Source organism: Paenarthrobacter sp. NEAU-H11, assembly GCF_050573415.1.
In the GTDB taxonomy this organism is placed as follows: domain Bacteria; phylum Actinomycetota; class Actinomycetes; order Actinomycetales; family Micrococcaceae; genus Arthrobacter.
Genome location: NZ_JBNZGA010000002.1, coordinates 238,032 through 293,566 on the forward strand (window position 1 = coordinate 238,032; position 55,535 = coordinate 293,566).

General features: G+C 66.8%; 54 protein-coding genes (1 of these 54 only partly in view). 29 read left to right on the forward strand and 25 right to left on the reverse strand.

Features of this window, described 5'->3' with window-relative positions:
- Together ACQ3DC_RS03670 and ACQ3DC_RS03675 are read right to left on the reverse strand one after the other, a co-directional pair.
- Positions 1-77: the start of an FAD-binding and (Fe-S)-binding domain-containing protein gene (locus tag ACQ3DC_RS03670; RefSeq protein WP_430751565.1), read on the reverse strand. Its footprint begins 2,773 nt before the window's first position; only the first 77 of its 2,850 coding nucleotides appear in the window; it begins with the start codon at positions 75-77; its stop codon lies off the left edge, out of view.
- Positions 77-1,804: an L-lactate permease gene (locus tag ACQ3DC_RS03675; protein WP_157241398.1), complete on the reverse strand. Its 1,728-nt coding sequence runs from the start codon at positions 1,802-1,804 to the stop codon at positions 77-79. The genes ACQ3DC_RS03670 and ACQ3DC_RS03675 overlap by 1 nt, the downstream gene beginning before the upstream one ends.
- A 136-nt stretch (positions 1,805-1,940) precedes the next feature.
- Here ACQ3DC_RS03675 and ACQ3DC_RS03680 point away from each other — a divergent pair, with 136 nt between their 5' ends.
- Positions 1,941-2,636: a GntR family transcriptional regulator gene (locus tag ACQ3DC_RS03680; RefSeq protein WP_321214265.1), complete on the forward strand. Its 696-nt coding sequence runs from the start codon at positions 1,941-1,943 to the stop codon at positions 2,634-2,636.
- 13 nt (positions 2,637-2,649) lie between these two features.
- On the opposite strand, the gene ACQ3DC_RS03685 is transcribed toward ACQ3DC_RS03680, so the two are convergent.
- The 3 genes from ACQ3DC_RS03685 to ACQ3DC_RS03695 form a co-directional block, all read right to left on the reverse strand.
- Positions 2,650-3,375 carry a FadR/GntR family transcriptional regulator gene (locus tag ACQ3DC_RS03685; protein ID WP_430751566.1) on the reverse strand — a complete coding sequence of 242 codons (726 nt, stop codon included), beginning with the start codon at positions 3,373-3,375 and terminating at the stop codon, positions 2,650-2,652.
- A gap of 123 nt (positions 3,376-3,498) precedes the next feature.
- Positions 3,499-4,869, reverse strand: a complete 1,371-nt coding sequence (locus tag ACQ3DC_RS03690; protein ID WP_157241392.1) for an FAD-binding oxidoreductase — start codon at positions 4,867-4,869, stop codon at positions 3,499-3,501.
- A gap of 90 nt (positions 4,870-4,959) precedes the next feature.
- A complete protein-coding gene (locus ACQ3DC_RS03695; protein ID WP_430751567.1) occupies positions 4,960-6,783 on the reverse strand; it encodes an L-lactate permease in 1,824 nt (607 codons plus the stop codon).
- Positions 6,784-7,011: 228 nt separating this feature from the next.
- Here ACQ3DC_RS03695 and aceB point away from each other — a divergent pair, with 228 nt between their 5' ends.
- Positions 7,012-8,628: a malate synthase A gene (gene aceB / locus ACQ3DC_RS03700; protein WP_430751568.1), complete on the forward strand. Its 1,617-nt coding sequence runs from the start codon at positions 7,012-7,014 to the stop codon at positions 8,626-8,628.
- A 292-nt stretch (positions 8,629-8,920) separates the two neighbouring features.
- Entirely contained in the window at positions 8,921-9,529 is a 609-nt protein-coding gene (locus ACQ3DC_RS03705) for a flavodoxin family protein (protein ID WP_430751569.1), read from the forward strand.
- A gap of 69 nt (positions 9,530-9,598) precedes the next feature.
- On the opposite strand, the gene ACQ3DC_RS03710 is transcribed toward ACQ3DC_RS03705, so the two are convergent.
- On the reverse strand, positions 9,599-9,973 hold the full coding sequence (locus ACQ3DC_RS03710) for a cupin domain-containing protein (RefSeq protein ID WP_157241386.1): 375 nt from the start codon (positions 9,971-9,973) through the stop codon (positions 9,599-9,601).
- Between the two features lie 487 nt (positions 9,974-10,460).
- Here ACQ3DC_RS03710 and ACQ3DC_RS03715 point away from each other — a divergent pair, with 487 nt between their 5' ends.
- A complete protein-coding gene (locus tag ACQ3DC_RS03715) occupies positions 10,461-10,607 on the forward strand; it encodes a hypothetical protein (RefSeq protein WP_421092573.1) in 147 nt (48 codons plus the stop codon).
- A gap of 61 nt (positions 10,608-10,668) precedes the next feature.
- Here the strand turns inward: ACQ3DC_RS03715 and ACQ3DC_RS03720 are convergent, their stop codons facing one another.
- Positions 10,669-11,010 (reverse strand): YciI family protein, encoded by a 342-nt coding sequence (locus tag ACQ3DC_RS03720; RefSeq protein WP_430751570.1) that lies wholly within the window; start codon positions 11,008-11,010, stop codon positions 10,669-10,671.
- Positions 11,011-11,223: 213 nt separating this feature from the next.
- Between ACQ3DC_RS03720 and ACQ3DC_RS03725 the strand changes: the two genes are divergently transcribed.
- Positions 11,224-12,051 carry an oxidoreductase gene (locus ACQ3DC_RS03725; protein WP_430751571.1) on the forward strand — a complete coding sequence of 276 codons (828 nt, stop codon included), beginning with the start codon at positions 11,224-11,226 and terminating at the stop codon, positions 12,049-12,051.
- 133 nt (positions 12,052-12,184) lie between these two features.
- Here the strand turns inward: ACQ3DC_RS03725 and ACQ3DC_RS03730 are convergent, their stop codons facing one another.
- Positions 12,185-12,763, reverse strand: a complete 579-nt coding sequence (locus ACQ3DC_RS03730) for a recombinase family protein (RefSeq protein WP_430751572.1) — start codon at positions 12,761-12,763, stop codon at positions 12,185-12,187.
- Positions 12,764-12,944: 181 nt separating this feature from the next.
- Here ACQ3DC_RS03730 and ACQ3DC_RS03735 point away from each other — a divergent pair, with 181 nt between their 5' ends.
- Positions 12,945-13,169 (forward strand): hypothetical protein, encoded by a 225-nt coding sequence (locus ACQ3DC_RS03735; RefSeq protein WP_430751573.1) that lies wholly within the window; start codon positions 12,945-12,947, stop codon positions 13,167-13,169.
- 37 nt (positions 13,170-13,206) lie between these two features.
- On the forward strand, positions 13,207-13,734 hold the full coding sequence (locus ACQ3DC_RS03740) for a GNAT family N-acetyltransferase (RefSeq protein ID WP_430751574.1): 528 nt from the start codon (positions 13,207-13,209) through the stop codon (positions 13,732-13,734).
- Positions 13,735-14,419: 685 nt separating this feature from the next.
- On the opposite strand, the gene ACQ3DC_RS03745 is transcribed toward ACQ3DC_RS03740, so the two are convergent.
- Entirely contained in the window at positions 14,420-14,944 is a 525-nt protein-coding gene (locus ACQ3DC_RS03745) for a DUF2199 domain-containing protein (RefSeq protein WP_430751575.1), read from the reverse strand.
- Positions 14,945-15,650: 706 nt separating this feature from the next.
- On the opposite strand from ACQ3DC_RS03745, the gene ACQ3DC_RS03750 reads away from it, so the two are divergent.
- On the forward strand, positions 15,651-15,950 hold the full coding sequence (locus tag ACQ3DC_RS03750; protein ID WP_430751576.1) for a hypothetical protein: 300 nt from the start codon (positions 15,651-15,653) through the stop codon (positions 15,948-15,950).
- 184 nt (positions 15,951-16,134) lie between these two features.
- On the opposite strand, the gene ACQ3DC_RS03755 is transcribed toward ACQ3DC_RS03750, so the two are convergent.
- The 8 genes from ACQ3DC_RS03755 to ACQ3DC_RS03790 all read right to left on the reverse strand — a co-directional run bounded on the left by ACQ3DC_RS03755 (position 16,135) and on the right by ACQ3DC_RS03790 (position 21,421).
- Positions 16,135-16,518 carry a DUF1304 family protein gene (locus tag ACQ3DC_RS03755; RefSeq protein WP_430751577.1) on the reverse strand — a complete coding sequence of 128 codons (384 nt, stop codon included), beginning with the start codon at positions 16,516-16,518 and terminating at the stop codon, positions 16,135-16,137.
- 826 nt (positions 16,519-17,344) lie between these two features.
- Complete coding sequence (locus ACQ3DC_RS03760) at positions 17,345-17,557, reverse strand: hypothetical protein (protein ID WP_430751578.1); 213 nt, start codon at positions 17,555-17,557, stop codon at positions 17,345-17,347.
- Positions 17,558-17,701: 144 nt separating this feature from the next.
- The gene (locus tag ACQ3DC_RS03765; protein ID WP_430751579.1) at positions 17,702-18,109 is read right to left on the reverse strand and encodes a four-helix bundle copper-binding protein; all 408 of its coding nucleotides are present in this window, start codon (positions 18,107-18,109) and stop codon (positions 17,702-17,704) included.
- A 59-nt stretch (positions 18,110-18,168) separates the two neighbouring features.
- Positions 18,169-18,663, reverse strand: a complete 495-nt coding sequence (locus tag ACQ3DC_RS03770; RefSeq protein WP_430751580.1) for a hypothetical protein — start codon at positions 18,661-18,663, stop codon at positions 18,169-18,171.
- A 168-nt stretch (positions 18,664-18,831) separates the two neighbouring features.
- Positions 18,832-19,008, reverse strand: coding sequence for a CsbD family protein (locus tag ACQ3DC_RS03775; protein ID WP_430751581.1), 177 nt, complete (start codon positions 19,006-19,008; stop codon positions 18,832-18,834).
- Positions 19,009-19,125: 117 nt separating this feature from the next.
- Complete coding sequence (locus tag ACQ3DC_RS03780) at positions 19,126-19,503, reverse strand: ArsR/SmtB family transcription factor (protein ID WP_430751582.1); 378 nt, start codon at positions 19,501-19,503, stop codon at positions 19,126-19,128.
- Positions 19,484-20,746 (reverse strand): MFS transporter, encoded by a 1,263-nt coding sequence (locus tag ACQ3DC_RS03785; RefSeq protein WP_430751583.1) that lies wholly within the window; start codon positions 20,744-20,746, stop codon positions 19,484-19,486. The genes ACQ3DC_RS03780 and ACQ3DC_RS03785 overlap by 20 nt, the downstream gene beginning before the upstream one ends.
- A gap of 405 nt (positions 20,747-21,151) precedes the next feature.
- On the reverse strand, positions 21,152-21,421 hold the full coding sequence (locus ACQ3DC_RS03790; protein ID WP_323056790.1) for a hypothetical protein: 270 nt from the start codon (positions 21,419-21,421) through the stop codon (positions 21,152-21,154).
- 472 nt (positions 21,422-21,893) lie between these two features.
- Between ACQ3DC_RS03790 and ACQ3DC_RS03795 the strand changes: the two genes are divergently transcribed.
- Positions 21,894-22,604: a GAF and ANTAR domain-containing protein gene (locus tag ACQ3DC_RS03795; RefSeq protein WP_430751584.1), complete on the forward strand. Its 711-nt coding sequence runs from the start codon at positions 21,894-21,896 to the stop codon at positions 22,602-22,604.
- Positions 22,605-22,746: 142 nt separating this feature from the next.
- Here the strand turns inward: ACQ3DC_RS03795 and ACQ3DC_RS03800 are convergent, their stop codons facing one another.
- On the reverse strand, positions 22,747-24,723 hold the full coding sequence (locus tag ACQ3DC_RS03800; RefSeq protein ID WP_430751585.1) for an amino acid transporter: 1,977 nt from the start codon (positions 24,721-24,723) through the stop codon (positions 22,747-22,749).
- Positions 24,724-24,959: 236 nt separating this feature from the next.
- Here ACQ3DC_RS03800 and ACQ3DC_RS03805 point away from each other — a divergent pair, with 236 nt between their 5' ends.
- Together ACQ3DC_RS03805 and ACQ3DC_RS03810 are read left to right on the forward strand one after the other, a co-directional pair.
- Positions 24,960-25,184 (forward strand): hypothetical protein, encoded by a 225-nt coding sequence (locus tag ACQ3DC_RS03805; RefSeq protein WP_321214277.1) that lies wholly within the window; start codon positions 24,960-24,962, stop codon positions 25,182-25,184.
- Positions 25,185-25,314: 130 nt separating this feature from the next.
- Positions 25,315-25,578 (forward strand): GlsB/YeaQ/YmgE family stress response membrane protein, encoded by a 264-nt coding sequence (locus ACQ3DC_RS03810; protein ID WP_139030225.1) that lies wholly within the window; start codon positions 25,315-25,317, stop codon positions 25,576-25,578.
- 84 nt (positions 25,579-25,662) lie between these two features.
- On the opposite strand, the gene nhaA is transcribed toward ACQ3DC_RS03810, so the two are convergent.
- Complete coding sequence (nhaA, locus tag ACQ3DC_RS03815; protein ID WP_321214278.1) at positions 25,663-27,015, reverse strand: Na+/H+ antiporter NhaA; 1,353 nt, start codon at positions 27,013-27,015, stop codon at positions 25,663-25,665.
- 188 nt (positions 27,016-27,203) lie between these two features.
- On the opposite strand from nhaA, the gene ACQ3DC_RS03820 reads away from it, so the two are divergent.
- The 3 genes from ACQ3DC_RS03820 to ACQ3DC_RS03830 all read left to right on the forward strand — a co-directional run bounded on the left by ACQ3DC_RS03820 (position 27,204) and on the right by ACQ3DC_RS03830 (position 29,414).
- Positions 27,204-27,980 (forward strand): CHRD domain-containing protein, encoded by a 777-nt coding sequence (locus tag ACQ3DC_RS03820; RefSeq protein WP_157241351.1) that lies wholly within the window; start codon positions 27,204-27,206, stop codon positions 27,978-27,980.
- Between the two features lie 21 nt (positions 27,981-28,001).
- Complete coding sequence (locus ACQ3DC_RS03825) at positions 28,002-28,688, forward strand: sortase domain-containing protein (RefSeq protein ID WP_323056786.1); 687 nt, start codon at positions 28,002-28,004, stop codon at positions 28,686-28,688.
- Between the two features lie 69 nt (positions 28,689-28,757).
- Positions 28,758-29,414, forward strand: coding sequence for a hypothetical protein (locus ACQ3DC_RS03830; RefSeq protein WP_323056785.1), 657 nt, complete (start codon positions 28,758-28,760; stop codon positions 29,412-29,414).
- 45 nt (positions 29,415-29,459) lie between these two features.
- Here ACQ3DC_RS03830 and ACQ3DC_RS03835 read toward each other — a convergent pair whose 3' ends face one another.
- On the reverse strand, positions 29,460-30,128 hold the full coding sequence (locus ACQ3DC_RS03835; RefSeq protein WP_323056784.1) for a PAS and ANTAR domain-containing protein: 669 nt from the start codon (positions 30,126-30,128) through the stop codon (positions 29,460-29,462).
- A gap of 275 nt (positions 30,129-30,403) precedes the next feature.
- Between ACQ3DC_RS03835 and ACQ3DC_RS03840 the strand changes: the two genes are divergently transcribed.
- The 4 genes from ACQ3DC_RS03840 to ACQ3DC_RS03855 all read left to right on the forward strand — a co-directional run bounded on the left by ACQ3DC_RS03840 (position 30,404) and on the right by ACQ3DC_RS03855 (position 34,277).
- Positions 30,404-30,739 carry a heavy-metal-associated domain-containing protein gene (locus ACQ3DC_RS03840; protein ID WP_430751586.1) on the forward strand — a complete coding sequence of 112 codons (336 nt, stop codon included), beginning with the start codon at positions 30,404-30,406 and terminating at the stop codon, positions 30,737-30,739.
- 53 nt (positions 30,740-30,792) lie between these two features.
- Positions 30,793-32,928: a heavy metal translocating P-type ATPase gene (locus tag ACQ3DC_RS03845; protein WP_430751587.1), complete on the forward strand. Its 2,136-nt coding sequence runs from the start codon at positions 30,793-30,795 to the stop codon at positions 32,926-32,928.
- Between the two features lie 84 nt (positions 32,929-33,012).
- Complete coding sequence (locus tag ACQ3DC_RS03850) at positions 33,013-33,582, forward strand: hypothetical protein (protein ID WP_421092551.1); 570 nt, start codon at positions 33,013-33,015, stop codon at positions 33,580-33,582.
- 74 nt (positions 33,583-33,656) lie between these two features.
- On the forward strand, positions 33,657-34,277 hold the full coding sequence (locus tag ACQ3DC_RS03855; RefSeq protein WP_157241343.1) for a DUF305 domain-containing protein: 621 nt from the start codon (positions 33,657-33,659) through the stop codon (positions 34,275-34,277).
- Positions 34,278-34,563: 286 nt separating this feature from the next.
- Here the strand turns inward: ACQ3DC_RS03855 and ACQ3DC_RS03860 are convergent, their stop codons facing one another.
- The gene (locus ACQ3DC_RS03860; RefSeq protein WP_430751588.1) at positions 34,564-35,784 is read right to left on the reverse strand and encodes an FAD-dependent oxidoreductase; all 1,221 of its coding nucleotides are present in this window, start codon (positions 35,782-35,784) and stop codon (positions 34,564-34,566) included.
- Positions 35,785-35,925: 141 nt separating this feature from the next.
- Here ACQ3DC_RS03860 and ACQ3DC_RS03865 point away from each other — a divergent pair, with 141 nt between their 5' ends.
- The 5 genes from ACQ3DC_RS03865 to ACQ3DC_RS03885 all read left to right on the forward strand — a co-directional run bounded on the left by ACQ3DC_RS03865 (position 35,926) and on the right by ACQ3DC_RS03885 (position 41,674).
- Complete coding sequence (locus ACQ3DC_RS03865) at positions 35,926-36,588, forward strand: low molecular weight phosphatase family protein (protein ID WP_430751589.1); 663 nt, start codon at positions 35,926-35,928, stop codon at positions 36,586-36,588.
- A 208-nt stretch (positions 36,589-36,796) separates the two neighbouring features.
- Entirely contained in the window at positions 36,797-37,918 is a 1,122-nt protein-coding gene (locus tag ACQ3DC_RS03870; protein ID WP_430751590.1) for an LCP family protein, read from the forward strand.
- Between the two features lie 188 nt (positions 37,919-38,106).
- On the forward strand, positions 38,107-39,783 hold the full coding sequence (locus tag ACQ3DC_RS03875) for an alkaline phosphatase D family protein (RefSeq protein WP_430751591.1): 1,677 nt from the start codon (positions 38,107-38,109) through the stop codon (positions 39,781-39,783).
- Between the two features lie 183 nt (positions 39,784-39,966).
- The gene (locus ACQ3DC_RS03880; RefSeq protein WP_430751592.1) at positions 39,967-40,752 is read left to right on the forward strand and encodes a histidine phosphatase family protein; all 786 of its coding nucleotides are present in this window, start codon (positions 39,967-39,969) and stop codon (positions 40,750-40,752) included.
- Positions 40,736-41,674 carry an NAD(P)H-hydrate dehydratase gene (locus ACQ3DC_RS03885; RefSeq protein ID WP_430751593.1) on the forward strand — a complete coding sequence of 313 codons (939 nt, stop codon included), beginning with the start codon at positions 40,736-40,738 and terminating at the stop codon, positions 41,672-41,674. The genes ACQ3DC_RS03880 and ACQ3DC_RS03885 overlap by 17 nt, the downstream gene beginning before the upstream one ends.
- A gap of 243 nt (positions 41,675-41,917) precedes the next feature.
- Here the strand turns inward: ACQ3DC_RS03885 and ACQ3DC_RS03890 are convergent, their stop codons facing one another.
- The 3 genes from ACQ3DC_RS03890 to ACQ3DC_RS03900 form a co-directional block, all read right to left on the reverse strand.
- Complete coding sequence (locus ACQ3DC_RS03890; RefSeq protein ID WP_323056776.1) at positions 41,918-42,340, reverse strand: Hsp20/alpha crystallin family protein; 423 nt, start codon at positions 42,338-42,340, stop codon at positions 41,918-41,920.
- Positions 42,341-42,823: 483 nt separating this feature from the next.
- A complete protein-coding gene (locus ACQ3DC_RS03895) occupies positions 42,824-44,437 on the reverse strand; it encodes an FAD-dependent monooxygenase (RefSeq protein ID WP_430751594.1) in 1,614 nt (537 codons plus the stop codon).
- Complete coding sequence (locus ACQ3DC_RS03900) at positions 44,434-45,000, reverse strand: hypothetical protein (protein WP_430751595.1); 567 nt, start codon at positions 44,998-45,000, stop codon at positions 44,434-44,436. The genes ACQ3DC_RS03895 and ACQ3DC_RS03900 overlap by 4 nt, the downstream gene beginning before the upstream one ends.
- A gap of 224 nt (positions 45,001-45,224) precedes the next feature.
- Between ACQ3DC_RS03900 and ACQ3DC_RS03905 the strand changes: the two genes are divergently transcribed.
- The gene (locus ACQ3DC_RS03905; protein ID WP_321214294.1) at positions 45,225-47,456 is read left to right on the forward strand and encodes a S9 family peptidase; all 2,232 of its coding nucleotides are present in this window, start codon (positions 45,225-45,227) and stop codon (positions 47,454-47,456) included.
- A gap of 87 nt (positions 47,457-47,543) precedes the next feature.
- Here ACQ3DC_RS03905 and ACQ3DC_RS03910 read toward each other — a convergent pair whose 3' ends face one another.
- Entirely contained in the window at positions 47,544-47,996 is a 453-nt protein-coding gene (locus ACQ3DC_RS03910; protein WP_430751596.1) for an SRPBCC family protein, read from the reverse strand.
- Positions 47,997-48,279: 283 nt separating this feature from the next.
- Here ACQ3DC_RS03910 and ACQ3DC_RS03915 point away from each other — a divergent pair, with 283 nt between their 5' ends.
- The 5 genes from ACQ3DC_RS03915 to ACQ3DC_RS03935 all read left to right on the forward strand — a co-directional run bounded on the left by ACQ3DC_RS03915 (position 48,280) and on the right by ACQ3DC_RS03935 (position 55,526).
- Positions 48,280-50,859 carry an AMP-binding protein gene (locus ACQ3DC_RS03915; RefSeq protein WP_430751597.1) on the forward strand — a complete coding sequence of 860 codons (2,580 nt, stop codon included), beginning with the start codon at positions 48,280-48,282 and terminating at the stop codon, positions 50,857-50,859.
- 173 nt (positions 50,860-51,032) lie between these two features.
- Complete coding sequence (locus ACQ3DC_RS03920) at positions 51,033-51,707, forward strand: peptidoglycan-binding protein (protein ID WP_421092567.1); 675 nt, start codon at positions 51,033-51,035, stop codon at positions 51,705-51,707.
- 6 nt (positions 51,708-51,713) lie between these two features.
- On the forward strand, positions 51,714-54,110 hold the full coding sequence (locus ACQ3DC_RS03925) for a hypothetical protein (RefSeq protein WP_430751598.1): 2,397 nt from the start codon (positions 51,714-51,716) through the stop codon (positions 54,108-54,110).
- 8 nt (positions 54,111-54,118) lie between these two features.
- On the forward strand, positions 54,119-54,325 hold the full coding sequence (locus ACQ3DC_RS03930; protein ID WP_157241319.1) for a DUF2945 domain-containing protein: 207 nt from the start codon (positions 54,119-54,121) through the stop codon (positions 54,323-54,325).
- 4 nt (positions 54,326-54,329) lie between these two features.
- Positions 54,330-55,526, forward strand: coding sequence for an NAD(P)/FAD-dependent oxidoreductase (locus ACQ3DC_RS03935; RefSeq protein ID WP_321214297.1), 1,197 nt, complete (start codon positions 54,330-54,332; stop codon positions 55,524-55,526).
- Positions 55,527-55,535: the final 9 nt, after the last annotated feature.

Consider the following 55,535-nt stretch of genomic DNA (forward strand, 5'->3'; position numbering starts at 1 on the left):
AGGTCGATGGCCCGGGTTTTGACCTGGGCGGGATCATTGACTGCCGCGCGGAGGCCGGCGAGGTCCAGGGACACCATCAGGGAACCATCCAGCCCAGGACGGGGGTGGACTGCAGGAAGATCAGCACGGTGATGAGGGCCAGGAGGCCCAGGCTCCAGCCGACGAGCTTGCGGAAGAGGGTCCCCTCGGCGCCGTCAAGGCCCACCGCCGCCGAGGCGACAGCCAGGTTCTGCAGCGACAGCATCTTGCCCATCACGCCCGCGGAGGAGTTGGAAGCTGCCATCAGCACCGGCGACAGTCCGGTCTGCTGGGCGGCGGTGGCCTGCATCTGCCCGAACAGCGAGTTGGAGGAGGTGTCCGAGCCGGTCAGGGCAACACCGATCCAGCCGATCAGCGGCGAGAGGAGGGCGAAGAAGCCGCCGGCCGAGGCGAGGGCGAAGCCCAGCGTGGTGGTCTGGCCGGACAGGTTCATGACGAAGGACAGTCCAAGGACGGCGGTCACGGTGACGATGGTCCACCGGAGCTGCACCAGGGTGTCCCGGTAAATGCGCAGGCCCTGCGATGCGGTGATCTTGTAGAGCGCCATGGTGATGATGCCAGAGAGCAGGAGCAGGGTGCCGGTGGCCTTGAGGTGGTCCAGCTTGAACTTTGTGGCCGCCACGGGCTTGCCGGCGGAATCGGTGATGTCCAGGCCGGGCCAGGCGAACGTCACGCTGCCAACCTGGCTCAGCCATGCCTTGACCGCGGGAATCTGGGCCACCGAGAAGACCGCGATGATGATCAGGTAGGGGGCGATCGCCATCCAGATCTGGCGCGGCGCGGGCCGGGAGTTGTCAGTGGGAATGCTGGCGCCGGCTGCGGCGGCGGTTCCTGCGGCCGGGGCAGCCGGTCCGCTTGTTGACCCGGCGGAGCGGGCACCCGCGCGGGCGCCGGCCCCAGCATGCGCGGCTTCCGGAGCAGCCTCCACGGCACCTCCGATGCCAACGTTTTCTGCCGGCTGCCAGACCTTCAGCATCAGCAGGACGGCGGCCACGGTGACGACGGCGGCCACCACGTCCGTCAGTTCGACGGCGAGGTAGTTGGAGGTGACGAACTGCGCGGCCCCGAAGGCAGCGCCGGCCACCAGGGCAACGGGCCAGGTCTGCTTCAGGCCGCGCTTGCCGTCCACGATGAAGACGAGAAGCAGGGGCACGATCAGGGCGATGAAGGGCGTCTGGCGGCCGGCCATCGAGGACAGGTCATGCAGCGGCAGGCCGGTGACGCCGTTCAGGGCGATGATCGGCGCGGCCATGGCACCAAAGGCCACCGGCGCCGTGTTGGCCAGCAGCGAGACCACGGCCGACTTCAGCGGCTTCATGCCCGCCGCCATCAGCATTGCCGCCGAGATGGCCACGGGGGCGCCGAAGCCGGCCAGGGACTCCAGCAGCGCGCCGAAACAGAAGGCGATCAGGATCGAGAGGATCCGCAGGTCGTTGGAAATGGACCGGATGGTCCGGCCCAGCACTTCAAACCACGGCGTGGCCACGGTGAGCCGGTAGATCCACAGCGCGTTGACCAGGATCCACAGGATGGGGAACAGGCCGTAGAACATGCCGGCGGCGGTGGCGGCCAGGGCCTGGCCGGCGGGCATCCGCCACCCGACGACGGCCAGCACGAGGGACAGCGCCAGGCTGGCCAGGGCCGCTATGGGGGCCTTGACCTTGAAGACGCCCAGAAGGACGAAGAGCAGGATGAGCGGAAAAGCCGCGCAGAGGGCTGAAATCAGTAGGGACCCGGCGATGGGGTCGAGGATCTGCTGAAACATGTGTCTCCAGATTGTGTTAGGCGTCACAACTCCGTGGCGCCCTCAAATTGTCTAACAAGTACACATGACGGTCAAGTGCAGATGCTGACTTGTCTGGCAAAATAAGGAAACGGGGACAGTTTTGGGAGGAACGCCAGTGGCCGGACGTGTTGCAGCAGTCTCGATCGTGGATGCGATCGCCGCGGATTTGCGGAGCCGCGTCTTCTCCGGCGAACTCGGCTCGGGCGTGGCGCTCACCGAGACGGATGTGGCGTCTTCCTACGAGGTGGCCCGCCCCACCGCCAAGGCCTCGATCGAGAAGCTCGTCGCCGAGGGGCTGCTGGACCGCGGCACCCACAAGACCGCGCGGGTGGTGGACCTGGGGCCGGAATCGGTCCGGGACATCTACCTGGCCAGGGCGTACCTGGAAAGCGAAGTGCTCCGGCGGCTGGCGTCCGGCCGGACGGTGCCGGCGGGTGCCGTGCAGGCCAACAACGATATTGCGGCGTTGAAGACCGGCGCCCCGCTTGACGTTGTGGAACCGGACATGCGGTTCCACACCAGCCTGATTGACGCGGTGGGCAACCAACGCATCAGCCGCATGTACCTGTCGCTGGTGGGCGAAGTCCGGCTGTGCATGTCCCGCGTGCAGTCACTGCACCTCCTGGATACCGCCCTGATCCAGGCCGAGCACCAGAAGCTCCTGGAACTGATCGAGGCCGGCCGCGGGGACGAAGCCGCGCAGCTGCTGGACGTCCACCTTGGCCGCGCCCGCGAACGTCTCGTGGCCGCCATGGGAGGCACGCCGGGGCCGGAAGCCGACCTGCCGCCGTCGGACGCTGCTGCCGGCTAGGCACCGGGCATGCTCAGGAGCGGGCCCTGGCCGTCTGCTCGTGGAGCCAGCCAACGTGGCGGCGGAGCAGGTCCGCGGCAAGGTCCGCGTTCCGCGCTTCCACGGCATTGAAGATTGCGTGGTGGTGCGCCCTCAGCTCGGCGAGGACCACCGGCCACTGGCCCAGGGCCGCAAGGGCGTCCTTGATATAGCCGCGTATGGAGCCGCTGAGGGAATCCATGATGGTTTCAATCACCGCGTTGCCTGCCAGGGCACTGAGGGCCAGGTGGAACTGCGCGTCCAGGGCGTGGAATGTTTCCGGATCGATGTCCGGGGCATCCATCGCCAGGAGCAGCTCCCTGGCCCGCTCGATACCTTCAGGGTTGTCCTTTTCGGCCGCGGTCCGGGCCGCCCAGGTTTCCAGGAGGATGCGGGCCTCGACAATGTCTTCCACCGGAAGGCGGCTGCTGGCGACGTGCAGGCGGAGGGTGGAGGACAGTCCCGCCGACGGCTCTGAGACAATGACGGCGCCGGATTTGGGGCCGGACTTGTTCGAGCTGCGGAGGATCCCCATGGCGTCGAGGAGGCGCATGGCTTCGCGGACGGAGGCGCGGGAGATGCCGTAGTTCTCCGCCAGGATGCGTTCTCCGGGAAGCTGGTCCCCTGCCTTGAAGCGCCCGGAGCGGAGGCCCGCTTCGACGTCGTCCAGCAGGACATCGTAGGTCCGCTTCGGTGAAGATTCCGCTGCTGATTCCGCCATGCTTCCATCCTGCCCTACGGGACCAACATCACTGCGTTCGCGCCGGCGCGCGGACGGCGGAAAGGGGCAACGGAACCGGCGCCGCCACCCCTTTCCTCCCCCTCCGCCGCGGCGGCCGGACTGCTAGATTGCCTTGCCGGGGTTGAGGATTCCCTGGGGGTCGAAGACATTGCGGATGGCGCGCTGGAGTTCGAGCGAGGTTCCGCCCAGCTCGTCCTCGAGCCAGTCGCGCTTGAGCAGGCCGACGCCGTGCTCGCCCGTGAGCGTGCCGCCCAGGCGCTGTGCCAGGTAGAACATGTCACCGAGGGCTTTTTTGGCGGGTCCATCGGTGATGGATTCGTCCGGTTCAACGACGATCATCGGGTGGAGGTTGCCGTCTGCCGCGTGCGCCACGTTGAAGATCCGGACGCCGGTCTTCCGGGAAATGTCTTCCAGGCCGGCGAAGACTGCCGCCAGCCTGTTCCGCGGCACGCCGATGTCGCAGATGGAGACCCGGCCGAGCTTCTCAAGCGACGGGATCGCTTCCCGCCGGGTGGCCACGAGCGCCTCCGCTGCTGCCGCGTCCTCCGCCTTCTCGATGTAGCTGGCGAACGGCTGGATGGCCTGGAGGAGGACATCCTGTTCGAGGAAGGCGCCGTAGCCGTCGGTCTGCGCCAGGAGGAAAGCGCCGCCCTTGGAACGGTGGCTGGTGCCGTGCGCCGCATCAACAGCTTCCAGGGTGGGGCCGTCCATGAGTTCCAGCACCGAGGGCTGCAGGCGCGCGGCGATGATGGCAGAGGCAGCCAGGGCGGCGGCATCCACATCCGGGAAATAGGCGGCAACAGTGGCGGTCTGGACCGGCCGCGGCCGCAGGCGCAGGGTGGCCTCCACCACCACGCCCAGTGTTCCTTCGGAACCGATCATCAGGGCGTTCAGGTCGTACCCTGTCACGCCCTTGATGGTGTTCCTTCCCGTGCGCAGCACCCGGCCGTCGGGCAGGACAACACGCAGCGCCAGGACGGATTCCCGGGTGACGCCGTATTTTGCGCACCACATGCCGCCGGCGTTGGTGGCGATGTTGCCGCCGATGGAACAGATGGCCGTGCTGGCCGGATCCGGGGCGTAGAAGAGTCCGTGCTCCCGTGCGGCGGCGTTCACCTCCGCGTTGATGACGCCGGGTTCAACCACCGCCAGCTGCTCCACCGGGTCGATGTGGAGGATCCGGTTCATGCGGGCCATGTCAAGGACCACTTCACCTGCCCGGGCTGACGCTCCTGCGGCCAGGCCCGTCCCGGCCCCGCGGGGAACAACCGGCACGTTGTGGGCCGCCGCCAGTTTCATGGTGGCCACCACCTCCTCCGTGCTGGTGGCGTAGACGACGCCGTCAGGGAGGCTGGGAGGAACGTAGCCGGAGCGGTCCGTGCTCACCCGGACACGTTCGTCCAGATCCGTGGAAGCATGTGCGCTTGCGGTGAGAAGCGCCGCTGATGCTGTTGCAACTGCCGATGTACTCATGGAAGGGAAACCTCTTTGTTTCTGTGGGCATGGGGCCGGGGGCGGACGCACTCCCCCGGCCCTGTTTCATTTGTAGGGGCGGCGGGGCGTTTAGGGAACCATCCAGCCAAGTACCGGTGTCGACTGCAGCAGGACCAGGAGGATCATCACGGCCAGGAGCCCAAGGCTCCAGCCCAGGAGCTTCCTGAAGAGTGTGCCTTCGGATCCCTCCAGGCCCACCGCGGCCGCTGCCACTGCCAGGTTCTGCAGGGACAGCATCTTGCCCATGACGCCGGCGGAGGAGTTGGCCGCCGCCATAAGGACCGGAGGCAGTCCGGTCTGTTCGGCTGCGGAAACCTGGAGCTGGCCGAAGAGGGAGTTGGACGAGGTGTCGGAGCCGGTCAGGGCGACGCCGAGCCAGCCGATCACCGGTGAGAGGACAGCGAAGAATCCGCCGGCCGAGGCGAGTGCCAGGCCCAGGGAGGTGGTCTGCCCGGACAGGTTCATGACGAAGGACAGGCCCAGGACGGACATGACGGTCACGATGGTCCACCGCAGCTGCTTGAGGGTTTCCCCGTAGATGCGGAAGCCGGCGGCTGCCGGGATGCGGTACAGGGCCATGGTGATCACGCCCGAAATCAGCAGGAGCGTGCCGGTGGCCTTGAGGTGGTCGAACTTGAACTTCTGCGCCGCGACGTGCTTTCCGTCTGCGTCCACAACATCGAGGCCCGGCCAGGCAAAGCTCACGCTTCCGGCCACGCTCAGCCAGCTCTTCACCGCCGGGATCTGGGCGATTGAGAAGATGGCCATGATGATCAGGTACGGGGCGACGGCCATCCAGATTTCCCGCTGCCCGGGCCGCTGTGCCGTGCTGCCGGCGGGCGCCATGACCCGGGTGGTTGCTGCTGCGGAGACGGCCTCGGTCACCGAGGCGGAGGCCGGAACCCTTCCCGAGGAGGGGCGGGCGGGCGAACCCTGTGAGCCATAGCTTCCGCTGGGCCTGTGCGTCCCGCTGGCACCGTCCGTGCCGTTGCGGCCGTCCGTGACGGGGCCCGAGGCGAGCTCATCCTCGTCCGGCTCCGAACCGCTGACCTGCCCGGACATCTCAATGATTTCACGGGGCTGCCACACACGGAGCATCAGCAGCACGGCCGCCACCGTGGCTACGGCCGCCACAACGTCCGTGAGTTCGACGGCGAAGAAGTTCGAGGTGATGAACTGGAAGATTCCAAACACGGCGCCGGCCACCAGGGCAACGGGCCAGGTCTGCTTCAGGCCGCGCTTGCCGTCCACGATGAAGACGAGCAGCAGGGGCACGATCAGGGCGATGAAAGGCGTCTGGCGGCCGGCCATCGAGGACAGGTCATGCAGCGGCAGGCCGGTGACGCCGTTGAGGGCGATGATCGGCGCGGCCATGGCACCAAAGGCCACCGGCGCCGTGTTGGCCAGCAATGAGACAACAGCGGACTTGAAGGGCTTCATGCCCGCCGCCATCAGCATTGCGGCGGTGATGGCCACCGGTGCGCCGAAGCCGGCCAGGGACTCCAGCAGGGCGCCGAAACAGAAGGCGATCAGGATGGAGAGGATGCGCAGGTCATTGGAGATGGAACGGATGGTCCGGCCCAGGGCATCAAACCATGGCGTGGCGACGGTGAGTTTGTAGACCCAAAGGGCATTAATCAGGATCCAGAGGATGGGAAAGAAGCCATAGAAGGCGCCGGCGGCCGTGGCGCTGAACACCTGGTCCAGCGGCATCTGCCACACGACCGCCGCCAGGACGATGGACAGCAGCAGGCTGGCCAGCGCAGCTTTGGCGGCTTTCACGCGGAAAACGCCCAACAGGACAAACAGGAGGATCAACGGCAACGCCGCACAGAGGGCTGACAGGCCCAAGGAACCCCAGAGAGGGTCCACGACTTGCTGGTAAGTGCTCACAAAAAACTCCTTTGTGTTTGGAGCAGGAAGGTGGAGGAAACGCGGACGAGCGGGGATGAAGTTCCAGTGAAGTTCCACGATGTGAGAGAAGCTTTTCTTCAGGTGGATCCGAGACTACGTATCGGTCAGACCATTAGTCAATGGTCTGACCGATTTACTTTTAGGCATTGTTTTTTCGTCTGGCAGAACATATTGTCCATAATGCGAAAACTCATCGAAAGGACCGCAATGACCCTGACCCGGATCACCAACCCGCCCTTTGAACGCGCCTCCGAGATCCTTACGCCGGAAGCACTGGAGTTCCTCGCTGAGCTCCACAGCCGTTTTGCCGCCGAACGCGACGCCCGCCTGGAATCGCGGCATGCCCGCCGCGCAGAAGCGAGCCGGACAGGAACCCTGGACTTCCTCCCCGAGACAGCCGCCGTCCGGCAGGGTGACTGGACAGTGGCCCCGGCCCCTGCCGCCCTCCAGGACCGCCGGGTGGAAATCACCGGCCCCGCCTCCCCCGCCAAGATGGCAATCAATGCCCTGAATTCGGGCGCAAAAGTATGGCTGGCAGACCTTGAAGATGCCAGCTCCCCCACGTGGTTCAACGTCATCGACGGCCAGCTCTCGCTCTATGACGCCGCCCGCGGAACGTTGGCCTACTCGTCCCCCGAGGGCAAGACCTACGCCCTCCGCACTGACGAGCCCACCGCCGTCGTCATTATGCGTCCCCGCGGGTGGCACATGGAGGAACGGAACCTGGAGTTCGACGGACGGCCCGCAGTCGGAGCCCTGGTGGACTTTGGGCTGCACTTCTTCCACAACGCCAGGCAGCTCATCGACAACGGCCACGGCCCCTACTACTACCTGCCCAAGATGGAAAGCCACCTCGAAGCCCGGCTGTGGAACGAGATCTTCGTTTACGCGCAGGATGCCCTCGGGCTGCCGCAGGGGACCATCCGGGCCACCGTCCTGGTGGAAACCATCCCCGCGGCCTTTGAAATGGATGAAATCCTGTACGAACTGCGCGACCATGCGTCCGGCCTCAACGCCGGCCGCTGGGACTACCTTTTCAGCATCATCAAGTATTTCCGCGATTCCGGCCCGAAGTTCACGCTTCCGGACCGCGCGGCTGTATCCATGACGGTTCCGTTCATGCGGGCCTACACCGAACTCCTGGTCAAAACCTGCCACCAGCGCGGCGCCTTCGCCATGGGCGGCATGGCAGCCGTCATCCCCAACCGCCGCCAGCCGGAAGTCACCGAGGAGGCCTTCGGGAAGGTGCGGGCGGACAAGACCCGCGAGGCCAACGACGGATTCGACGGCTCCTGGGTTGCGCATCCGGACTTGGTGCCGATCTGCATGGAAGTGTTCGACGGGGTCCTCGGAGACGCCCCCAACCAGGTGCAGCGGACGAGGCCCGAGGTCCAGGTCACCGCAGAGCAGCTGCTCGATATTGAATCGGCGCCGGGCGAGGCCACCGAGGCCGGCCTGCGGGGCAACCTCTACGTGTCCGTTGCCTACACGGCCGTCTGGTTGTCCGGCAACGGGGCGGTGGCCATCCATAACCTGATGGAGGACGCTGCAACCGCGGAAATTTCCCGGTCACAGGTGTGGCAGCAGATCCGGAACGCAGCCATCCTGGCGGACACGGGCAACACGGTGACACGGGAACTGGTGGAGCGCCTGCTGGCCGAGGAAACCCAAAAACTCCGCGGTGAAGTGGGTGAAGACCTGTTCAGCCGGTATTACGAGCCCGCATCGCAGATTATTTCCGGGATCTGCCTTTCGGAGCAGTACACGGACTTCCTCACCACTCCGGCGTACGACCTGCTCGAATCCGTTGTAGCTGCGCGGTAAAGGAACTGCCGGACACCGTCGGAACCGGACACCAAAAAGCGCGGGCCGCCCCCTTTGGCTGGAGGGCGGCCCGCGCGTTTTCCTTTTCAACGACGAGCGCTCCTCGTGGACGATGACCTCGTGCCCTTCCTCGCTGATCGCGGGCCCGGTCATGGCCTTGCCGGGGTTGGCGTCCCGCCAGCCTCCCCTCCCAACCAGACGGGAGAGCACCACCGGCCGGCAGTCCTTTTCGCCGCCGGCTACGAACCACGAAGCGGCACCAGGAAAGATCCACCGACGGCAAGGAAAACTGATGGCTGACCTCACTGCATTCGCCCTAATCTGCTCCCTGACCCCCTCGCCCGAGTCCTCGAGCAGCGAACTCATGGCCCGCCACGTGCTGGACGAGCTTGCAGCGCACGGGGTAAGCGGGAGTTCCGTGCGGGTGGTGGACCACAACGTGATGCCCGGCGTGCAGGTGGACATGGGCGCCGGCGATGCCTGGCCCGGGATCCGCAGGAAGATCCTGGCGGCGGACATCCTGGTCCTGGCCACACCCATCTGGATGGGCCACCCCAGCAGCATCACCCAGAGGGTGCTCGAACGGCTGGACGCAGACCTCGCCGAGACGGACGACGCCGGCAGGCCCGTCATGTACGGGAAGGTGGCGGTCGTGGCGGTGGTGGGCAACGAGGACGGAGCCCACAAGACGGTCGCGGACACGCAGCAGGGGCTGAACGACGTCGGCTTCACCATTCCCGCCCAGGGCGCCACCTACTGGGTGGGCGAGGCCATGCAGACCGTGGATTACATGGACTTGGACAGCGTGCCCGAGAAGGTGGCCGCCGCCACGGCGGGGGCCGCACGCAACGCTGCGCACCTGGCCAGGTACCTCACCTCGGCGCCATATCCTGCCGGGTAGAAGCCGGCCCGGGAGTGCCCCGTCGGGCCGGCGGCAGCCCGTTCGCGAAGCGGGCGGAGGGCCCCGGGATCAGGCGGGCTTTGCGAAGATCGCGGCGCTCATGACTTCGTAGCCCACGAATGCCTCGTCCCCCTCCACCCAGGCATCGTGGCCGGCCGGAATGGTGTAGGCGTGGCCGGGGCTTACCGTGGTCCGCGTCCCGTCCTCCATTTCCACGGTGAGCGTTCCGGCGGTGCAGATCCCCACGTGGTTCACCTGGCAAGTGTCCGTGTGGACCACGGTTTTTACGGTCTCGGACCACCGCCAGCCCGGCTCGAACGTGAAGCGTCCCAACGTGGCGTCGCCCAGGTTGACCACGTCCACCTGGGTCTTCGGCGGGCGGCGCTTTTCATCGGGTTCGTCAAACGACTTTGCCTCAAGGGCGTTTACTGTTACTCCGGCCATTTCGATTCTCCAGACAGGGAGGGCTTGGACTGTTCGTCCGGGGCGCCCAGACCGCTCCGGGGGGCGTTGGCCGGCCGACGCGCGCTGCGTCAACACCGCCAACAGTGGCACCCAGCGCTCTCAGCGTGCGCCCCACGAGTGCAGAGTGTCAATACTTGCCGCCGGGGTCCCCCGGCGAAGGAATTTGCCTGGCCGCCGGGGAACCCCGCACGTACAATGAAGGCGGCTCCGGACACGGATTTTCCCGCAGGTCCAGGCCTCCGCTGAGGACGGAACGCCATGCTCAAAGCACTGTTTTGCAGGGTAAATCTGGGGCACCACTGGCTGGCCGATACGGACCAGGACGGTAATTTTCGCCGGCACTGCGTGCACTGCGGGAAAGTTGACCGCCGGGTTGCCAAGTGGCCGGGTCTCCATCCCCCGGGGGATGCAGACATCCATCCCATGGACAACCACGGCAACTAGTGACTCCGGCTAGGATTCCGGAATGGGACTAATAATCACGCTGCTTGTTGTCTGGCTTGTTCTGTCCATCCTGGGCTTCGTCATCAAGGGCCTGGTGTGGCTGGCCGTCATCGGCCTGGTGCTGTTCGTGGCCACTGCCGTCTGGGGCTGGCTGAAGCGCAACGCCTGACGCCCCCTGAGGTGGGGGCCCGCTGAGGTGGGGCGCCCGCGGAGGTGCGGCGCCGCCGTCGTCAGCTCGCGGGGTCGTACTGGAACTCCCTGAGTTCCTGCGCGCAGCGGCAGGCGACGGCGATCTTTGCGGCCCACTCCAAGGCCGCCTGCCGCGAGGGCAGCTCGAGGATGGTGTAACCGCCGTTGGGTACGGTGTGGCCCCGGTAGGTGCCCTCGGTGACGGTGCCGTCGCCGGCCACGAGCACCGGGGCAACGGCCTCGTTGATCCCGCCGCCGAAGACGTACACTCCCGCCGCTTTGGCCTCCTCAATGACGGCATGGGAGTCTTCCACCACAGCTTCGAACTCCTCCTCGGGGACCACCATGGCCTCACCGGGGAACGAGATCAGGTACTTCGTCATTCGAGGACTCCTCTGCTTCGGCGGCACGATCCGGCTCTACCCAGCGGCACCACTTTTGGCGCCCAGCCCGATTATGGCCCCGGCGCCGCACCTCCGGTCAAGGCCAGACCCTTTTAACCCCAAGGGTGTCCTGGCAGTGCCTGTCATCCGCAGCAGTTATGCGGTTACCTGGTCAGTAGACGGCCCCGCCACCCAACCGATAGGAAACACATCATGGCGACATGGCTCATCACCGGATGCTCCACCGGACTCGGCCGGGCACTTGCCCGGGCGGTGCTCGCCCACGGGCACAACGCCGTGGTCACCGCCCGGGACGTCTCCACGGTGCAGGACATCGCTGACGCGCACCCCGGCACGGCACTGGCCCTTCCCCTGGACGTCACCGACCGTGCGCAGGTCAGCGCGGCGGTCAAGCAGGCGCAGGAGCGCTTCGGAGGCATTGACGTCCTGGTCAACAACGCCGGCTACGGTTACCGCGCCGCCGTGGAGGAAGCGGACGACGCCGACGTGCGGCGCCTGTTCGACACGAACGTTTTCGGCGCGGTGGACATGATCAAGGCAGTCCTTCCGGACATGCGCGCGAAAAGGTCCGGAACCATCCTGAACATCTCCTCCATCGGCGCACGCATCAATCCGGCCGGCTCCGGCTACTACTCCGCCACGAAAGCGGCCCTGGAAGGGCTGTCCGGATCGCTCCGCAAGGAACTGCAGCCCCTCGGCATCAGCGTCACGCTCATTGAACCCGGCGCCTTCCGCACCGACTTTGCCGGGCGCTCCCTCACCCAGTCGGCAACGCCGATCGCGGACTATGCGGAGACGGCCGGCAAGCGGCGCAAGGAAAACGACACCATCCATGGCACGCAGCCGGGCGACCCCCACAAAGCAGCCGAAGCGATCGTGGCCATCGCCGAAAGCCCCAATCCGCCGTCGCTCGCCGTGCTCGGCAAGGACGCTGTGGAAGCGTTCGCCGCCGTCGCCGAAGCCGAACGCACGGAACTGGAGCAGTGGCGGGACCTCAGCCTCAGCACGGACATCGCCTGACCCTGGCTCCCGGCGCCGAGCTTCCCGCCGAGGCGCCCGCGCGGGATGGAGCCGCATCGGCCTCCGCCAACCGGTCAGCCCTCCCTGTTGTGACTTTCGGCGATAAATGGCGGTCTTTTTGCGGCGCTATTTGTCACCGGGGTGGCGTTGGTGTCGCTCGTTGGATGGCGCGGTAAACCGTAGAGCGAGCGATGCCGAATAGTTCGGCAATCTCGGTGGTGGTGTGCACCCCGCCTTGGTGGAGGCTCACGAGGTGCGCCTCTTGGGCTTTCGAGAGCTTTGGTTGCTTTCCTCGCAGCCGGCCCTTGGCTTTTGCCACTGCCATTCCTTCCCGCGTTCTGGCGCGAATTAGGTCGGCTTCGAACTCGGCAACCATGCCTAGGACGTTGAATAGCAGCTTCCCTACTGGATCGTGAGGGTCGTAGACGCTGCCGCCAAGGTTGAGGGCGACCCCTTTGCGGGTGAGCTCGTCCGCGATGTCCCTGGCATCGGGCAGCGACCGAGCGAGGCGATCCAGCTTGGTCACCACAAGGGTGTCACCGCTACGGCATGCGGCCAGGGCCTTGCCAAGGCCTGGCCGTTCGCGTTGGGTGCCGGTGAATCCATGATCGACGTAGATAGCGTCGGGATCCACGCCGGCGGCCGCGAGAGCGTCGCGCTGGGCGGTCAGATCTTGAGTGTTGGTGGAGACACGGGCGTAGCCGATAAGCATGACGACGAGTGTAGCGTTTAGGCCCCATGACCGGGCAGTTTTGCGGGCGGGTCTTACGGGAATCCGGGAAGCCCGTAACGCCGTGGATTTTGACGCACGCTAAGTGGGACTGAACCGCGGCCGGTGGAGGACCGGCTTACGGGCGCCCGTAAGTTTAGGGATTGCGTTGTAAGTTGTGCCCATGATCGAGCTCCGGGCATTCACCGACGCGGATATAAAAGCGCACAACTCTGGTGAGGACGACGAGACGGTTCGTTGGCTCGCCGGCAGGGCGGAGACCGTCGATTCCACCCGCCCGCACTTTGCGATGCTGGCTGATAATGCGAGCCGCGGGGCAGTAAGCGGGGATTCGCCATACGGCTGGACCGACCAGTTGGCGCCTTTCATGGTGCGCACATGCCGTTGACAAGGGGCGCGCGATTCGATCTGGCAAGGTTGGATCCATGACCTTACGCATCCGACTCGTCACCACCGGCGACTGTGAAGCCCTGGCCGAACTGCAGGTACGCAACCGCAATTTCTTGTCACCGTGGGATCCCAGCCGGAGTGATGGCTACTTCACGGTGGAGGGGCAGCGCGCGGACGTCGAGGCAGCTCTGGCACGCCACGGGCGCGGCGAGGCGATGCCTTGGGCCATTTTGAATGACGAGGGAGCGGTAGCTGGGCGCTTGACGCTCAGCGGCATCACCCGCGGACCGTTCCAGTCGTGCAACATGGGGTACTGGCTGTCGGAGGATCAGACAGGCAAGGGCCTGGCAACGGAGGCGGTCCGTGCAGCAGTCGCCTCCGCCTTCAACGAGCTGAAACTTCATCGAGTGCAAGCCGAGACGCTGGTTGCCAATGTCGTTTCTCAGCACGTCCTCGCCAGGACAGGTTTTCAGCAGTACGGACTCGCCCCGAAGTATTTGAAGATCGCAGGCACCTGGCAAGACCACCTAATGTTCCAACACCTGAACGACAGCATCCGGTAGGGAGAGCGTCAGGTGATTGTGGCGATTGAAGGTCCCAGCGCGGCCGGGAAAACAACGTGGTGTAGAACGGCTGCGGCCGAGTTCGTGCCTGAATACGCTCCAACAGGTACCGAGCCGGACGGAAGCGATCCTGTACGCCAAGCGCACTACTGGACCGAGGTTAATAGGGGGCGTTGGTCAAAAGCGCTGGATCTTGAAGACCGCGTGCAAGTGGCGGTCTGCGACAGCGATCCGATAAAACTGCACTACTCGTGGTGCTTGGCCAGGGTCGGCGCCGCTCCGGCTTCGCGATTCGCTCATGAGCTGACATGCGTTCGCGAGGCAATGAGCCACAAACAGCTCGGATTCGCAGACCTCGTACTGGTGACAGTGCCCGATGAGGAAACCTTGTGGCTACAGAAAATCGGCGATCCAACCCGCTCTCGGCGCTCATTTGAGCTTCACGCGAAGCTTCGAGAGCCCCTCATTGAGTGGTACCAGTGCCTGAGCCGACTGAGGCCGGATCAAGTTGTATGGGGGCTGCCATTGGACGGTGTCGGTTCGATCAGCGGAACTGCGCCCAGCCCCAACCGGTACGACGTACGGGTACTCGATGCACTAATACGCGAGCTACCGAACTCACCTAAAGCAGCCCGATAGAGGATCCTTTACCGAACACCCACCCGAACCAGACCGGCGTTGAGATCTAGCCCATTACCGCTTTATTGATTTCGGCCAGCCGATGAAGCGAGATTCCGGAGGCTTGTTCTCTAACCAAAGGGTGGTCCGTGAACGGGTCCAGCTCGATGTAGGGGACCACTCCTGGCTCCCTATTGTGCACGTGCGTCGCGATTGAGGTCGTGGGCTGGTCGTAGGGCAACTCGTTACATAGCCAACCGAACACTGGGGGCATGGAGGCTCGTGCAGGATCATCCCAGTGGTCAGCAATCTTTTGGATACTTTCTTGGCTGAGTGAGACCCAAGCAGACCAGCTAAAGACCTCACCGGGGGCATCAATGAGAGGGATCTCAACGGGTCCCCTGAGGAAGTAGTGTCGTTCCCCTCCGACTTCAAGCAGGCACATGTCGCCCGTCAGTTCGCCGGCTTCCCGTTCGGTTGAGGTGGCCTGCAGCCAAACATCCGGAGCTTGGGCTCCGAAAACCGTAGCGAGCCCTTGATGTTGGTGTCCGCACGTCTCGCACTGCCATTCGTTCCCGCGCTGGCCAACCATCTATTCCCCCAATTTTTCGTGATCATTCTGGCTCCCCGAAGCCTACCTGCGAGGAAGGCCCTTTCCTCGCGCCCGGTGAAGGATCCTTCTCCGAGCATCCGCGTGGGTTGCTTTGACCCTGCTGTCAGCCCACTTGACGCTAAGCTCGTTTGGTTTGAATTAACGTGAACATCCTTGGGGGAGTTATGGATGCTGGTCCGCTGAACTTCGTTGTCCTCTTGGCGGTGGGTGCGGCCGTCTTTTTCTATGTCCTCTACCTAGTGATTAGAGCGGCGGTTCGTGACGGTATCGTCCGTGCTGATGAGCGAAGGACCGCCGATATAGCGGACTCGGAGCACCTCTAGGGGATCGGCTTACGGACGTGGCACTCTGGTTAGAGAAGACGGCCAGGAAAGGCTGATGTGCAAGGTACATATATTTTCGTAGCTGTTGCGGCTGTAGCCGTAGCCATTCTGCTTCCGATAATTTTCGTCCTTCGCCACCCAGGCAAGAAGATGGACCTAAGCCCCTATCGGCCATGGCTAGTTGGAACATTAGTTCTGGCAGCAGTTTCACTTCTGGCGACTTTCCTCGCCGTAGCTACGCAATAGTGGCTGCTCTTGTCATGCCCAACACAAGGGGTTCAAGACCTAGTCGTTGATGGGGCGTTAGTGGCACGGTGGACGATCCTCTGTCGGGGTGCCGTATGTGGTTGTAGGCTCCGGATATGTCAGGGACAGAAGCTCACAAGCGCCTCCAGCCTAAAATGGGGCGAGGAAGTTGGCGCTTCGGTATGTGGGCGTATGGTCTCCAGGCTTCCATCAGCGCGTTCCTCGCTGGCAGCCGGTTAATGGCGGGATTGAACGATGGCTGGAATGTTGTTGGCTTCTGCATCTACGTCGTCTGGTTCCTGTTGAGCGCCGGCCAGGTCATTTACCTGATGCGGGTGCGCCGAAATGATGCCCCTTTTTGGGATGCGGACGAGACTCGTCGGGCGGATTTCGACCGTCGGGGAAGACGACTTTGAGCACGCCAGCCACCTAATTGGATAACCAGCTACGCATTTTGGCAGTCCCAGCTGATTGTGCTGCGTCCGGTGAAGGATCCTCTTGCGGACGCTTCAAGCGGTCCGTAGAGCCACCACCATACGGGCGCTGCTGTGACGCGAATCAACAAAAAACGCCGCCACTAGCATTCGCCAACTACCACCCCTAGTGAACGAGAACGTAGAAGACAATTGCCAGCGCCGGGAAGAGCGCCTGGCCGATGGCGCTGACCAGGAGGCGCTTCTCTGTGACCCACAGCCAAAAACCAAGGAAGACGTGGCACGCGCAGCAGAAGATCACTATGGCCGACCCGCTGGTGGGAGTGCCTGAGAAGTTCACCAGCCACAGGCCCACTGCGATGCCCAAGCCGAAGGTGATGTTGTAGGCGCCAACATTCATCGCCCACATCCGGACTGCGTGCACGTTTTCCTGCCTGATCAGGAAGATCCGGTGGAACCGTTGGTCGCCATGGAAGAAGACCTCCAGGATGCCAACGCTTATCAGCGCCAGGCCGGTGGATCCGGCGAGTGTCTGGCTCAGCACATTCATGCCGCGCTCCTAGCCCAATCTTGCAGTCTCCGCTTCTTGCGTGCAGGTTACGCTTCAGGCGCGAAGACCTTCAAGGGGCGGATTACAAACGCAGTCCACTACCCACTACCTATGCCCGCCCGCCTCCAGCCCGGCCCCAACAGGCCGCCATAAACGAATCCGTCTACGATGATCTGCGGCTCTTCAACCACAGCGCCGAGGTCCGCCAAGCCAACGGCTCGCTGACCAGTGGCCGCCACACGATCCCCTTGCGATCACAGTGCGTCTGCCGCCAAGCTGGCGTTCACCCGCTACAGCAGACACCTTTCAGAGGTAAATTGTGAAAATGAGTGAGAGGTTCGCCGACAGGGTTACGGTCCGCGATCTCGTGGGTTTACCATTTCACGTCGGGCGAGATGTGGCGGCCGATGCCGGCGTTGCCTTGGCGAACCCTGATCCAGACGGGCCGCCTATCGGGGAGCTTGCTTGGCCGGGACTTTTCTACATCACGTCCCAGCGTCCACCCGCCGGGACCAACGTTTATCGATGGGACTCCGTCGCTGTCGAAATCGTCGCGCACGGAGACGCGGAATCCAATGCTTGGCTGCAACACCCTGGAACACCGCCCGCGGATTCCGCCCATGCGATTCCAGAGCGCGAGCAGCATGTTGATCTCACGGAAACGCAACGTCCACCTGAGTGACGCCTCGCCACAAGTCCTATACATGCCAAGCAAGTCGTCTGCGGCCCCAACCAGGCGACGGGACAGCCCCGGTGGGGAGTCCCCTTGCTGGCTGCGCCATGCGACAAATAGTGCCGTGAAAAAGCCGCCATTTAGCGCCGAGAGTCACACCTCCCTGTGGTCGAAACTGAACCCGCAGGCGCACCGGTAAGTCAGCAGGCCGCCGTCGTTCTTCTCCTGCATCTCCCCGGAAAACCTGTCCGGCGGCGTTCGGACCGCGGCCACCAGCTGCATGGCTTCGCCGCAGTGAATGTGCGAGGCCAGCATCCGACGCAATTGCGGATCTTCCACAGCCCTCGCATAAGCGTGATGTGTCATAGGGGACCTTTCCAGGCCTGCAGCCCTTGCATTTGCGGGCACAGGCCGGGCTTCCAGCGTGGTGTGTAGTGGTCACTAGCGGCCAAGGATGGCCTGCCAACGTGAGGGCAAGTCTGCCGTCACTCTTCGTGGCGCATCACTTGCTCATGCAAGGGCACCAAGGAGGTCGGCGCACGCCTGCTCGCAGCGGCGGCAGGCTTCGGCGCACACCTCGCAGTGGCGGTGCATGGAGGCATGCTGTCCGCATTCCTCCATGCAGGACCTGCAGGCGGTGCGGCATGCTTCCAGGACTGCGCGCGCGACATCGGCGTCGTACCCAGTGCGGCGGGAGAGGATCTTCCCCGCGGCCACGCAGATGTCTACGCAGTCAAGGTTGGCGCGGATGCACTTGGTGAGGTCAGCGACCATATCCTCGCTGAGGCACGCGTCGGCACATGCGGTGCAGGTCTGGGCGCACTCGAAGCACGCCTGGATGCATTCGGCGAGCTTCGACTTGTCGATGCTCCCGAGGTCCCTGGGGTAGGCGTCCAGCATGGACTGTACGTGGGTCATTGGTTTCTCTTTCCAGGTCTGTTCAGCAGGTACTGGGTAGGTGGCACAGCGCGCCGGGTCTACGTCCTGCTGACGGAAAGTTCCACCATGCTGAGGGCCGGCAGATCCGGCTCGGGCGGGTTAACGCTGGCACGAAGGCAAACACCTGGCACCCGGTGGACCAACGACGGCGGGTCCACCGCTCCCGTCCGTAAGGGCGCCGGTCCGCTGCGCGGAGCGTGGCGGCGTTCGCAGCACTCCCGCTCCATCGATTCAGGGGCAGCCAACGGGACGGCTTGTTGGACCGTGTGGACAACCTGGGCAGCCGGCGTCGGCATGTCATGGGACGTTGCCGAAGCCGCCGGAAGGGGCGGCGCTGCTTCATCGCCTTCGAGGCCGGCCGCCTGGCCGCTTGCCGGCTGCATGGTGCCGTGGCCCACAATTGCGTACCGGCTGCCGTAGGTGTGTGAGGCGGCCCCGGCAACGAGCAGGGCCAGAAGCAGCCACACGAAAACGCTTCGCAGCGAAAGGGCGCTGCGGGGAATCTCCGGCGGAAACCATGTGAGCCTGGCCATTCCCGGCTTCCTGGTGGGCACCATCGTTTCAGCCTAGCTTCGGATTTTCCCCCCGGACATCACATGAGCATTACTTTTTGGGCCCTCCTGCGGGCCGTGAAGCGTACCGGACAACGCAAAAGGGTGCGCCTCCACAGAGGAGTCGCACCCATTTGCGTCGGACCGGAGTCAGTCCTTCTTGAAAGCGTCCTTGACCTTTTCGCCGGCCTGCTTGAGGTCGCCCTTGGTCTGGTCTGCCTGGCCTTCGGCCTTCAGGCGGTCGTCGCCTGTTGCCTCGCCCGTGGCCTCTTTACCCTTGCCGCCAAGCTTCTCGGCTGCGTTACCAATCTTGTCGTCCAAACCCATGGTGTTTCTCCCTACGGTCGGCTCCCGCCGGCGTACCGCCAGCGGCTTACCTTCCCATCGTAACCACAAATCACTAAGGGTGCTGATCATTTCGGCCGCGGCGGGCGGTGCTGCACCTTATCCGTGGGCCGGCTCGCCCGTGACCCGGTGGTCCGCATGATTGATGGTTTCACGGATGAGCCGCGCCAGGTGGCCGTCGTGGAGTGAGTAGATCACGTGGCGGCCGTCCTTGCGGGTGTCCACCAGCCCGCTCAGGCGGAGCTTTGCCAAGTGCTGGCTTGCCACTGTCCTCGGGACGCCCACAGCTGCCGTCAGCTCCGTCACCGTCTTGGGACCCTGGGACAGCTGCCAGAGCAGGTGCAGGCGCGTCGGTTCAGCGAGCATCCGAAGGGTTGCGGAAGCCGCCTCCAGCAGTTCCGGCCCCGGGGTCACGTGGTGGACCAGGGACGGCACCTCAGCGGCGGAGATGGCTTTGCTACCGGGCTGGCTGCTCACTGTCCTGCTCCTCCTCTGCGCGGTCCGTGGCCTCCGCGGCATTTTGCCGGGGCCAGGAAAGGAATGCTCCTGCACTGCCTATCATCGCAACAATTGTCAGGGCCAGCGCAGCCCAGCCCAGGCCCGCCGCGGCGCCCACCCACCCGGCCAGCGGATAAGTGATGATGTAGCAGGCGTGCGAGAGGGAGAACTGCGCCGCAAAAACGTAGGGACGGGTGTCCACGGTGGACGCGTCGCGGAGGAGCCTTGACGACGGCGTGAGGATGGTGGCGCTGGCAGCGCCCAGCAGGAGCCACAGTCCCAGCAGCAGCCACCACCCGCCTCCGGCGGGGCGCAGGGAGAGCGCGGCGGCGCAGGCCAGGACGAAGGGGATGACGGCGGCACCGGCGAGCATCACGGACCTGTCCCCGAACCGGCCGAGCGCCCGCGGGGCGGACAATGCCACAATCATGGACCCCGTGCCGAAGCAGGCCAGCGCCAGGGCCAGGTCAGTTTCCGGCCGCAGCAGGACCTCCCGTACGTACACCACAGTGTTGACCAGCACCAGTGCCGTCGGGGCCGCGACCACCAGGTTGAGGGCCAGCAGCGACCGCAGCCGCCGGTTCCGCCAGAAGATCCTGGCGCCCAGGGTGGTGCGGTGCCACAGCGAGGCCTGCGGCACCGCAGCCGGCATGCGTTGGGGCAGGGCACTGAGGGCCACCAGGGCGGCTGAGGACAGGAAGCCGAAAACCGTCCCGAGGAACAGGTTGCTGTAGCCCACCACGGTCAGCAGCAGCGCGGCTATGGCCGGGCTGGCCAGGGCTTCCATGTCATAGGCCAGCCGGGACAGGGACAGCGCCCGGGTGTAGTCCCGCTCATCCGGCAGGACGGTGGGGATCAGCGACTGGAAGGCAGGAGTGAAGGTGGCGGAGGCGGACTGGAGCAGGAAGACCGCCACGTAGATCTGCCAGGCGTCCGTGATGAACGGCAGGGACAGCGCCATCGCCGCGCGCACCACGTCTGCCCCGATCAGGACCCGCTTCGTCGGCCACCGGGCCGCCAGCGCATTGATCACCGGCGCCAGGCCCACGTAGGCAAACATCTTGACCGTCAACGCAGTCCCCAGGACGGACCCGGCATCGGTGCCGGCAAGGTCATAGGCCAGCAGCCCGAGGGCAACCGTCAGCAGGCCCGTGCCGATCAGCGCAACCCCCTGCGCGGCAAACAGCCGGCGGTAGGTGGCGTTCCGCAGCACCGACAACAATGGGCCCAACTCCTTGAGTGCATATGTGCATAACTATGCACTCAACGCTAGCGGCAGGGGAAGGAAAACGAAAGGTGCGGCTCCGCCGAAGCCGCACCTTTCCCTGCTTCAAGGCGTTTAGTCCTGTTTGAAGGCATCCTTGACCTCTGGCGCTTCCCCCTACGGCTGGTGTCCGCCGGACCCCGCCGGCGGCCGGCTGGCTTTGGGGCGCCGTGCCGTCACCGCCGTCGCGCTGGACGAGGGCAGACCTGAAGGGACCGCGGACAGACTCCCCCGTACCGGGATCCACCAGGAAGGGATCCTCCTCGATCCCGAATGTCCTGGTGCCCCCGCCGCCGCTGCGCGGCGCCATCAATGCTCGCGGCGCCCATCGCCGTCGTCCTTTGAACTTCGGTGCACTGGCCCCTACAGGGGGGAGGAATCCTGAACGGCCGGCGCGCCCGCCCGGCCCGACGTGCCCCAGCCTTGTGCGAGGCGCTCGTAAACCAGGTCCAGCAGCTCAGCGGCCCTCTGGTTCACCCGCCGCGAGTCATCCAGGCTCCGGTCCAGCCGGGCTATCTCCGCCCGCAACTCGGCGATGTCCGATGCGGCTACGGCCAGGCGCAGGTGGACCTCTTCGAGCGGGTTACTCAGCGGCTCGTGATGGTGCATAGCCTCAATCAAAGGATCATTCATGGCAGTGTCCTCCGTTATGTCGGCGGGGCAACAGCACCCTGGGTGACGGGCTTTGCTACCGCCAAAGAAGAATATATAAGCACACTTACCAATGCCCGGGAAGGCTTGCCCGGGATCAAGGCCTCTGCAAGCCCCCGACGCTGCATCCGGTGCACTCTCCATGGCCGCCACCGGGCGGGGCTCGCCTGTACTTCCCCTTTTGTGACGCGTAATCTCAGGAGTGTGACGGGATACAATTCCAGTCCCCTCCCGGCCCCCTGCACAGGCCCCCCGGAGCAGTCGCTGTAGTAAACCGGCGGCACACGGTGCAGAAGCGGAATGGGCCCACCATGGCAACCTCGCACTTCCAGCAGTTCCTTGACCACGCCGCGGTTTTCGATCCGTCCAGCGACGGCGGCCCGGGCCCCCGGCTGCCTCTACAGCGACCCGGCTGCCACGTGATGCCGCCCGGGCGGAGCCAGGAGGTGGCGGAGTGAGCCGCCTTCCCCTCGACCCCCTCGACGACCTGACCGCGGCTGTGGCGCGCATCCGCGGGTTGCTCTTGAGCCAGGAGAAGGCTGACAGGGCGGTCAGCCTGCTGGCCCAGGCGATCAAGGAAACCATGCCGGGCGCACCCGGAACAGGGGCCTCGCTCCTGGATCCGGCCGGCGGCCTGATCAGCAGCGGCTCCACGGATGCCGTGGTGAGGCAGGCCGACGCCGCGCAGTACGAACTGCGTGAGGGCCCGTGCCTCATGGCGTGGGCAGCGGAAGAAGTGGTCATCGTGCACGACGTCCACACGGACGGGCGGTGGCCCCGCTGGGCGTCGGCCGTTGCCGGGCTGCCCGTCCGCTCCGTGGCCAGCGCGCCGCTGCTGGCAGGAAAGGATTCGATCGGAGCCTTGAAAATCTATTCAGCCCTGCCCGGGCAGTATGACGAAGACCGCGGCCGCACCCTGGCCCTGTTCGCCGGAGCAGCGGCGACTCTTGTGGCCCACGTCCAAGGCAGCGAGGCGCCGCTTCGGATGTCCGAACAGCTCAAAGCCACGTTGGCCAGCCGGGACACCATCAACCGCGCCTGCGGGGTGCTGATGGAACGCCACGGCATCACCCATGACCAGGCACTCCAACAGCTGATCCGGGACGCTCGGGCGGCCGGTGCCTCTTTGGTGCAGGTCAGTGAAAAGCTGGTCGAGCGAGTATGAGGTCCAGGCATACCGGGGGGGCCTTCTTTCCCTCCCGTCCACCGAGCCCGACCTGCCGGCCGGGGCGGCGAATGAGCTGATCCGCGAGGCACCCCGGAGTGACAACCGTCCCCCACCAGGCAAGTCCGCGCGTCGCGTACCGTCACCCGACATGGACCCAGGGGCGCCTGGTGACGTCCGGAACGGCTTCCCGCAGCACTTCCCTCGTGACTGTAGCGATTTCGCCTTCCCCGAGAAACAGGAACCGCAGAAGGTTGGTGATCGGGTTGCCCTCCGTCCAGCGGAAGTAGATGTGCGGCATCAGCCCGGTGACGTCCCTGATGTGGAGCAGGACGGAGGCGATGGTGTTCGGGACCACGGGCCCGTGGACTTCGAGGACGTTGTAGCCGTGGCGGGTCACACCGCGGACAAACAGTTCCGTTTCGAAATCGGAGGAGTCATCGACGATCACTTCAAGGAACAGCGGCTCGTGTTCGACGGGCAGGTGGCTGACGTCGATGGCTGAGGCGAGCTTGTGCCGGTATGCCTCTGCGGATTTCCGCAGAGGCTCGTGGGCGATGATGGCGATGGGGCCTTCGAGGGTGCTGGACATGAATTCCAGGGCCTGTTGGTCCAGGTGGACACGGGTTGCGTGCAGCTCAAAGGAGCGCCCGACGCGGGACAGCAGGGAAATCACGATGGTTCCGAGAACAAAAACCCCGGCGATCCTGATGCCCTCGGGGCGTTCGAAGACGTTTGCAATGGTGGTGTAGGTGAAAACCAGGGCGATTGCGCCGAACCCGAGGGCGCGTCCCCGGTGGCCCCCTCGCTGCGCGGACAGCGTGACGGCGACCGCTGCGGAGGTCATGAGCACCAGGACGCCGGTTGCGTACGCGCCGCCCTGCGCGTCGACGTCGGCGTCAAAGAGGTAAGTGATGAGGAAGCTGACAAGGGTGAACACGAGCACAAGCGGGCGCACGGCCCGGGCCCACCCCGGGGCCATGCCGTAACGGGGAAGGTACCGGGGAACCAGGTTCAACAGGCCTGCCATGGCGGAGGCGCCGGCAAACCACAGGATGGCGATGGTGCTGATGTCGTAGATGCTCCCGAAGCCGACGCCGAGGTATTCATGGGCAAGGTAGGCCAAGGCACGCCCGTTCGCCTGGCCGCCGGGCTGGAATTCCTGCTCCGGAATCAGGACGACGGTGATGAAGCTGGTGGCGATGAGGAACCCGCTCATGATCACCGCGGCACCGGTAAGCATCCGCCGCGTTCCCTTGATACGCCCCGCAGGATATTCTTCAGTGTCGTTCTCGTCGCCCCTGACCTGGGGCATGACCGCAACGCCGGTTTCGAAACCGGAAAGCCCCAGCGCCAATTTCGGGAAAACAATCAGGGCGACTGCCACCGCCATGAGCGGGTCCCCGTGGGAAGTCAGCAGGGTGGCCCACCAGTCGCCGACGACGACCGGTTGGGTGGAGATTTGAACCAGCGAGGCGCCCACCACCACGGCATTCAAGCCGAGGTACAGGACCACCAGGACCACCGCGACGGCGATGGCTTCCTTGAAACCGCGCAGGAAGACGGCGCCCAGCAACGCCAGGAGGAACAGGGTGACAAGGACGTTCTGTCCGTGCAGCCAGTCCGGCACAACCGGGTTCTCAATCACATGGGCGGTGGCGTCTGCAGCGGAGAGGGTCATGGTAATCATGAAGTCGGTGGCGGCGAAGCCGAGCAGGACCAGGACCAGGAGCTTGCCGCCCCAGCTGGGCAGCAACCGCTCAAGCATGGCGATGGAGCCTTCCCCGTGGTGGCTTTCGACGGCGACCCGCCTGTAGACGGGCAGGGCGCCCAGCAACGTCACGGCGACCAGCACCATTGTGGCGACGGGCGAAACGACGCCGGCAGCGAGCGCGGCGATGGCAGGCTGGTAGCCAAGGGTGGAGAAATAGTCGACACCCGTCAGGCACATGACCTGCCACCATGGATGGACCTTCCCGTGGGAGGACGCCGCCACGCCGGGCCCAAGGTGGGTGCCTTTGCTGTCCTGGAGCCCGAACAGAAGCCACAGCCTGAAGGCTTGCATTCCCCGCGGCCGCGGCGCGGAGGGATCAGCTGGCGGCCTGCTCAACGTGGTCATGGCATTTCCTTCCACGCTGCCACTGCACTGGTTCATGCCGAAGCTAGCACCGGGCAAAAGCGGCGGAGCAAGGAGGGACCGTTTATTAATGGTTCCTTTACACGCCGCCGGCCAGGCCTCCGGCCGGCACCCGCCCCGGCCCCCGAAGGTCACAGGAAAAATACTCGATTGAAACAATTCAGCAACCTTGCCACGGCATGCTGTGCATACGGGGACACAACAGCAGGAGGCGCATCATGGAGGCACGTAAAGTTCTCACCGGCCAGCTTCGGATCGGCGACCAGATCGAGGCGTGGCACAACGGCAAGCTATTCCACCGCGGGCGGGTGACCGACGTCGTACCCGCCCTGGAACTGTTCTGGATCCTGGACGCGAGGACGGGCGCGCGGAAGCTGCTGGACCCTGAGGCGCTGGAGATCCGGCATGTGGAGGAGCAGGCCAAGCCGCTGGCCCCGGCCTGATTTCCGCCCTTGTGACGGTGCCGTCCCGGTCAAAGGGACGGCACCGGCGCGTGCATAGAATGGACCCATTGCGGCACCGCTGCGGCAGTACGGGCGTCACCCGCCCGCAACCACCACGAAGGAGCACACCGTGATCGGATTCATCGTTGCAGGCCTCATCATCGGCGCACTTGCCCGCCTCATCAAGCCGGGCAAGCAGAACCTGGGCCTGCTGGCCACCCTCCTGCTGGGCCTTGCCGGCTCCGTCATCGGCGGCGTGGTGGCTTCGCTCCTGGGCACCGGGGACATTTTCGAGCTGAACTTCCTGGGCTTCATCGTGGCCGTCATCGCCTCGGTGCTCCTGGTGGGAACGGCTGAAGCGGTGGCCGGCCGCCGGAGTTCCGTACGCCGCTAAGGCCTGCCCTACGGCCATATCCAACGCGGGGTCACGCCGCGCCCTGACCGAGCAGTCAATTGGGCGCGAAGTGACCCCTTGTTGTTAGGCCCTGCCCTGGTACACGTCCGGGATGCCGTCCTGGTCGGCGTCCACCTTTTCCAGTTCTTCGGCCACCCGGTAGTGCCGGTTCCGGGCCTTCAGCACGGCCGTGGCCAGCAGGGCGGCGAGCAGGGACGCGGCCAGGATGCCCACCTTGGCGTGGTCGTCCTGCAGGGTGCCCTGCCCAAAGCTCAGCTCGGCCACCAGCAGCGACACCGTGAAGCCGATGCCGGCCAGGAGTGCCACGCCGAAGACATCGATCCACTTGAACGAGGTGTCCAGCTCCGCCCTGGTGGCCTTGGTCAGGACCCACGTGGTGCCCAGGATTCCGATCGGTTTGCCCAACACAAGCGCCGCGATGATGCCCAGGGCCACCGGGTCCGCGAGCGCTGAAGCCAGTCCTTCCAGGCCGCCCACCGCCACGCCGGCGGAAAAGAACGCGAAGACGGGTACCGCGATGCCCGCAGAAATGGGCCTGAACCGGTGCTCGAAGATTTCCGCCAGGCCTGGCCCTGCCTCCGGGCCGCCGCCGGCCTGTGACCGGATGACGGGGATGGCGAAGCCCAGCAGGACCCCGGCGACGGTGGCGTGGATGCCTGAGGCATGCACCAGGGCCCAGGTGACCGCGCCCAGGGGCAGCAGGATAAACCAGGATGCAAGGACCTTGCGGCCGAAGAAGTAGCGGAACTTCTGGGCCAGGAACGCATAGATGGCCAACGGAATGAGGGCCAGCAGCAGCGGCACGGGCTGCAGGTCGCTGGTGTAGAAGAACGCGATGATGGTGATGGCGATGAGGTCGTCCACCACAGCCAGCGTCAGCAGGAAGATCCGCAGTGCGCTGGGCAGGTGTGAGCCGATAATGGCCAGCACCGCCACGGCGAAGGCGATGTCCGTGGCCGTGGGGATGGCCCAGCCGCGCAGGGTTTCAGGACTGGTGAAGTTGATTGCCGCGTAGATGAGCGCCGGAACCAGCACGCCGCCCGCGGCTGCGGTAACAGGAACTATCGATTTGCTGATCTGGCGAAGATCCCCGGCAACGAACTCGCGTTTGAGCTCCAGGCCCACCAGGAAGAAGAAGATGGCCAGCAGTCCGTCCGCTGCCCAGGCGCCGAGGCTGAGGTCAAGGTGCCAGGGCTCGTAGCCCACCTTGAAATCGCGGAGGGCAAAGTAGCTGTCCGACGCCGGCGAGTTGGCCCAGAGGAGGGCGATGAGCGCAGCGGAGACCAGCAGGGCCCCGCCCACTGTTTCCTTGCGGAGAATCTCCCCGATCCGGAGCGCCTCCGCGTAGCTGCCGCGGGAAAAGACCGCGGGCTTCCGTGGCGGAGAAGGGGGCGTAATGGGCGAGGGATGGTTCATAGGGGCTCCCGGCATCTGGGTTCGACAAAATCATGCCGACCAGACTTCCCGGCGCACCTTTGTCCATCCTACAGGGGCTGCACTGTGCGCCATTTCACTTTTTTCCCATCCGAAACAGGAGCGGCGCCGAATCACTCCTGTCCCTCAACTGGGACAACCATGTCACTTGTATGAGGAGATGCTTTCCGATGAACAAGACACTTCGTTACCTCGCTGTTCCCACCCTCGCTCTGGGGGCCCTTGCCCTTTCCGGAGCCCCAGCCATGGCCCAGGACGGCGCTAACCACTACCAGTCCACCCTGGGCCAGATCAACGGCAGCGCAGGCTCGGGCAGCATCACCCTTGATGTCACTGGCAACCAGGCCCACGTTGTCCTCAAGGTTTCGGGCCTGCCCGCCACCTTCATGGATGCCCCGTACCCGCACGTTCAGCACATCCATGGCGGAGCCCAGGGAACCTGCCCGGGCCCTTCTGCCGACAAGGACGGCGACCAGGTCATCTCCACCACCGAGGGCGCCCCGTCCTACGGCGGCATCGTCACCACCCTTTCCACCAGCGGCGACACCAGCCCCGCCGCAGGCCTTGACCTGAAGGTCGGCGGCCAGGGCGCCGCATACACCGTCGACCGCACGTTTGAACTGAATGCCGAGACCAAGGCGGCCCTCCAGGCAGGCACCGCCGTGGTGGTGGTCCACGGCCTTGACCCCGCAACCCTCAGCGCAGCCGGCCAGGCGGCAAAGAGCGACCTCGCACCCACCCTCCCGCTGGCTGCCACGTCCCCGGCCCTGTGCGGGACCCTGGTGGCCGGACAGATGAAGATGCCGTCAGGCGGCGCTGACACCGGCATTCCCCAGGAAACCGGCACCGGCACCGCAGCCCTCGCGGCGGGCGGTGGCCTCGCCCTGGCTGCCCTCGCCGGCGGCGCCTACGTGGCACGCCGCCGCAACTCCGGATCAGCCGCGTAACTACAGGCTGACTGGATCACCGTGACTGACACGAATTCCGGCCGCCGCGGGGGCGTTGGGGCCTCCACGGCGGCCGGGCTTCTGCTCGCCTTGGCCCTGGGCGGCTGCGGCTCCGGCATGACCGGAACGTCCGACGCCGGCGCCCCACCTTCCGCGGCCGTCGACTCTCCCCCGCCCGCCCCGGCTGCAGCGGCACCTTCCGTGTCCACCCCCGCAGCGGCCGTGCCTCCTGCCGCAGGACCTGCGGCCCTGGCCCGGTCCGAGCCGGTTACCCTGGAAATACCTGCCATCGGAGTGCGGACCGACCTCCTGAAACTCGGCCTGCGGGAGAACGGATCACTTGAGGTCCCCCAGGACAGCGGGAACGGTGCCCCGGCCAGCTGGTACAACGGATCCCCCACCCCTGGCGAACGCGGACCATCCGTCATTCTGGGCCACGTCAACTCGCCCAACGGACGCGGCGGCGTCTTCGCGGACCTCCGCAAGCTGGTCCCCGGGATGGACATCGCCGTTTCCCGCGCTGACGGCAGCACGGCCGTCTTCACCGTTGACCGCGGTGCGCTCTACGGCAAGGACAGCTTCCCCACGCTGGAGGTCTACGGAAACACCTCCGGCCCCGAACTGCGGCTGATCACCTGCGATGGCTACGATCCCGCCACCGGGCTCTTCGACGACAACTACGTGATCTATGCCAAGCTCAAAGCCTGACCCGCTTCCAGGCAAACACCCACCTACGGCCGTAGGATCCGGAACGGATGCGGCCAGGACGGAAGAGCCATGACTAAACGCTTCCCACTGTTCGCCGCCCTGGCACTCTCTTCCCTGCTGCTCGCAGGCTGCGCGGCGGCGGCGGGGTCGACGGAAGCCGGGGCGGGAGCGCCGTCGTCGAACACCCCTGCCCCCGCCGCCGCGCCATCGGGTGCCTCGCCCTCGCCTCAGCAGGACGGCCACGCCGGGCACCACGGCGGCGGCCCCGCGTCCCCGCGGGACGCCAGCAGGGTACCCAGCGAGGCAGCAAGGATGGTGTGCGGGGACCAGCCGATGGACCGGCTCACCGCGATCCTTGACCTTGGGGATGACCCCCATACTGTCGAAACATGGGCGGACAGCACCTTCACGTGCATCTACCACCTGGACGAGGGCGCCCTGGAAATCTCCGTCAGGGAGGCGCCGGACCAGGCGGCGGCGCTGACTTACTTCGACGCCATGCAAGCCCTTGCGGTCGGCGCCGTGCCCATTGATGGACTGGCCAACCTCGGTTTTCCTGCCTACGAGACCGCTGACGGCTCAGCAGTGTTCCAGAAGGACAACTTCGTGCTGCAGGTGGACGCATCAGGCCTGCCGGGAACCGTGGGTCCGGATGCCGTCAGCCGCAACGCCCTGGCCTACCAGCTATCCACCACCATCCTGGCGTGCTGGGTGGAACACCACTAGCGGCTCGCGCTTTATCCCAGCGGGCCGCGTGTCCCGGGAAACCTGCTAGCCGGCCTGCTGGCGAACCGGCCTCCGCTGCCCGTCCATCGCAATGGCCTTCACAGCCGTTTCCAGGTAGTTGCGCGATTCCGCGGAGTTGGCCAGCTGCACGAGCTCCGCGGCGACCACCACCAGCTTCACGTTCCGGTGGCTGCTGGTGCTGACCAGCATCTGGAAGGCATCCTCCGACCCCATCTTCAGCTGGCCCATGAGGATGCCGCGTGCCTGGTCAATCACCGTGCGGGTGGAGGTCGCCCCGGCCACCGCATCCCGCGCCGTCTGCTCGGTTTCGCGCTGGAGCGTCGCGGTGAGGTCGATCATCACCCCTTCCAGGGCTGTGACCCTGCCGTCGTGCACGATCCCGTCGCCGGAGGTCAGAACACGCCGGGTCCGCCCCTGGGCATCGATAACGCGGTGGTACATGCAGAAGTAGCCGCCGGTCCGGACAACCTGCGCAACAATCTCCTCGCACCGGGGCCTGTCCTCGGGATGCTTGTGGGAGAACAGCAGTTCGAGGGTGGGCACAACTTCGCCCCGCCGGTATCCGTGCAGCTGGAACATGCCGTCGGACCAGTGGATCTTCCCCGACGCAAGATCCACGTGGAAGGTTCCGGCACCGCAGGGGCTGTCCCCCAGTGCGCTTGAGTAGGTGTAAGGGCCACGGAGTTCCGTCACGGGCCACCCCCCTTGTAGCAGTCGTCCGCGGGCCGTCGGCACGCACTGCTCCAAGTATTGCCGCCCGGAGACGCGCCGGATAGTGCCCATAGCCCCTTTCCCCCGGCCGGGGAACAGGCAAAGAGCTTGACCGCTATACCCCCTAGGGGTATATTCAAGGTGTTGTCAGTGAAGTGGTATGTCCCGGCCGGTGCCCGCACCGCCATCACAGCCGTTCAACCCCAGCACCCTGGTACTCCAGCAAGGAATCATCCTTCACAAGGAATGGAACTGACATGTTTGACATTGAAAACCGGACCGCGCTCCCCCTGGCCTCCAGTGCCGGCTGCAGCTGCTGCTCCCCTGCCGCACACGCACACAAGGCGCCAGCCGCCGTCGAAATTTCCGACGCCGGCACAGGCTCCCGGCGGACGTTCGCCGTTGAGGGCCTCACCTGCGGCCACTGCGTCCAGACCGTCGAGAAGGCCGTCTCCGCCCTTGACGGCGTTGAATCGGCATCCGTTGACCTCGTGCCGGGCGGCCGTTCCGGCCTCACCGTGACAGGCACCGTTTCGGACGCGGCGGTCCGGCGGGCCGTCATCTCGGCCGGGTACTCCCTGGCTTCCAACTGACTTTCCAGCCGGGGCTGATGGCCCCGGCTGCGGCGTCCTCCAAGGAGGAACATATGGAACACCTGCAGGATCACCAGCACATGCACCATCACGACGACGGCCCCTCACGCGGGACCCTCACCAAACCCGCGGCTCCCCCGGCTGCCGGCGGGCTTGGCGGCCACGCCCGCCACGACGACGACCACGCCGTCCACACCCACGGGCAGCACGCCGGGCACAGCACGGCCATGTTCAAGAACAGGTTCTGGCTCACGCTGGCGCTGTCCGTCCCCGTGGTCTACTTCAGCCCCATGGTGGGCCACATCCTGGGCTACATGGCGCCCGTATTTCCCGGCTCAGCCTGGATCCCGCCCGTCCTGGGCACCGTCATCTTCCTGTACGGCGGCCAGCCATTCCTGAAGGGCGGGCTGCAGGAGCTGAAAGACCGCCGGCCGGGCATGATGCTCCTGATCGCCATGGCCATCACCGTGGCGTTCGGCGCCTCCTGGGTTACCAGCCTGGGCCTGGGCGGGTTTGACCTGGACTTCTGGTGGGAGCTGGCGCTGCTGGTGGCCATCATGCTGCTGGGCCACTGGATCGAGATGCGCGCCCTGGGGGCGGCCCAGGGCGCCCTGGATGCCCTCGCCGCGCTGCTGCCCGACGAAGCCGAACGGATCACAAGCACCGGAACGGAAACCGTTCCCGTCTCCGAGCTCCGGCCCGACGACCTGGTCCTGGTCCGCTCCGGCGGCCGCATGCCGGCCGACGGAACGGTGGTGGACGGGCAGGCGGAATTTGACGAGTCGATGATCACGGGCGAATCGAAGACCGTGCCGCGCGGCCCGGGCGATCCCGTGGTGGCCGGAACAGTCGCCACGGATACCAGCGTCCGCGTCCGGGTGACGGCGGTTGGCGAGGACACGGCACTCGCCGGCATCCAGCGCCTGGTGGCCGAGGCGCAGTCATCGTCCTCTCGGGCCCAGGCGCTGGCCGACCGTGCCGCGGCCTTCCTGTTCTACTTCGCTGCCGGCGCAGGCGTCATCACCTTTATCGCGTGGACCCTGATGGGCAGCATCCCGGAAGCCGTGACCCGCACCGTCACCGTCCTGGTCATCGCCTGCCCGCATGCACTGGGCCTGGCCATCCCGCTGGTGATCGCCATCTCCACGGAGCAGGCTGCCCGCGCCGGGGTCCTGATCAAGAACCGGATGGCGCTGGAACGGATGCGGACCATCGACGTGGTCCTCTTCGACAAGACCGGCACCCTCACCACCGGCGAGCCTCAGCTGGTGGACGTTGCGGCCGCTGACGGCGTGGGTGCAGACGAGCTGCTGGCCCTGGCCGCCGCGGTCGAGTCGGACAGCGAGCACCCTGTGGCCCGGGCCATCGTCCGCGCAGCCCGGGAACGCAACCTGACCCTGCCTGCCGCCGCCGGCTTCACCTCGCTGACCGGCCGCGGCGTCCGGGCCTCTGTGGACGGGCGCACCGTGCACGTGGGCGGGCCCGCCCTCCTGCGCGAGCTTGGCGCCGTCGAACCCTCCGCCCTGGCCCGGTCCACCCGCGGGTGGATGGACCGCGGCGCTGCCGTCCTGCATGTCATTGACGACGGCGGCCGCGTGCTGGGGGCAGTCAGCCTCGAGGATGCGGTGCGGACGGAGTCGCGGCAGGCGGTTGCTGCCCTGCAGAACCGCGGCGTGAAGGTCGGCATGATCACCGGCGATGCCCGGCAGGTGGCGCAGGCCGTGGCCGCGGACCTGAAGATCGATGAGGTGTTCGCGGAAGTCCTGCCGGCGGACAAGGACAAGAAGGTGGCCGAGCTCCAGGCCCGCGGGCTGAAAGTGGCCATGGTGGGCGACGGCGTCAACGACTCGCCGGCGCTGGCCCGCGCCGAGGTGGGCATCGCGATCGGCGCCGGCACGGACGTGGCCATGGAGTCTGCCGGGGTGGTGCTGGCGGGGAACGATCCGCGGGCGGTCCTGTCCATGGTGGACCTGTCCCGGGCCAGCTACCGCAAGATGTGGGAGAACCTGGTGTGGGCCACGGGCTACAACATCCTGTCCGTGCCGCTGGCCGCAGGCGTCCTGGCGTTCGCCGGCGTGGTCCTCTCCCCGGCCGCGGGCGCGGTCCTGATGTCCGCATCCACTATCGTGGTGGCTTTGAACGCCCAACTGCTCCGGCGGGTGAAACTCAACCCGTCCGAGGTACGTTGAACGTGCAGGAGCGGCCCTGGTGAAGACCCGGTCCGGCAGAAACCAGTCCAGCAGCAACCTGTTCAGCAGAAAGGAGGAAGCAGCATGACCGCACGCACCCGCGTCCTGTCGGCCGCACTCCTCCGCGCGGGACTGCTGGCTGCCGTCCTGGCCATCGTGGCCGGGATCTTCGGAATGCACGTCATGACCGCCCACTCGTCGCACGCGGGGCACGCCGCCGTCGTCCAACCCCAGGCGGCACAACCTGCCGCTGCACAACTCCCCGGCGGGCACTCCGCCGGGGACGCCGCCGTCGTGCATTCCCTCGCCGGGGACACAGGCGGGCACCCCGCCGTCGGGCACCTGGCCGGGCACCCCGCCGTCGAACACCCAGCCGTCGAACAGGGCTCAGGACAGGCTCACGGCGCCGCTGCCGGATACCAGGCCGCAAGACCAACTTTTTCGGCCGCAGAATCCTGCAGTTCCGGCTGCCCGGGCGCGCAGGAAGCCGGCGCGCCCTGCATCCCGCTGGCCAAGACCGCTTCGCTCGCCGTTGTCCCGCCCCAGGCCGGCACCGCCGGGCCCGCGCCCACAGCCATCGCCCGGGGCGCCGTCGGGTACTCGTACATCCCGGCAAGCCCCACACCCTGCGACCTGTCCATCAGCCGGACGTAAGCGGACTGCGCCGCGTGGCTCTCCACGCACGATTGGCCCAGTTCACATTACTTCCCTGAAGGACACCCCAAAAAATGAACACGAACCTCAAAACCCTTACCATCGCCGCTGCCCTGGCGGCCTCGCTCGGCCTTGCCGGGTGCGCCGCCGGCTCCGGAAGCTCCGGCGGAAACACCATGCCCATGAACCACGGCAGCTCCGGCCCCATGGCCAGCATGATGCCGGACGCCAGTGCGGACCATAACCAGGCGGACATCATGTTCTCGCAGATGATGATCCCGCACCACGCGCAGGCGGTGGAGATGAGCGACATGATGCTCGCCAAGCCGGACCTGCCCGCGGAGGTCACCGCGCTGGCCACCAAGATCAAGAACGCCCAGGCGCCCGAGATCGAGACGATGACCGGCTGGCTCAAAGAGTGGAACGTGCCCGTCATGATGTCGGACCACTCGGGACACGGCATGGGCGGCATGGTGGACTCCCAGGGCCTGGAGAAGCTCAAGGCCGCGCAGGGAACGGAAGCCGTCCGACTTTTCCTGGAGCAGATGATCGGACACCATGAGGGCGCGATCGACATGGCAAAGCAGGAGATCGCCGCCGGCAAGCACGCCGGGTCCATCCAGCTCTCCCGGGATATCGTCACGTCCCAGGAGGCTGAGATCGCCCAGATGAAGGAGATGCTGGCCGCGCTCTAACCTGCCCCTCCCTCCCGACGCTCTCTCACTTAATGGGCGAAAATTGGCCAACGCTCTCTCACTTAATGGGCCATATTGGCCGATGCTCTCTCACTTGACGGGCCATCTTGGCCAACGCTCTCTCACTTGACGGGCCATCTTGGCCGACGCTCTCTCACTTTCCTTACGAAAGTGAGAGAGCGTCCGCTGTAAAACCGCGTTAAGTGAGAGAGCGTCCGCTGTAAAACCGCATTAAGTGAGAGAGCGTCGGTTTGGGACGGGACGCAGGGGCCGGCCCCCGTTGCAGTCAGGCGCCGGGCCTGACGTGCTCGGGACGGATTCCGACGCCGATGAACCGGGCAGTCATCCGGCGCAGCAGGGGCGAGGCGAACCGGAGGAGCCCGACGAACCAGCGCGGCGCGACGCTGTCGCCGGCGGTTGCCCGGACAATGGCCTTGTGCCCGTTGCGCTGGAGCATCTGCATCACCTTCACCGGCTTCTCCCTGCGCCGCTGCACCGCCGCGAGCTTTCCGGCCGGCGCGGTCCCGGCCGCAAGGTCCCCGGAGATGGCGTTGAACAGCGCAACGGCATCCTGGATGGCGAAGTTCACGCCAACGCCGAACATCGGGGACATCGCATGGGCGGCGTCGCCGATCGCGATGAATCCCGGACGGTACCAGCGGCGGAGCCGGTTGATCTGGACCGAAAGGAGCTTGATCTGGTCCCAGTCCACGAGGGTGGTGACGACGGGGCGCAGAACAGGAGCCGCGTGGCTGATCCTGGCCCGGAGCGCCTCCAGCCCTGCCGCACGAAGCTCGTCGTACCCGCCCTTCCGGATGACCATGCCCGACTGGTACCTGTCGCCGCGGTCGATGGTCAGGACCATGCCTTGGCGGGAGATGTAGCCGAGGGTTGCCGGCGGCGGTTCCGGCGGTTTGGGCAGGCTGAACCAGAGAACGTCGATGGGCACGCCAAACTCGTCGGGAGTCATCCCGGCCGCGGCGCGCAGCCCGGACGCCCGCCCGTCCGCAGCTACGGTGAGCGTCGCACGGATCTCAAGGTCGTCGTCGTCCGCTGTCGCCGCCCGTACGCCGCGAACCTCGTCCTGCTCGACAATGAGGCCGGTGGCTTCGGTGAGCATGCGCAGCTCGAAGTTGGGAAACGCCGACGCCTCGCCCGCCAGGAAGTTCAGGAAATCCCACTGCGGCGCCAGGACCAGGAAGTTGTCGGGCTCCGGGAGGGTCCTGAAGTCCACGATAGTGAAGCGCCGGCCGTCCATGACGACGTCCATCGCGGGCAGGCGCGTGAGCGGCAGCTGCAGGAATTTTTCCCGCAGCCCGAGCTCGCCCAGCAGTGTCACGGTGGAAGGATGCACGGTGTCGCCGCGGAAGTCACGAAAGAAGTCGGCATGCTTCTCGAGCACTGTAACGCGCAGCCCCGCGCGTGCCAGCAGGTAGCCGAGCACCATCCCGGCCGGTCCGCCGCCGGCAATGACGCAGTCACGCTCGATAACTTTCTCCACGGTCATATCATCGTGCCTCCTGCCCGGAAAGGTGAGAGAGGGTTTCCCAAAAACCCGCATCAAGTGAGAGAGGGTCCGGGTGATGCGTGTTAAGTTGAAATCCGCGGGCTGGACGGTCCGCGCACCGGCTGGAAAGAGAAAATCCCCTTGGACACGTCCGAACCAGTAAAAATCCTGACCGTCTGCACAGGCAACATCTGCCGCTCGCCGGTGGCCGAGCGGCTGCTGCAGGCGGGACTGGACCAGGCGGTGCCGGGCGGTTTCGTTGTGGCCAGCGCGGGCACCCGGGCCATGGTGGGCGACCCCATGCAGCCCCTCTCCGCGGACATCGTCCGCACCTTCGGCGGGAACCCGGACAACTTCGCCGCCCGCCAGCTGACCCCGAAGATCCTCCGCGGCGTGGACCTGGTGCTCACCATGACCTCCGCACACCGCGGCGAGGTGCTGCAGCTGGACGCCTCCTTCCTCAAACGGACGTTCACCATCCGCGAGTTCGCCCGCATGCTCGACGTCCTGGACCAGCGCGCAGCAGCGTCCGGGGGCAGCGCGCCCGCCAGGGATGATGACGACGACGGCGGCTGGCTGGGCGCCAACACCGCCTTCTGGAAGAGCCTCCCGGCACGGGCCGCGGGGGTGCGGCACCTGTCCTTGCCCGCCGACGCCGCCGAGAACGACATCGTCGACCCCTACCGGCGCGCGCCCGAGGTGTACCGGCAGATGGAGGACGAACTGGCGCCCGCGATCGTCTCCATCCTCCGCCACGCGCGCCTGAACGCACCGGCTCGCGGGACACGTGCGGAGTCGCCGTAGCGTTCGGGCGGTCCCGCACCTCTCCGGCGACCCCGGCACTTCTCCCGGCGGCGACGTTCCCGCCTGACCGCGCTGCCGCCGTCGTAATCAAGCGTGATTCGTCTGACCCCGTCAGGCGACGCAAGGTGACAGTTTGGACAACTTTGTAGCCAGCAGGGCCTCGGCTGGCGGACACTGATCCCACCCATTCACAAAGAGGTGAGGCACAATGAGCACGCCTGACGGTTCTGACCCCTCCGGCCCCAACGCATCCGCGTCCGCCCCCGGTCCCCACAACGGCAGCTGGGTGGCGCACGGCCGCCGGCGCTGGATAGCCGCACTGCTGGCGCTGGTCCTGGTGGCCGCCGCCGTCGTCGCAGTCATCAGCCTCAACCGTTCCGGCACGGAGGCGCAGCCCGCCGCGACGCAGAGCGAATCGCCGTCCCCGTCGGCAACCCCCTCGGAAACTCCCTCCGAAACGCCGCCGCTGGCCCCTGCTCCCCCGCCGCCGCCCGAGCCGATCCCGGAGCTGCCTGCGGCGCCCATGAACGTGCTGGTCATCGGCAGCGACAGCCGTGCCAGTGCTCGGGACGCCGCAGCCCACACGGCGGCAACCGGCGAGGCCATGGACCACCGGTCGGACACCCTCATGCTGGTCCACGTCCCCGCCGACCGCAGAACCCTGTTCATCATCTCCATCAACAGGGATACGTGGGTGGACATCCCGGGCTTCGGCGGCGCAAAGATCAATGCCGGGCTGCAGTACGGCGGCATCGACATGACCACCCAAACGGTGCAGTCACTGTTCGGGATCACCATTGACCACACCGTTATGCTGGACTTCCACGGCTTCCGGGGCATGGTGGACGGGCTGGGCGGGATCGACGTCAACGTGCCCATTCCGTTCCAGTCCACGCACGACACGGGGCACGTCTTCGGTCCGGGCGTGAACCACCTGGACGGGCAGTCCGCGCTGGAGTTCGCCCGGGAGCGGTACGCATTTTCCGACGGCGACTTCCAGCGCGTGCGCAACCAGCAGATCCTGCTCAAAGCCATCCTGGCCCGCCTGACCGGCGGGGGCGGCCTGAACGACGTCAACGCCGTGCGCGGTCTGGTGGATTTCGCGTCCTGCTGCCTGACCGTGGACCGGGGCTTCGACCCCGTGCAGGCTGCCATCCTTGCCTACAGCCTGCGGAACCTGGACGTGAACGCGATCGGCACCATGACCCTGCCCACGGCGGGCTCCGGATTCATCGCGGGCCAATCGGTTCTATTCCCGGATTACGGGGCAATCAACGCCGTTGGGGCTGCGCTGCGGGAGGGGCGGATCGGGGAGTTCGCGGTTCCGTAGCCGGCTGAGGCCGCGGGCATTGGCGGACGAGCGGCCCTGCCCCGCATGAGCGGTGCCGGGCAACACCGTTCCTGCGGTCGAGGGCCGCTCGTCCGGCTAAGGGGCCCACCTGGCTGTTCAACCGGGGCTCACCCGGGGTTCACCGGCGGGAAAACGTCTGTGCGCCCGGCCCCTGGAGGCTGGACGGCATGACTGACATTTCACGCCGCACCATCGTCAAGGGATCCGTCCTCGCTGCCGCACTGGCAGCCACACCCGCCGCCGCCCAGGCCGCCACAGTGCAGTCGCCGGCCGGCGTCGCGTTGGTCCGGAACCGGCTCACCCTGCCCAGCGGCATCGCCACCGGAGACGTCACCTCCGATTCCGCCGTCCTGTGGTCACGTTCTTCCGGCGCCGGGCGGATGACCGCGGTGCTGCGGGCCGTGGACGACGGCGGCGAGGTCCTCCGCGGCCGCGGCGCCTTTGAGCGCGTCCTCCGCGGGCCCCGCGCCACCCAGGCCTCCGACTTCACCGCCAAGATCCATGCCGGGAACCTGCCCTCCAACACGCGCTTTGCACTGGAGATCAGCTTCGAGGACGACGGCGGCGCGGCCGGCGAGACTGTCAGCGGCAGCTTCCGCACGGCTCCCGACGCCGGGACGTATAACGGCAACGGCCGCACCGGTGACACAAGCAACGGCGGCGAGGTGCCGGCGTCGTCCGCCCAAAGCTTTGTGTGGACCGGCGACACCGCCGGCCAGGGCTGGGGCATCAACGAGGAAATCGGCGGGATGCGCGGCTACCGCGCCATGCACCAGACCCGTCCGGACTTCTTCATCCACTCCGGCGACACCGTCTACGCCGACGGCCCCATCACGGAAACCGTGGTGGAGAAGGACGGGCAGGTGTGGCGGAACCTGGTCACGGAGGAGGTGTCCAAGGTGGCCGAGACGCTCACGGAATTCCGCGGCCGGCACCGCTACAACCAGATGGACGCCAACATGCGGGCCATGTTCGCTGACGTCCCCGTCATCGCCAACTGGGACGACCACGAGACCACCAATAACTGGTACCCCGGCGAGATCCTGGACGATCCCCGCTATACCATCCGCGACGTCAACACCCTTGCCGCCCGCGGCCGCCAGGCATGGCAGGAGAACATGCCCATCGCCGATTCCGCAGCGCTGTGGCGGCCGGGTACGTTCGACGACGCCGGCCAGTACCAGCCCGCCCGCATCTACCGGAAGATCAGCCGCGGCCCGCAGCTGGACATCTTCTGCCTGGACATGCGGACGTTCAAGTCCCCCAACACGGACGGCAAGGAGCCATACGCCACCTCGATCCTGGGCCAGGAGCAGGTGGACTGGCTGATCCGCGAGGTGACCAAGTCCAAGGCCACCTGGAAGGTCATCGCTGCCGACCTGCCGCTGGGCATCATCGTGGGCGACGGGCCGGTCAACCAGGAAAGCGTCTCAAACCGCGACGCCGGTGCACCCCTGGGCCGTGAGCTTGAGATCGCCGGGGTATTGAGCGCATTCAAGCGCAACCAGGTTAGGAACGTGGTGTGGCTGACCGCCGACGTTCACTACTGCGCCGCGCACCACTACTCCCCTGAGCGTGCGGCCTTCACCGACTTCGACCCCTTCTGGGAATTCGTGGCCGGGCCGATTGCGGCGGGTTCATTTGGACCGAACAAGATGGACGGCACGTTCGGGCCCGAGGTGGTGTTCTCCAAGGCGGGCAAGTTCGCGGGAGAGTCACCGCGCAACGGCGAGAACCAGTTCTTCGGTCACGTGCAGCTGGGCGAAGACAACACTTTCACGGCAAGCCTCCGGAACGCCAACGGCGCCACGGTGTTCTCCAAGGTGCTGACGCCGGAGCGGTAAGCCGGCGGGCATTTCCGCGCCTGATCCGGACAGCCGCGCCCCGGGCCCCGGGAGCGGGTGTCCGAATCGGGCGCGGATTTCCGTTGCGGGCGCGAGATGCCGGCCGCCGTCACCCGTTATTTTCCCCGCCCGCTGGGTACGCCGCTGGTAGTGTTCCTGCAATCGGAACGGCACGCAGACGGGGTGATTCTCTTGAACGACGACGGGCTGACAGAGGCTGTGCAGGAAGCCGGGGCGGTGGAACTGCTACTGGTCCGGCACGGCGAGAGTGAAGGCAACGTTGCCGCCACCGAGGCCCGGGAGGCAGGGGCGGCGGTCATCGCCGTGCCGGCCCGCGACGCCGATGTGAACCTGTCCGACATTGGGCAGGAGCAGGCCAAGGCCCTGGGCGCGGCTTTGGCCCGGACCGCCGAGGAGTTCCGGCCGGACGCCGTGGTTTCCTCGCCCTATGCACGTGCCCGTCAGACGGCGGAAATCGCCGTGGAGGTGGCGGGCTGGCCCGTGAAGGTGCGCACCGATGAACGGCTCCGGGACCGCGAACTGGGCATCCTGGACCGGCTCACCCGGCTGGGCGTGGAGCAGCGTTACCCGGACGAGGTGGAACGCCGCGAATGGCTGGGCAAGCTGTACTACCGGCCGCCGGGCGGGGAATCCTGGGCGGACGTGGCCCTCCGGCTGCGCTCCGTCCTGGCGGAACTGAACAACCTCGGCACCGGGCATCGGGTGATGCTGGTGTGCCACGACGCCGTGATCATGCTCTTCCGGTACGTGCTTGAAGGGCTGAGTGAAGCAGAACTCCTGGACCTGGCGGACACCACCTCGGTCCTGAATGCCTCCCTGACCCGCTATGTGCGGCCCTCCGGCGCCGGCCGCTGGACGCTCGAAAGCTTCAATGTCGCGGACCACCTGACCGAGCAGGGCGTTGCTGTGACCGAACATGCCGGGGACGCCAGTGTCCACCCGCGGTGAGGCGGGCGCGGCCGGGGCCGCGCAGCCAGCCCTGGTGACGCCGTCGCTCCTGCGCGACTGGCCGCTCCCTGCCGCCGGCGAGGACAAGTACTCCCGCGGATCGGTATTGGTGGTCGGCGGGGCCCGGGCGACTCCCGGTGCGGCCCTGCTCTCCGGTGCTGCCGCCCTTCGGGCCGGCGCCGGGAAACTCACCCTGGCGGTCGCGGAATCGGTGGCTGTCCACGTGGGCGTCGCGCTGCCGGAGTGCGGGACAGTGGGCCTGCCGGAAACCCCCGGCGGGTCCGTAACGGCCGAGGGACTGGACCTCATTGCCCCGTACCTGGACAAGGCAGATGCCGTACTGGTGGGTCCGGGCCTCGATGACCTGGACCTGGCCGAGGAGCTGCTCCGGGCGCTGCTCGGGCGGGAGGCCGCCTCCGGGAAAGGGAACGACGGCGGAGGTCCCGCCGTCGTCCTCGATGCCTACGCTTTGGGTGCTTTGGCCAACGTGGAGGACCAGTCCGGTCCGTGGAAGGGGCGCCTGATCCTGACGCCCAATCCCAAGGAGGCTGAGATCCTGCTTGGCCGCGGGCTGGAGGACCTGCCTGCTGATGTCGCGGAGATTGCCGAACGGTACCAGGCGGTGGTGAGCTGCCAGGGCCTGGTCGCGAGGCCGCCGGGTGATGCTCCGGAAGAGGCGGAGCTCTGGAAAATCACCACGGGGTACGGCGGGCTGGGGACCTCAGGCAGCGGGGATGTCCTGGCCGGTGCCATCGCCGGCCTTCGCGCCCGGGGAACCAGTGAAGCCCAGGCTGCGTGCTGGGGCACCCATCTTCATGCGGCTGCTGCGGACAGGCTTGCCAGCCGGCTGGGACCCCTGGGCTTCCTGGCGCGCGAACTCGCGGACGAGCTGCCCGCGCTGATGCTGGAACTCAACACCTGATCCCTCCAGGTTAAAAGCAACGCGGGGTCACTTACGGTCCATCCGACGTGGTTTTTTGCGCGATAGGTGACCCCGCGTTGCTTTCTCCGGGCATGAGACGACCCCCGGCCGAAGCCGGGGGCCGCCATACCGGGAAGTGCGGGTGTAGGCTGCCGGTGCGCTTTAAGCGCTGTGGCGTGCATACTGTGCAATCCGCCCTAAAGGCAGTCAGCAAATCCCCGACTTTCCGATCCTGTGTTGAAGCTAGGCGGCAATCTCTTGCTTGGCCCCCTTCGTCTCAATTTCAATCTTGCGCGGCTTGGCCTTTTCGGCGACAGGAATCCGCAGCGTCAGGACACCGGCGTCGTACGTAGCCTTTACGTTGTCAGTATCCAGGGTGTCCCCAAGGATCAACTGGCGGCTGAACACGCCGCGCGGCCGCTCGGAGGCGATCAACTCGGTGTCCTTGCCTGCAGGGTCGGGGCGCTCGGCCCGTACCGTCAGGACGTTCCGTTCCACATCCAGATCCACAGAATCCAGTGCGACGCCGGGCAGATCAAAGGCGACGACAAATTCCTGGTCCTCCCGCCACGCGTCCATCGGCATCGCTGCCGGGCGCGCCGCCGTGCCGAGGACCTGCTGGGCCAGCCTGTCCAACTCGCGGAACGGATCAGTTCGCATCAACATGGCTTCCCTCCTCGTAAGAGACGGTCCAACACTTTTCCGCATCAGCCGATCTGTATTGGCTGATATAGATTTTTTATCACTGAGGAATCAGGTCTGCAAGGGGTTCCGAAGGGTATTTTTGAAGTTTTTTGCGGCCTCGCGGGACATGGGTGAGGGGCCCATCGCGGTACGCGAAGGCCCCTCAGATACTGCTTGTCAGCTCCGCGTCGGGTCCGGCCGCAGCGGCGCCGGGCCCGGATCCGGCACCGGCAGCGGGCCCGGGGGTTCCGGTGCGGGGAACGGATTGGGAGCCGGCGGGCCCGGGTGGCCGGGGTGGGCTGGATCTGGCTGGTCCGGGCCTGGTTCCGGCGGGAACGGCTCGGGCTCGTGCACTGGCGGGATGGTCATGTGACGTTCCCCTCTCACGTTTGATGGACGTGCCTTGGCGTGAACAGGATACGCCCGCCGCCTCAAGCCCACTAGGCCGGCGGCCCGCCGTTCCCGTCAGTCCGGGACGGCACCCACCAGCCGGAGCCAGGCACGCAACTGGTGCAGGTCCGACTCCCCGCAGCGGAAACCGACATGGCCGTCCGGGCGCACCGCAACGATGCCGCGGCCGGGATGGCTGCTGAGCCGATGCACATGGACCTTGCGCCCTGAAAACGCGAGCTCCGCGCCCGCCACATCCCAGCCGGCATCATGCTCCAGCAGAATGTGGACGCCCGGCGCGGCCGTCAGCTCGTGAAGGCGGGCGGGCTGCCCGCCGGTGGCTGCCGGCGCGTCCGGGAGCCGGTCCCCCGGCCGCGGCCACCGTGCTGCGGGCGGGGTGCCCTCCAGCGATATGCCGCTGTTCCGGTAGCGGACAAAAGGCTGTGCCAGCAGCCTGATGCCGGCAGACGTGAGGCGCCGCCGGCGCAGCAGCACCGGCAGCAACGGCGCGGAAACCGGAAGGAGGCCGCGGAGCAGGCGCGCAAGGGGGTGGGGTGACGCTTCCCCGAAAAAGATGACGTGGGTCAGGGCCAGCACGCGCCGGGCAGCGAGGCGGCGCTCGTAGTCATAGGAGCCGAGCAGTTCCGGGTGCGTCCCGCCGTCGGAAGCGAATCCAAGCTTCCAGCCAAGATTCAGCGCATCAAGGATGCCGTTGTTCATCCCCTGGCCGCCCGCCGGCGAATGGGCGTGCGCGGCGTCTCCGGCCAGGAACAGGTTCCCGCTGCGGAACCTGCTGGCCACTCGGTGCTGCAGGCGGACCTGTGCGGACCACCGCACGTCCCGCACCGTCGCCTCCAGCCCCGACCCCTGGACGAGCCGGGCCACTTCCCCCGCCGGGACTGCCGGCCCCAGCTGCCCGAACGGGCCGGCGGCATGCGGGTCTGCCGTGCGGGTGGCGAGCAGCCGCCACGTGGCGCCCTCGCCCAGGGCGAAAAGGAACGCAAGCCCCGCGCTTCCCACAGCGACATGGAGGAGTCCGGGGTCCAGCGGGCCATCGAGCTCCAGGTCGGCCAGGACTGCCTCCACCCGGTACGGCGCCCCGCTCCACTCGGCACCGACGAGCCCGCGCACGGTACTGGATTGCCCGTCGCATCCGGCGAGGAAGCGGCATTCGTGCTGCTCCAGGCCCTGTTCGTGCGGGTTGCCAAGGGTCCGGTTCGCCCCGGGGAAGTTGCCGTCCGCCAGCCGCAGGTCGGCGCGCAACGCTCCGCCCCTGCCCGGGAAGGCGGCGAGGCCACGGAACTCAACGCCCCAGTCCACCGGCACGTCCCGGGCTTTGAGCGCGCGCCACAGAACGTCTTCGACGTCGGCCTGACGGACCAGCGTCAGGTGCGGGAAGGCCGTGTCCGGAAGGTCTGCGTGGCCAAGCCTGGCCTGCACCACCCGCTTGCCGAGGTGGATGCGTGCCTCCGGGGTGGTGTCCCCCCGGCTGAGCAGTTCGTCCGTGACACCCAGCGGCCGGAGGCCCTCGAGTGCACGGGCGTGGAGCATCATTGCCCGGGAGGGGCGCACCCGTTCCGCCCGCCGGTCGACAATGCGTACGGTGGCTCCGTGGGCATGCGCCTGGAGCGCAGTTGCCAGGCCTGCAGGACCGGCGCCCACCACCAGGACGTCGCTGTGGACGGTCATGGGTGGCCAAGGAGCCGCCACCAGGCCGGGCCGGCCCCTGCGGCGGCAGCTTCCATCCGGGCCGGGTCTGCGAGCGCCTCATCCCGGCGCAGCCCGGGCAATACTTTGTACCTGATCGAGCCCGGGACGCTCACCAGTTCCAGCACCCGCCACAGGGATGCCGCGTAATGGTGTGCCCTTTCCGCGCCATCCCATTCGTAGAAGCCCCGATACACTCCGCGGTCGTCATGCGCGCACCAGAGCTTTGACACGAAACCAGGAAACCCGACGAAGAGCGGCGTGTTGAGCAGGCTTTCGGCTTCGAACAGGCGGTGCGCCCTGCCCCGCACCAGCCTGAGCCTGAAGGCGACAACGAGGGTGCACGGCTCCCCGGGCGCGGCTCTGACGGCCGTTTCCCGGTACACCCGCGACGTGCTGCCGTCCGCGAACTGCAGGACGCGTCCCACGTTTTCCCCGGGCAGGTGGACCTGCCGCCGGGCCAGCATCACGAAGCTCCTGCCCACACACCCGGCCACCGCCCGCCAGGCCTGGGCCCTGGGGGCCGGACCTTGTTCGCTGGACATTGCCGCTCTCCTTCCGCGCCCCCTGGTGTCCGTCCGGTCTGTCCCTCCACTCCCTCCACCGTCCCGCACACCGGTCCCCGCCCCTAGGGTCTTTGGCCCTTTTCACCCCGCACCGCTGCCGCGCGCACCGCCGTCGGACGCCCTTTACTCCCGGGCCGGGAGGCGGCGATCCCCCGGTAGCGAACGGCCGGATAATTGTCGGCGCGGATCTATATATTGAAGGAATGACCCAGACTCCGCTGCGGGACTCCGCCGCCACTGCCGCTCCCACACCGCCGGTTGCCAAGAAGATCCCGTCCGAACGTGTCCACCACGGGGACGTTTTCGTGGACAACTACGAGTGGCTGCGGGACAAGGAATCCGCCGAAGTGGTGGCGCACCTGAAAGCCGAGAATGCCTACCAGGAAGCGGTCACCGCACACCAGGAGCCGCTGCGCGAGGCCATTTTCCAGGAGATCAAGGGCCGCACCCAGGAAACGGACCTCTCCGTGCCGCACCGCAAGGACGGCTGGTGGTACTTCAGCCGCTCCGTGGAGGGCAAGGAATACGGCATCCAGTGCCGGGTCAGGGCCGCGGACACCGGGGACAAGGTTGCCGACTGGACCCCGCCCGCCGTCCAGCCCGGCGTCGAAATCCCCGGCGAGGAAGTCCTGCTTGACGGCAACGTGGAGGCGGAGGGCAAGCCGTTCTTCTCGGTGGGCGGCTCGGCCGTAACCGTGGACGGCACCCTCTACGCCTATGCCGTGGACAACTCGGGGGACGAGCGCTTCACCCTCCGCATCAAGGACCTCAGCACCGGCGAGCTGCTGCCGGACGTCATCGAGAACATCTTCTACGGCGTTGCCTTCTCCCCCGACGGCACCCGGATTTTCTACACAATGGTGGATGATTCCTGGCGCCCGTACCAGGTGAAGGCGCACGTCCTGGGCACGCCTGTGGCCGACGATGTGGTCATCTACCAGGAGGACGACGCCGCCATGTGGCTGGGCTTCGAGCTCTCAGCTGACCGGCGCCACCTCGTGCTGGGCATCGGGTGCTCGGAGTACAGCGAAACCCGCCTGCTCCGCTTTGACGACCCCGCCCAGGAACTCACCACCGTGATCTCCCGGAACGACCACGTGCTCTATGAGGCCGAGCCGTTCCTGCTTGCCGGGCCGGACGGCGAAAAACGCGAGCGCATCCTGCTGACGCACAACCGCGGTGCGGTCAACTCCATGGTCTCCCTGGCGGACCCGGCGGAGCTCGCCAAGCCGCTGGCAGAGCAGGCCTGGGTCACCGTCGTCGAACATTCCGACGACGTCCGCATCAACGGCGCGGGAGTCACCTCCACGCACTTGGTCGTCTCCATCCGCAAGGACACCATCGAGCGCGTGCAGTTCATCGGTCTGGCAGGGCTGGGGACGCCCGCCCAGGAAGAACCCGTGGAGCCGGCCTTCGATGAGGAGCTCTACACTGCGGGCGTAGGCGGGTCGGACTACGAGGCCCCGGTCATCCGGCTGGGCTACACGTCCTACTTCACGCCGTCGCGCGTGTACGACTTCGTGCTGCCCACCCCGCAGCAGCCCGCGGGTGAGCTGCTGCTGCGGAAGGAAAGCCCGGTCCTGGGCGGCTACGACGGCAGCGACTACGTCGCCACCCGGGAGTGGGCAGACGCCGCGGACGGCACCAGGATTCCGCTCTCCGTACTGCGGCACAAGGCCGTGAAGCAGGACTCGACGGCGGCCGGCCTGGTGTACGGGTACGGCTCCTATGAGCTGAGCATGGATCCGGGCTTCGGGATCGCGCGGCTGTCGCTGCTGGACCGCGGCGTGGTGTTCGTGATCGCCCACATCCGCGGCGGCGGGGAGCTGGGCCGGCACTGGTACGAGGACGGCAAGAAGCTCACCAAGAAGAACACGTTCACCGACTTCATCGACGCCACAGACTGGCTGGCCGGTTCCGGCTGGGTGGATCCTGCGCGGATCGCCGCCCTGGGCGGATCGGCCGGCGGCCTGCTGATGGGGGCCGTGGCGAACATGGCGCCGGAAAAGTACGCAGTGATCGTGGCGCAGGTGCCGTTCGTGGACCCCCTGACCAGCATCCTCGATCCCGAGCTGCCGCTATCCGCCCTGGAGTGGGAGGAGTGGGGCAACCCCATCACCGATCCCGCGGCCTACGCCTACATGAAGTCGTACTCCCCCTACGAGAACGTCAGGGAGGCGGCGTATCCCAAGATCGCCGCCGTCACCTCCTTCAACGACACCCGGGTCCTGTACGTGGAACCGGCCAAGTGGGTGCAGGAGCTGCGGAGCAAAACCACCGGCACCGAGCCCATCCTGATGAAGATCGAGATGGACGGCGGGCACGGCGGCGCGTCCGGCCGCTACGTGCAGTGGCGGGAACGGGCCTGGGACTACGCCTTCATCGCCGATTCCCTCGGCGCCACCGAGCTGCTGCCCGGCGCCGGCCTGAAGTAGGACGACGCCGTACGCCATCGACTGCTCCGATATTGCCGTTTAGAGCCTCCAAAGCGGCGTTATCGGAGCAATCGATGGGGTAACCGCTCAGGACTGTGGATGCTCCGCCAGCCACTCGGCCAGCGTTTCGAGATTGGCGCGGACGGTCCTTCCCTGGGCCCGTTCCACCAGCGGGTCGGCCAGCTTGCCAAAGATGCCGCCCAGGCCGGACGCGGCCTCGATCCGCTCGGTGACGCGGGTGCCGCCGTCGGCCGGTTCGAGCGTGATGGTAATGGTGAAGTCCAGTTTGCCCTCGACGGAACGGGACACCATGCGCCGGGGCGGATCAAACTCAGTGATTTCGGCGGTCCAGTCGAACTGCCGCCCCATGATCTGGCTGGTTCCGCGGCCCCGTGAACCCACGCCCAGCGGGCCGTCACCGATCTGCCCGGACGAGGTGACCGAGGAATCGTAGACGGCGATGTTCTCGAATTTCGACAGGAAGTCAAAGACCTCCTGCTGCGGCCGGGGAATGACGACGGTTTCTTCCACAACAGGCATTGGATTCTCCTTGGACAACGGCCTGGTGCCGGCCCGGCTCGGCCGGCAGGTAGGCACAGCGCCAGCTTGGCCCGACGGCTTTGGGCTGTCAAGACGCTGCCGGAAAGCTCACCCTCGTGGTTCATCGACTGCTCCAATAAAGCCCTTTTGAGCCCCCGGAACGGCGTTATTGGAGCAGTCGATGGGCAGTTCCGCGGAAGAAGGCACCCCCCTTTTATTTCTCCATCCGCTTTTCTTAACGCCCGATTTTAGTAAGGTAAGGCTGTACTAATAAGATTGCCGGATGACCACGCAGCTTGATTTCGCGCGGGTTTCTTTCGCTGCCGATCTTGCGCGCTACGGAAACCGGCCTGCCATCCTTGCCGACGGGCTGACGCTGACCTACCAGGAGCTGGCCGCCCGCGTCGACAGCTTTGCCCGGAGGCTGGGCACCGAACGGCGACTCATCGCCCTTGCGGCGTCCAACGACGTCGAATCGCTGGTGGCCTACCTTGCCGCCCTGGCGTCCGGCCACCCGCTGATCCTCCTCCCGGAGGACAAGCCGGCTGCCCTCGAATCCCTGGTGGCGGCCTACGACCCCGACGTCGTGGTCCGCTCCGCGAACGGCGAGTGCGTCCTGGACGAACGCCGGCCCGGGACCCGGCACACCCTGCATCCGGACCTTGCCCTCCTGCTCAGCACGTCCGGCTCCACGGGCTCCCCCAAACTGGTGCGCCTCTCCCACGCCAACCTGCAGGCCAACGCCGAGTCCATCGCTACGTACCTGCGAATCACGGCTGAAGACCGGGCCGCCACCACCTTGCCGATGTCGTACTGCTACGGCCTCTCGGTCATCAACAGCCATCTGCTGCGCGGCGCCGGCCTGGTCCTGACCGGACTGTCGGTGGTGGATCCGTGCTTCTGGGAGCTGTTCCGGCGGGAAGGTGCCACGGCGTTCGCCGCCGTTCCCTACACCTTTGAGCTGCTGGAGCGCGTGGGCTTCGCGGACATGGACCTGCCCACCCTGCGCTACGTCACCCAGGCCGGCGGCCGGCTCGCCCCGGAATCCGTCCGGCACTACGCGGAACTGGGCCGCCGGCAGGGCTGGGAACTCTTCGTCATGTACGGCCAGACGGAGGCCACGGCCCGGATGGCGTACCTGCCGCCGGACCTTGCCGCCGCCCATCCCGGCGCCATCGGCGTGCCCGTCCCCGGCGGAGACTTCCGCATCGAACCCGTGCCCGGACTGGCCGACGGCGAGCTCGTGTACACCGGGCCCAACGTCATGCTGGGATATGCCGAGACCCCGGAGGACCTGGCACAGGGCCGCACCGTCACCGAGCTCCGCACCGGCGACCTCGCGGTGAAGAACGCCGCGGGCCTCTACGAGGTGCGCGGGCGGCGCAGCCGGTTCGTCAAGATCGTGGGACTGCGCGTTGACCTGGGCCAGGTGGAACGCCTCCTGGCGGACCTCGGCGTGCACGCGGCGAGCGCCGGAACGGACCAGGGGCTCGTCGTCGCCGTGGAGGGAACCCACGACACCCGGCTGCTCACCAAAGTCCTCGCCCAGGGCCTCGGCCTGCCCCGCGCCGCCGTCGACATCCATGCAGTGGCGGAACTTCCCCGCCTGGCCACCGGCAAGGTGGACTACCCGGCGGTGGCCGCGCTCTCCGCAGCTGCCCCGGACAACGCGGCTGCCCCGGCAACAGCCGCGGACAAAGCGGCCCCGCACAACCGCACCCCGGACAGTCGCTCCCCGCAGGAGCCGCAGGGAACCGCGGCCGGGCCGGACACCGTCAGGCGCATCTACGAGGACACGCTGGAGCAGACGGACATCGCGGACACGGACACGTTCGTCTCGCTCGGCGGCGACTCCCTGTCCTTCGTGGCGGCCTCGGTCCGGCTGGAGCAGGCCCTGGGCCACCTGCCCCCCGACTGGCATGTCACGCCGGTCCGCGACCTGGAGCCGCGCCGGCCGGACCGGCCCGCCCGGACCCGGCTCGCACGGCTCTTTGCCCCCACGGACACCAGCCTGGTCCTCCGGGCCGTGGGAATCTTCCTGATCGCCGGCACGCACATCGGCCTGTTCAACTGGCAGGGCATGGCCCACGTGCTGATTGCCGCGGCCGGGTTCAACTTCGCACGCTTCCAGCTCTCCGGCGAAAGGCTGCCCCGCCTGCGCCGGCAGCTCACCAGCGTGGCCCGGATCGCCGTGCCCAGCATGGTGTTCATCGCCTTCGCCTACCTGGTCACCGACCACTACGGCCTGGTCAACATCGTGCTCCTCAACGCCATCCTGGGGCCGGAGCAGGTGACCACGCAGTGGCATTTCTGGTTCATCGAGGTGATCGTCTACATCCTGCTGGCCATGACGGCCCTGCTCTCCATCCCGTGGCTGCACCGCGCGGAACGCCGATTCCCGTTCATTTTCCCGCTCATCCTGTTCGGCGGCGGCCTCCTGACCCGGTACGAACTCGTGGAGCCGGGTGTGCCGTACACCGTTCCGGCCCTCTGGCTCTTCGCGCTCGGATGGGCGGTGGCCCGGTCCCGCAACCTCGCCCAGCGCTGCATTGTCTCCGCCCTGGCCGTCCTCACGGTTCCGGGGTTCTTCGAGGACGCCAACCGCGACGTCACGGTGATTGCCGGCATCCTGCTGCTTGCCTGGCTGCCCGCCCTCCCCATGCCGCGGGCCCTGGGCCGCGTGACGGTCCTGCTGGCCAGCGCCTCCATGCACATCTACCTCGTCCACTGGCTGGTCTACCCGCCGCTGGCGGGCCTGGGCCTTCCGCTCGCACTGGCCGCCTCCCTGGCGGCAGGCGTGGCCTACTGGGCCTTGTGCAACAGGGTTGCCGGCGCCGCCCAGCGTTTGCGCGCACGGACCTGAGCGGACGACGGCGGCCCTCCTCCGCCGTCGCCCGTCACCTTGTGCCAAGCCGCACCATGGGCGGCGCTGGACACGGATGTATCCAATAACACTAATCATGCTTACTATTGTCTGGCGCTGGCTGCCCGCTGGGGGCAGGCCAACCAGCGCCGTACGTGGAGGTTTCTGTGAGCATGGAAGAAATGCGTCCCCTGACCGACGACGAACTAATGGCGGAACAGGGAACCGCTTTGCCGGACAAGGAAGTTGCCTCTGTCCTTGACCTGAATGCGGACCTGGATCTTGGCATCGATGCGGCGGCACCCATCGATCTCGCCGTGGCCGCCAATGCCAACGTGGCCGCGCCGATCGACGCCGCGGCGTCCGCCAACATCCTCTCCTACGGCTCCGATGCCCAGGCGCTGGCCGACCAGGGGGTGATGATCGAACAGGGCATTGTGGCTGACGCCAATGCGGCTTCCGCCCAGGACAGCACCATCGACCAGTCGGACGACACCGTCGGCGACGGCACGGTGGAGGACGGCGCGGCGGGCACCGGGACTACGGAGGCCGGCACCGCCCTGCCGGACGTCGGCGCGCTGCCGGTGGACCCGGCCGCCGCACTCGACGGCGACCTGCTCAACGTCAACGTGGACCTTGCCGCCGACGCGGACATCGCGGCCCCGATCAACGGCGCAGTGGCCGCCAACGCCAACGTGGCCGCGCCCATCGATGCCGCGGTTGCCGCGAACATCGGCTCCATCGACAGCCAGGCATACGCCGTGGCCGAACAGGATGCCATCATCTCCCAGCACATCGAGGGCGAAGCCAACGCCACTGCCGACCAGCAGTCCGACCTCCGGCAGTAAGCACCCATGACCCACACAAGCGGCGGGCCACGCACCCAGGCGGGCCCGCCGTCGTCCGCTGCGCCCACCGCCGACCACCCGCTGCACACTCCCGCCCGGGCCGACGGCGTCCAGCTCATCGGGCCTTCCGAGGGATCCGGCTACCGGGAGCCGCCATCGCTGGTCCGCCGCGCCGACGGCCAGACCCTGCAACTGACGCCGCTGCTGTTCGCGGTGCTGGAGGCAGTGGACGGGACACGGACCATGGAGGAGGTTGCCCGGCACGCCAGCGAGGCGTCCGGAAGGCTGATCAGCGCGGACAACGTCCGCACATTGATGGACTCACAGCTGCTGCCGCTGGGACTGCTGCGGCTTGCGGACGGATCCCAGCCCGAGGTCCGGAAGGCTGATCCGCTGCTGGGCATGCGCTTCCGCTACACAGTGACCGATCCGGAACGCACCCGCAGAATCACGGCACCCTTCACGGTTCTGTTCAACCCGCTGGTGGTCGTATTGGTGACCCTGGCATTCCTGGCTGCCTGTTGGTGGGTGCTGATGGTCAAGGGCCTGGGATCTGCCACCCACGAGGCGTTTGAGAACCCGGTCCTGCTTCTGTTGATTTTTGCCGTCACCATCCTTTCCGCGGGGTTCCACGAATTCGGGCACGCCGCCGCTGCCCGCAGGGGCGGGGCCACGCCCGGCGCCATGGGTGCAGGCCTGTACCTTGTCTGGCCGGCGTTCTTCACGGACGTCACGGATTCCTACCGGCTGGGCCGCGGCGGCAGAATCCGCACGGACCTTGGCGGCCTGTACTTCAACGCCGTTGTTGCCGTAGGCATCATGGGGCTGTGGTGGGCTACCGGCTTCGATGCCCTGCTGCTGGTGGTGGTCACCCAGATCCTGCAGATGGTCAGGCAGCTGCTGCCTCTGGTCCGCTTTGACGGGTACCACATTTTGGCCGACGCTACCGGCGTGCCGGACCTCTTCCAGCGCATCAGGCCCGTCCTGCTGGGCCTGCTTCCCTGGCGCTGGGGACGGCCGGAAAACCGGGTCCTCAAGCCGTGGGCGCGCGCCGTCGTGACCCTGTGGGTGCTGGTCACCGTGCCGCTGCTGCTGTTCAGCCTTGCCATGATGGTGCTGGCCCTGCCCCGGCTCCTGGCCACCGCCTGGAGCAGTGCGGCCAAACAGCAGGAGCTGCTCGCCGGGAGCCTTGGCGCCGGCGACCTGGCCGGCGCCGCCGTGCGCATCCTCGCCATTGCGGCCGTGGCCCTTCCCATGGTTGGCATGCTTTACATCCTGGTGCGGCTGCTGCGGCAGCTGGTCACCGGCCTCTGGCGGAAAACGAGCGGACACGCACTTCGGCGGACTGCCGCGATGGGCGCAGTGGCGGCACTGCTGGCGGGGCTTGCGTGGGCGTGGTGGCCCGACGGCGGCACGTACCGTCCGGTGCAGCCGTACGAACGCGGGACGTTGGCCGATGCGACGGCGTCGGTCCTGCCTGCCTCGGGCACAGCGCTGCGGGAAGGCGGCAGCGGACGGACCGTGGCCCTGTGGCCCGAAGGCGCCGCAAAGCCCACCCGGGAGAACCCTCAGTTGAGCATGGTGCTGGTGCCGGTGGACGCTTCCGCGGGGGCTGGTCCGGCAGGAACCGCCAGTTCAGAGGCTCCGTCCTGGGTGTTCCCCTTTGACAGACCGGCAGCTCCCGGGGAGGGCGGCAACCAGGCCCTGGCCGTCAACACCACCGACGGGTCCGTGACATACAGCGTCGCCTTCGCTCTGGTGTGGGCCGAGGACGGTGAACCCGTTGATACCAGGAATGAGGCCTACGCCTTTGCCAGCTGCAGCGGGTGCGCGGCCGTGGCCGTGGGCTTCCAGGTGGTCCTCATCGTGGGCCAGGCAGACGTTGTGGTGCCGGAGAACCTCTCCGCCGCGGCGAACTACAACTGCTTAGAGTGCCTTACCTATGCACTGGCCAGCCAGCTGGTCCTCACCTTGGATGGCCCGCTTAGCGAAGCGGGCATGGCCTCCCTTCAGGCGCTGTGGGCAGAAATCGCCGAGTACGGCCGGAATATCCAGAACGTGCCGCTTTCCGAAATCCAGGCCACCCTGTCCTCCTACAAAGCACAGATCATGGCCATCGTCCAGGCGGATCCCAGCGCCACACAAAGTTCCGCCCAGGAAGCCACTCCTGCTCCTTCCGGGGAACCAGGCCCAGCCCAGGCACCAACGGCCCCGGCCTCATCCGGCACGGGCACCGGCGCAACCGCTCCGGCAGGGACAGCGCCCGCCACCGCCCCGGCGACCCAGCCGGCGCCAGGCGACGCGCCGCCGTCGTACGCCCCCGTTGAGACACCGCTCCCAACGGCGGATACTGGGGGCACGGCTCCCGCAGCCGAGCCGCTTCCCACCACAAACCCCACCTAGGAGCACAGATGTCATTGGGCAAGGGAACGTCCGTGGAATGGAACACCCCGCAGGGCAAGACGCACGGCAGGATCGTGGAAAAGAAGACCAGTGACTTTGAACTGGACGGGAACACCCACCGTGCCAGCGAGGACGAGCCGCAGTATGTGGTGGAGTCGGCCAAGACCGGAGCCCGGGCCGCGCACAAGGCTTCCGCCCTGACCGAAAAGAAGTAGCACGGTGGCCGCGCAGCACGAGGTGGTCATCATCGGCGGCGGCAACGCTGGCGTGTCACTGGCCGCCCGCCTGGAGCGCTACGGGGTCAAGGACGTGGCCGTCGTGGAGCCCAAGGACCACCACTTCTACCAGCCGCTGTTCTCCCACATCGCCGGCGGCCGGGCGCAGGCAACGGAGGCCGTCCGGTCGCAGGAGTCCGTGATCCCCCAGGGCGTGACGTGGATCCACGACGCCGCCGCCGGTGTGGACACGGACGCGAACACCGTCACCCTGGCGTCCGGTTCCACTGTGTCCTACGGACAGCTGGTGGTGTGCCCCGGCCTGCAGTATGACTGGGATGCCGTGCCCGGCCTGGCCGAGGCCGTGCACTCGCCCGCCGGCGCCTCGCACTACGAGTTCGAACTGGCGTCCAAGGCCTGGACCCTGTTGAGCGGCCTGACGTCCGGCACGGCCGTCTTCACCATGCCCGCCGGTCCCGTCAAATGCGGCGGCGCAAGCCAGAAACCCATGTACTTGGCCTGCGACTACTGGCGGGAACAGGGTGTCCTGGACCGGATCCGCGTGGTGATGGTGCAGCCCTACCCCACCGTGTTCGGCGTCCCGGAGGTGGACCGGGAGCTTGACCGCAAGATCGCCGAGTACGGCATCGAGCTGCGGACCAACAGCGAACTGGTTGCCGTGGACGCGGCCGGCCAGACAGCCACCATCCGGGACCTGGCCGCCGGTACCGAGGAAAACCTGCACTACGACGTCCTCAACGCCGTTCCGCCGCAGTCCGCCCCGGACTGGCTCAAGGCGACCGACCTGCCTGCAGCCGGTGACGCCGGCGGCTTCGTGGAGGTGGACCGGCAGACGCTCCGGCACATCCGGTTCCAGAACGTCTGGTCGCTGGGGGACGCGGCCGGAACCACCAATTCCAAGTCGGGGGGCGCCCTGCGGAAGCAGACGAAGGTCCTGGCCAAAAACCTGGTGGCCGCGCGGAAAGGCAAGGCCCTGCGGGCAAAGTACAACGGCTACTCGGTGTGCCCCTTCACGGTGTCACGCGACACCGTGGTGTTCGCCGAGTTCGACGACCGGTACCGGGCCATGCCCACCATTCCCCGGGTGCCAACCTGGAACGAGAGCAGGCTGTCCTGGGTGGTGGACCGGGATATCTTCCCGCAGGTCTACTGGAACCTGATCCTCAAGGGCAGGGCGTAAGTGAGAGAG

What these genes read in the sequence shown, in the direction of transcription:
- ACQ3DC_RS03675 (WP_157241398.1), bottom strand. Translation starts at nt 1,804, where the DNA reads ATGTTTCAGCAGATCCTCGACCCCATCGCCGGGTCCCTACTGATTTCA.
- ACQ3DC_RS03685 (WP_430751566.1), bottom strand. Translation starts at nt 3,375, where the DNA reads ATGGCGGAATCAGCAGCGGAATCTTCACCGAAGCGGACCTACGATGTC.
- ACQ3DC_RS03690 (WP_157241392.1), bottom strand. Translation starts at nt 4,869, where the DNA reads ATGAGTACATCGGCAGTTGCAACAGCATCAGCGGCGCTTCTCACCGCA.
- aceB (WP_430751568.1), top strand. Translation starts at nt 7,012, where the DNA reads ATGACCCTGACCCGGATCACCAACCCGCCCTTTGAACGCGCCTCCGAG.
- ACQ3DC_RS03705 (WP_430751569.1), top strand. Translation starts at nt 8,921, where the DNA reads ATGGCTGACCTCACTGCATTCGCCCTAATCTGCTCCCTGACCCCCTCG.
- ACQ3DC_RS03710 (WP_157241386.1), bottom strand. Translation starts at nt 9,973, where the DNA reads ATGGCCGGAGTAACAGTAAACGCCCTTGAGGCAAAGTCGTTTGACGAA.
- ACQ3DC_RS03715 (WP_421092573.1), top strand. Translation starts at nt 10,461, where the DNA reads ATGGGACTAATAATCACGCTGCTTGTTGTCTGGCTTGTTCTGTCCATC.
- ACQ3DC_RS03720 (WP_430751570.1), bottom strand. Translation starts at nt 11,010, where the DNA reads ATGACGAAGTACCTGATCTCGTTCCCCGGTGAGGCCATGGTGGTCCCC.
- ACQ3DC_RS03725 (WP_430751571.1), top strand. Translation starts at nt 11,224, where the DNA reads ATGGCGACATGGCTCATCACCGGATGCTCCACCGGACTCGGCCGGGCA.
- ACQ3DC_RS03730 (WP_430751572.1), bottom strand. Translation starts at nt 12,763, where the DNA reads ATGCTTATCGGCTACGCCCGTGTCTCCACCAACACTCAAGATCTGACC.
- ACQ3DC_RS03735 (WP_430751573.1), top strand. Translation starts at nt 12,945, where the DNA reads ATGATCGAGCTCCGGGCATTCACCGACGCGGATATAAAAGCGCACAAC.
- ACQ3DC_RS03740 (WP_430751574.1), top strand. Translation starts at nt 13,207, where the DNA reads ATGACCTTACGCATCCGACTCGTCACCACCGGCGACTGTGAAGCCCTG.
- ACQ3DC_RS03745 (WP_430751575.1), bottom strand. Translation starts at nt 14,944, where the DNA reads ATGGTTGGCCAGCGCGGGAACGAATGGCAGTGCGAGACGTGCGGACAC.
- ACQ3DC_RS03750 (WP_430751576.1), top strand. Translation starts at nt 15,651, where the DNA reads ATGTCAGGGACAGAAGCTCACAAGCGCCTCCAGCCTAAAATGGGGCGA.
- ACQ3DC_RS03755 (WP_430751577.1), bottom strand. Translation starts at nt 16,518, where the DNA reads ATGAATGTGCTGAGCCAGACACTCGCCGGATCCACCGGCCTGGCGCTG.
- ACQ3DC_RS03760 (WP_430751578.1), bottom strand. Translation starts at nt 17,557, where the DNA reads ATGACACATCACGCTTATGCGAGGGCTGTGGAAGATCCGCAATTGCGT.
- ACQ3DC_RS03765 (WP_430751579.1), bottom strand. Translation starts at nt 18,109, where the DNA reads ATGACCCACGTACAGTCCATGCTGGACGCCTACCCCAGGGACCTCGGG.
- ACQ3DC_RS03770 (WP_430751580.1), bottom strand. Translation starts at nt 18,663, where the DNA reads ATGGCCAGGCTCACATGGTTTCCGCCGGAGATTCCCCGCAGCGCCCTT.
- ACQ3DC_RS03775 (WP_430751581.1), bottom strand. Translation starts at nt 19,008, where the DNA reads ATGGGTTTGGACGACAAGATTGGTAACGCAGCCGAGAAGCTTGGCGGC.
- ACQ3DC_RS03790 (WP_323056790.1), bottom strand. Translation starts at nt 21,421, where the DNA reads ATGAATGATCCTTTGATTGAGGCTATGCACCATCACGAGCCGCTGAGT.
- ACQ3DC_RS03800 (WP_430751585.1), bottom strand. Translation starts at nt 24,723, where the DNA reads ATGACCACGTTGAGCAGGCCGCCAGCTGATCCCTCCGCGCCGCGGCCG.
- ACQ3DC_RS03805 (WP_321214277.1), top strand. Translation starts at nt 24,960, where the DNA reads ATGGAGGCACGTAAAGTTCTCACCGGCCAGCTTCGGATCGGCGACCAG.
- nhaA (WP_321214278.1), bottom strand. Translation starts at nt 27,015, where the DNA reads ATGAACCATCCCTCGCCCATTACGCCCCCTTCTCCGCCACGGAAGCCC.
- ACQ3DC_RS03820 (WP_157241351.1), top strand. Translation starts at nt 27,204, where the DNA reads ATGAACAAGACACTTCGTTACCTCGCTGTTCCCACCCTCGCTCTGGGG.
- ACQ3DC_RS03830 (WP_323056785.1), top strand. Translation starts at nt 28,758, where the DNA reads ATGACTAAACGCTTCCCACTGTTCGCCGCCCTGGCACTCTCTTCCCTG.
- ACQ3DC_RS03840 (WP_430751586.1), top strand. Translation starts at nt 30,404, where the DNA reads ATGTTTGACATTGAAAACCGGACCGCGCTCCCCCTGGCCTCCAGTGCC.
- ACQ3DC_RS03845 (WP_430751587.1), top strand. Translation starts at nt 30,793, where the DNA reads ATGGAACACCTGCAGGATCACCAGCACATGCACCATCACGACGACGGC.
- ACQ3DC_RS03850 (WP_421092551.1), top strand. Translation starts at nt 33,013, where the DNA reads ATGACCGCACGCACCCGCGTCCTGTCGGCCGCACTCCTCCGCGCGGGA.
- ACQ3DC_RS03855 (WP_157241343.1), top strand. Translation starts at nt 33,657, where the DNA reads ATGAACACGAACCTCAAAACCCTTACCATCGCCGCTGCCCTGGCGGCC.
- ACQ3DC_RS03860 (WP_430751588.1), bottom strand. Translation starts at nt 35,784, where the DNA reads ATGACCGTGGAGAAAGTTATCGAGCGTGACTGCGTCATTGCCGGCGGC.
- ACQ3DC_RS03870 (WP_430751590.1), top strand. Translation starts at nt 36,797, where the DNA reads ATGAGCACGCCTGACGGTTCTGACCCCTCCGGCCCCAACGCATCCGCG.
- ACQ3DC_RS03875 (WP_430751591.1), top strand. Translation starts at nt 38,107, where the DNA reads ATGACTGACATTTCACGCCGCACCATCGTCAAGGGATCCGTCCTCGCT.
- ACQ3DC_RS03890 (WP_323056776.1), bottom strand. Translation starts at nt 42,340, where the DNA reads ATGTTGATGCGAACTGATCCGTTCCGCGAGTTGGACAGGCTGGCCCAG.
- ACQ3DC_RS03895 (WP_430751594.1), bottom strand. Translation starts at nt 44,437, where the DNA reads ATGACCGTCCACAGCGACGTCCTGGTGGTGGGCGCCGGTCCTGCAGGC.
- ACQ3DC_RS03900 (WP_430751595.1), bottom strand. Translation starts at nt 45,000, where the DNA reads ATGTCCAGCGAACAAGGTCCGGCCCCCAGGGCCCAGGCCTGGCGGGCG.
- ACQ3DC_RS03905 (WP_321214294.1), top strand. Translation starts at nt 45,225, where the DNA reads ATGACCCAGACTCCGCTGCGGGACTCCGCCGCCACTGCCGCTCCCACA.
- ACQ3DC_RS03910 (WP_430751596.1), bottom strand. Translation starts at nt 47,996, where the DNA reads ATGCCTGTTGTGGAAGAAACCGTCGTCATTCCCCGGCCGCAGCAGGAG.
- ACQ3DC_RS03915 (WP_430751597.1), top strand. Translation starts at nt 48,280, where the DNA reads ATGACCACGCAGCTTGATTTCGCGCGGGTTTCTTTCGCTGCCGATCTT.
- ACQ3DC_RS03920 (WP_421092567.1), top strand. Translation starts at nt 51,033, where the DNA reads ATGGAAGAAATGCGTCCCCTGACCGACGACGAACTAATGGCGGAACAG.
- ACQ3DC_RS03925 (WP_430751598.1), top strand. Translation starts at nt 51,714, where the DNA reads ATGACCCACACAAGCGGCGGGCCACGCACCCAGGCGGGCCCGCCGTCG.
- ACQ3DC_RS03930 (WP_157241319.1), top strand. Translation starts at nt 54,119, where the DNA reads ATGTCATTGGGCAAGGGAACGTCCGTGGAATGGAACACCCCGCAGGGC.